Origin of the sequence: Streptomyces fuscichromogenes, assembly GCF_014645815.1 — a bacterium.
GTDB lineage: Bacteria > Actinomycetota > Actinomycetes > Streptomycetales > Streptomycetaceae > Streptomyces > Streptomyces fuscichromogenes.
Genome location: NZ_BMML01000002.1, coordinates 139,924 through 195,456, shown reverse-complemented (window position 1 = coordinate 195,456; position 55,533 = coordinate 139,924). Strand labels below are relative to the sequence as shown.

Genomic DNA, 55,533 nt, shown 5'->3' with positions numbered 1-55,533 from the left:
GCCGACGACGGTGGGGACGACCACGACAGGGATGACGGGAACGACGGGGACGAACCCGAAGTTGCTGAAGCGGCAGCCGTTGCTGAACCCGCCGAACCGGGAATTGTTGCAGCCGAAGCCGCCACCGGTGACGACGCTCTGATGAGTGGAGGCGGGGGCCGCCGAGGCGGTGCCCGCGGCGCCGATCGCGGCTCCACCGGCCAGCACCAGGCCGGCGGCAGACATCGCGGCGATGCGCCTCGCGCGCTGTACTCGCATGGGAAATACCTTTCTGCCGGACTCACGTCCGCTACGCGGCACGTCCGCTATGCGGCACATGCACTGTGCGGCATTTCACTCATAGAGCTTAATTCTGGATAAGAAGGATGGCACGTCGGACGGTCACCGACCGTGATCCGACGAGGTCACCGGCCCGGGAGTCGGGTCCAGGTACACCCGGCCGATCGCGGGGAACGCGGCCCGCAGCCGCTGTTCGGCCCGCTCGCAGGCCCACTCGATCTCGGCCGCCGTCGACACGTCCCGGAAGTCCACCTTGGCCGCGACCAGCGCCTCGTGCGGGCCCTGCACCAGGGTGGTCAGCTCCAGTACGGCCACGATGTGCTCGGACTCCAGCAGCTCGGCGCGGATCCGCTCCCGCACCGGCCTCGGCAGCGGCCGCCCGATCAGGAGCTCGGCGTTCGACCGGCCGAGCACCCAGGCGACGTACAGCAGGAGCAGGCCGATGAGGAGGGAGGCGAGGCCGTCCCAGACGCCGGAGCCGGTGAGCTGGCCGCCGAGCAGGCCGCCGGCCGCGAGCACCAGCCCGACGAGCGCGGCCGAGTCCTCCAGCAACGGCCTTCACGCCGGTGTCGGGGGTGTACCGGAGTTGACGCCCTCTCCTGCCCGAGGGCATGAGATTCCGGTCCGTACCTCTCCGAGGTACCACCTTGGGTTCCTGTTTCACTGGCCACTGCCGACCGGTGAAGGTCGGTCTTACGCGGCCTCCGCAGGCCTGACTTCCCGCCCGTCCGGCGGTAGGTCCGACAACTACGTTGCCGGACAAGGCGATCCTGCCATGGATCTGCGCCCCCTCTGGGCCGCCAGGGCGAGGATGCCCTACAGCTCTACCCTGAAGGGTGGGGCGCTGGGCAAGTGTTCGACAGCCCAGCGGGTGCGCCTCGTCGGCATCGCGCTGGAGCCGCTGATCACCCCGGCGACCGCCTTGGCGAGCGCGATCCCGAGGTTGGCGAGGGCGGCGACGATCACCGTGCCCGTGCTCTCGCCGCCGCTCGGCCGGGTCTGTTCCGCCTGCTGGACTTGCTGGGCTTGGGCCATGCCCCAGTTCTACCGGGGGACGCGGACCACACCCTCCTGGATCACGGAAATGGCGAGCGACCCGTCCTGGGTGTAGATCCGGGCCTGGCCGAGCCCGCGGCCGCCGTGCGCGGACGGCGACTCCTGGTCGTAGAGCAGCCACTCGTCGGCGCGGAACGGCCGGTGGAACCACATGGCGTGGTCGAGCGAGGCGCCCACCACGTCCCCGACCGCCCAGCCGCCGCGGCCGTGCGCGAGCAGGACGGAGTCGAGCAGGGTCATGTCGGAGACGTAGGTCGCGAGGACGACGTGCAGCAAGGGGTCGTCGTCGAGCTTGCCGTTCGTCCGGAACCAGACCTGGCTGTGCGGTTCGCGCGGCTCGCCGTACTTGCCGAACGGGGGCTCCTCGGCGTAGCGCAGGTCGATGGCCTCGCGGGCCTCCAGGAACTTCTCCACCACGGCCGGGTCGAGGTGGCCGTAGTCGCGGAAGCGCTCCGCCGAGGTGGGCAGGGTCGCCGGGTCGGGTGCGGCGGGCATCGGGGCCTGGTGCTCCAGCCCCTCCTCGGCCAGCTGGAAGGAGGCCGACAGCGCGAAGATCGGCCGGCCGTGCTGGACGGCGACCGCGCGCCGGGTGGTGAAGGAACGGCCGTCGCGGATGCGCTCGACGGTGTAGACGATGGGCGCGCCCGGGTCGCCGGGGCGCAGGAAGTACGCGTGCAGCGAGTGGGCGTGCCGGTCCGCCGGGACGGTGCGCCCGGCGGCGACCAGCGCCTGGGCCGCGACCTGCCCGCCGAAGACGCGCGGGACGACGGCGGACCGGGACTGGCCGCGGAAGATGTTCTCCTCGATCTGCTCCAGGTCGAGGAGATCGAGGAGATCACTTAGTGCCTGGTTCATGGCACCTTTTCTACTGGCGGGTTGTTGCGGTGGCCCTACAGGCCCATGTCCTTCGCGATGATCGTCTTCATGATCTCGCTGGTGCCGCCGTAGATGCGGTTGACACGGTTGTCCGCGTAGAGGCGGGCGATCGGGTACTCGTTCATGAAGCCGTAGCCGCCGTGCAGCTGGAGGCAGCGGTCGATCACGCGGTGCGCGACCTCGGTGGTGAACAGCTTGGCGCTGGCGGCCTCGGCCGGGGTCAGCTCACCGGCGTCCAGGGCCTCCGTGGCCCGGTCGACGACGGCCTCGGCCGCGTCCACCTCGGCCTGGCAGGCGGCCAGCTCGAACTTGGTGTTCTGGAAGGCGGCGACGGGCTGGCCGAAGACGACGCGCTCCTGCACGTACTGCTTGGCGAACCGGACGGCGGCCTTGGCCTGCGCGTAGGCGCCGAAGGCGATGCCCCAGCGCTCGGAGGCGAGGTTGTGGCCGAGGTAGTAGAAGCCCTTGTTCTCCTCGCCGAGGAGGTCCTCGACCGGGACCTTGACGTCGACGAACGCCAGCTCCGCGGTGTCGGAGGTCTTCAGTCCCAGCTTGTCGAGCTTCCGCCCGACCGAGTAGCCCTCGGCCTTCGTGTCCACCACGAAGAGCGAGATGCCGTGCCGGCGGTCTTCCTTCGTCGGCGCGGAGGTCCGGGCACACACGATCATGCGGTCGGCGTGCACGCCGCCCGTGATGAAGGTCTTGGCGCCGTTGAGGACGTAGTGCGTGCCGTCCTCGCTGAGCTTGGCGGTGGTCTTCATGCCCGCGAGGTCGGAGCCGGTGCCCGGCTCGGTCATCGCGATCGCCCACATCTCCTCGCCGGAGACGAACTTCGGCAGGTACCGCTTCTTCTGCTCGTCGCTGGCCAGCAGCTTTATGTACGGCAGGCCGAGCAGCACGTGCACGCCGGAGCCGCCGAAGGCGACGCCCGCACGGGCGGTCTCCTCGTACAGGACGGCCTCGAACTTGTAGGAGTCGATGCCGGCGCCGCCGTACTCCTCGTCGACGCGGATGCCGAAGACGCCCAGCTCGGCGAGCTTGTAGTAGAACTCGCGCGGGGCCTGGCCAGCGGCGAACCACTCGTCGTACACGGGTACGACCTCGGCCTCGATGAAGGCGCGGATGGTCTCCCGGAACGCCTCGTGATCCTCGTCGAACAACGTACGGCGCACGGCCGCCACCTCCAGGCACGTCAGCTGTCTAAGCGCTTGCTCAGACTCCAAGGTACCGGTGGGTAGCCGACGGGTCCAGGGCAGGAGGGGCGACAACGGGGGTAACGCTCGTCACGCCCACGCCGGATCCCCCGCCCTCACTCCCCCGCCGCCGCCTCGAAGGCGCCCCTCGCCATCCGGTGGAGCAGGACCGCTGTCGCGCCGCGGCCCGGGAGGGAACCCGGTCGGCCCAAGTGCGGGGTCGAGTTCAGGAGGCCGAAGACCGAGTGGACCGCCGAACGGGCCGCGGGCTCGGGGAGCGCCGGGTAGACGCCGCGCAGGACCTCCACCCAGAGCTCGACGTACTGCCGCTGCAGCTGCCGCACCAGCTTGCGGTCGCTGTCGCGCAAGCGGTCCAGCTCCCGGTCGTGCAGGGTGATCAGTGGACGGTCGTCGAGGGCGAAGTCGATGTGGCCCTCGATGAGGGAGTCCAGGACCGCCGGGGACGCGGTGTCCCCGTCGGCCTCCGCCAGGCGGCGCCTGGCCCCCGTCAGCAACTGCCCGCTGATCCCCACCAGCAGCTCCGCGAGCATCGCGTCCTTGCCCGCGAAGTGCCGGTAGAGACCGGGACCGCTGATGCCGACCGCGGCCCCTATCTCGTCCACACCGACGCCGTGGAAACCGCGCTCGGCGAACAGCCGCGCGGCCTCCTTGAGGATCTGTTCGCGGCGCGTCGGGGCGTCGGTTCTCGTGACCATGAAGGCAATTCTAGACAGAGAGGTTAGCGGTCGTTAACCTGAGGGAAATGCGTTAACGCTCATTAACAAGGTGAGGGGATCGCGGCATGGACCAGGCACCGGAGCTGACGAGCGCGGCGGACCCCGCGTCGGAGGCCTTTCGGGCCAACGAGGAGGCGCACCGCGTCCTCGTGGAGGAGCTGCGCGCCAAGCTCGCCGCGGCCGCGCTGGGCGGCGGCGAGAAGGCACGGGCCCGGCACACCGCGCGCGGCAAGCTGCTGCCGCGGGACCGGGTCGACACGCTGCTGGACCCCGGCTCGCCGTTCCTGGAGCTGGCCCCGCTGGCCGCCGAGGGGATGTACGACGGGGCGGCGCCCGCGGCCGGCGTGATCGCCGGGATCGGGCGGGTGAGCGGCCGCGAGTGCGTGATCGTCGCCAACGACGCCACCGTCAAGGGCGGCACGTACTACCCGATGACCGTGAAGAAGCACCTGCGGGCCCAGGAGGTGGCCCTCGACAACCGGCTGCCGTGCGTCTACCTGGTGGACTCCGGCGGCGCCTTCCTGCCCATGCAGGACGAGGTCTTCCCGGACCGCGACCACTTCGGGCGGATCTTCTACAACCAGGCCCGGATGTCGGGGGCGGGGATCCCGCAGATCGCGGCGGTCCTCGGCTCGTGCACGGCCGGCGGCGCGTACGTCCCGGCGATGAGCGACGAGGCCGTCATCGTCCGCAACCAGGGGACGATCTTCCTCGGCGGGCCCCCGCTGGTGAAGGCCGCCACCGGTGAGGTGGTGACGGCCGAGGAGCTGGGCGGCGGCGAGGTCCACTCCCGGGTCTCCGGTGTCACCGACCACCTCGCCGAGGACGACGCGCACGCGCTCAGGATCGTCCGGAACATCGTCGCCACCCTGCCGGCCCGGCGCGCCCTCCCCTGGGAGGTCACCCCCGTCACCGAGCCCAAGACCGACCCCTACGGCCTGTACGGCGCCGTCCCGGTCGACTCCCGCACCCCCTACGACGTCCGCGAGATCATCGCCCGGGTCGTCGACGGCTCCCGGTTCGCCGAGTTCAAGGCCGAGTTCGGGCAGACCCTCGTCACCGGCTTCGCCCGCGTCCACGGCCACCCGGTCGGCGTCGTCGCCAACAACGGCATCCTCTTCTCCGAGTCCGCCCAGAAGGGCGCCCACTTCATCGAGCTGTGCGACCAGCGCGGGATCCCCCTGGTCTTCCTCCAGAACATCTCCGGCTTCATGGTCGGCAAGGACTACGAGGCCGGCGGCATCGCCAAGCACGGCGCGAAGATGGTCACGGCGGTGGCCTGCACACGGGTCCCGAAGCTGACCGTCGTCGTCGGCGGTTCGTACGGCGCGGGCAACTACTCCATGTGCGGCAGGGCCTACTCGCCCCGCTTCCTGTGGATGTGGCCCAACGCCAAGATCTCGGTGATGGGAGGCGAGCAGGCCGCGTCGGTGCTGGCGACCGTCAAGCGGGACCAGCTGGAGGCGCGCGGCGAGAGCTGGCCGGCCGACGAGGAGGAGGCCTTCAAGGCACCCGTCCGCGCCCAGTACGAGCGCCAGGGCAGCGCCTACTACGCGACCGCCCGCCTGTGGGACGACGGGGTCATCGACCCGCTCGACACCCGGCAGGTCCTGGGACTGGCCCTGACGGCCTGTGGCAACGCGCCGCTGGGTGAACCCCAATTCGGCGTCTTCCGGATGTGAGGAGGGGACTCGTGTTCGACACCGTACTCGTGGCCAACCGGGGCGAGATCGCCGTCCGGGTCATCCGGACGCTGCGCTCGCTGGGCGTCCGCTCGGTGGCCGTGTACTCCGACGCCGACGCGGACGCGCGGCACGTCCGGGAGGCCGACACCGCGGTCCGGATCGGTCCGGCGCCGGCGGGCGAGAGCTATCTGTCGGTGCAGCGGCTGCTGGCGGCGGCCGTGCGGACCGGCGCTCGGGCCGTCCACCCGGGCTACGGCTTCCTCGCCGAGAACGCGGGCTTCGCGCGGGCCTGCGCGGAGGCGGGGCTGGTCTTCATCGGACCGCCGGCCGACGCGATCGCCCTGATGGGCGACAAGATCCGCGCCAAGGAGACCGTCCAGCAGGCCGGGGTGCCGGTGGTGCCCGGCGGTCGTGACCCGGAACTGGCCGACGCGGCACGCGAACTGGGCGCCCCCGTACTCCTCAAGCCGTCCGCCGGTGGTGGCGGCAAGGGCATGCGGCTGGTGCGCGACCTGACGCTGCTGGACGAGGAGATCGCCGCCGCCCGCCGCGAGGCCCGCGCCTCCTTCGGCGACGACACGCTCCTCGTCGAGCGGTGGATCGACCGGCCCCGGCACATCGAGATCCAGGTCCTGGCCGACGGCCACGGCCACGTCGTCCATCTCGGCGAGCGGGAGTGCTCGCTCCAGCGCCGGCACCAGAAGGTGATCGAGGAGGCGCCCTCGGTCCTGCTGGACGAGGAGACGCGGGCGGCGATGGGCGCGGCCGCCGTGCAGGCGGCCCGCTCGTGCGGGTACGTCGGCGCGGGCACGGTGGAGTTCATCGTGCCGGGCGCCGACCCTTCGTCGTACCACTTCATGGAGATGAACACCCGCCTCCAGGTGGAGCATCCGGTCACCGAGCTGGTCACCGGCCTGGACCTGGTGGAGTGGCAGCTGCGGGTGGCGGCCGGGGAGCGGCTGCCCTTCTCCCAGGACGACATCACGCTCACCGGACACGCCGTCGAGGCGCGGATCTGCGCCGAGGACCCCGCGCGCGGCTTCCTGCCCACCGGCGGCACCGTGCTGCTGCTGGACGAGCCGTCCGGGGACGGCGTCCGCACCGACTCCGGGCTCGGCGAGGGCACCGAGGTCGGCAGCCGGTACGACCCGATGCTGTCCAAGGTGATCGCGTACGGCCCGGACCGGGCGACCGCGCTCCGGAAGCTGCGCGCGGCCCTCGCCGACACGGTCACCCTGGGCGTGCAGACCAACGCCGGGTTCCTGCGCCGGCTGCTGGCCCATCCGGCGGTGGTGGCCGGGGAGCTGGACACCGGGCTGGTGGAGCGGGTGGTGGACGACCTGGTCGCCACCGACGTACCGGACGAGGTGTACGAGGCGGCCGCGGCCGTACGGCTGGCCGCGCTGGAGCCGGTCGTGGACGGGGGCTGGACCGACCCGTTCTCGGTACCGAGCGGCTGGCGGCTCGGCGGCACCCCCAGGCCCGTCGCCTTCCACCTGCGGGTGCAGGACCCGGTGGAGTACGTGCCGCGCGGCACGCACACGGTCAGCGCCGACCGGGTGTCCGTCACCCTGGACGGCGTCCGCCACACCTTCCATCGCGCCGCCGACTGGATCGGCCGTGACGGCGACGCCTGGCACGTCCGCGACCACGACCCGGTCGCCGCCGCGCTGAGCCGTACCGTCCACGCCGGCGCCGACTCGCTCACCGCGCCCATGCCCGGCACGGTGACCGTCGTGAAGGTCGCCGTCGGCGACGAGGTCACCGCCGGACAGAGCCTGCTGGTGGTGGAGGCGATGAAGATGGAGCACGTCATCTCCGCCCCGCACGCCGGCACGGTCGCCGAACTCGACGTGCAGCCCGGCACCACGGTCGCCATGGACCAGGTGCTGGCCGTGATCGCCCCGCGCGAGGAGGAGACGGCATGACCACCCCGGAGACCGGCCTGCCCATGGTCGTACCGGCCACCGACCTGCCCGCCCGGGTCCGGATCCACGAGGTCGGCGCGCGGGACGGCCTGCAGAACGAGAAGACGGCCGTACCGACGTCGGTGAAGGCCGAGTTCGTGCACCGGCTGGCCGACGCGGGCCTGACGACGATCGAGGCGACCAGCTTCGTACACCCGAAGTGGGTGCCCCAACTGGCCGACGCGGAGGACCTGTTCCCGCGACTCGCGGATCTCCGCGGGGTCGAGCTCCCGGTGCTCGTCCCCAACCGGCGCGGCCTGGACCGCGCTCTCGCCCTCGGGGCCCGCCGGATCGCCGTCTTCGCCAGCGCCACCGAGTCCTTCGCCAAGGCCAACCTCAACCGCACGGTCGACGAGTCGCTGGCGGTGTTCGACCCGGTGGTCCGGCAGGCGAAGGACGCGGGCGCGCACGTCCGCGGCTATGTCTCGATGTGCTTCGGCGACCCCTGGGAGGGCGCGGTACCGCTCCACCAGGTGGCCCGGGTCTGCGGGGCGCTGCGCGACATGGGCTGCGACGAGCTGAGCCTCGGCGACACGATCGGCGTGGCCACCCCGGGCCATGTACTCGAACTGCTCTCCCTGCTCAACGAGGAGGGCGTGCCGACGAACGTCATCGGCGTGCACTTCCACGACACCTACGGCCAGGCGCTCGCCAACACCTACGCGGCCCTGGAACACGGCGTGACGACGGTCGACGCGTCCGCCGGCGGGCTCGGCGGCTGTCCGTACGCCAGGTCCGCCACCGGCAACCTCGCCACCGAGGACCTGGTCTGGATGCTCCAGGGCCTCGGCATCGAGACCGGAGTCGACCTCGGCCGCCTCACCGCCACCAGCGTGTGGATGGCCGGACAACTGGGCCGACCCAGCCCGTCCCGTACCGTCCGCGCCCTCTCCCACCAGGAGTGACGACCATGGACCACCGCCTCTCCCCCGAACTGGAAGAACTCCGCCGTACGGTGGAGGAGTTCGCGCACGACGTCGTGGCGCCGAAGATCGGCGACTTCTACGAGCGGCACGAGTTCCCGTACGAGATCGTCCGCGAGATGGGCCGCATGGGCCTGTTCGGACTGCCGTTCCCCGAGGAGTACGGCGGCATGGGCGGCGACTACATGGCCCTCGGCATCGCCCTGGAGGAACTGGCCCGCGTCGACTCGTCGGTGGCGATCACCCTGGAGGCCGGGGTCTCGCTGGGCGCGATGCCGATCCACCTCTTCGGCACGGAGGACCAGAAGCGGGAGTGGCTGCCCCGCCTCTGCGCCGGCGAGATCCTGGGCGCCTTCGGCCTCACCGAACCCGACGGCGGCAGCGACGCGGGCGCCACCCGCACCACGGCCCGCCTGGACCCGGCCACCGGCGAATGGGTGATCAACGGCAGCAAGTGCTTCATCACCAACTCGGGGACGGACATCACGGCTCTGGTCACCGTCACCGCGGTCACCGGCCGCAAGCCCGACGGCAAGCCGCTGATCTCGTCCATCATCGTCCCCTCCGGCACCCCCGGCTTCACGGTCGCCGCCCCCTACTCCAAGGTCGGCTGGAACGCCTCCGACACCCGCGAGCTGTCCTTCGCCGACGTCCGGGTGCCCGCCGCCAACCTGCTCGGCGCGCAGGGCCGCGGCTACGCCCAGTTCCTCCGCATCCTGGACGAGGGCCGCATCGCCATCGCGGCCCTGGCCACCGGCCTGGCCCAGGGCTGCGTGGACGAGTCGGTGCGGTACGCGAAGGAACGGCATGCCTTCGGCCGCCCGATCGGCGCCAACCAGGCCATCCAGTTCAAGATCGCCGACATGGAGATGAAGGCCCACACGGCCCGCCTGGCCTGGCGCGACGCGGCCTCCCGTCTGGTGGCCGGGGAACCCTTCAAGAAGGAGGCGGCCGTCGCCAAGCTGTACTCCTCCACCGTCGCCGTGGACAACGCCCGCGACGCCACCCAGGTGCACGGCGGCTACGGCTTCATGAACGAGTACCCGGTGGCCCGGATGTGGCGCGACTCCAAGATCCTGGAGATCGGCGAGGGCACCAGCGAGGTCCAGCGGATGCTGATCGCGCGGGAGCTGGGGCTGGTGAGCTGAGGCCGCCCCGGCAGGCCCGCCGCGGACGAGCCCACCGACCGGCCCCGGCACCGGCGGTGTCGTGCGGCCGGCCACGCGCCGGCCTGTCGGGCTGTCGGGCTGTCGGCTGTCGGCTGTCGGGTCATTCGGTGAAGCGCAGGACTTCGCCGCCGAAGTCCTGCGGGTGCTGGAAGAGGAACGCGTGACCGGCGTCCCCGTAGATGACGGTCTTGGAGTCGGGGACGGCCCGCGCCATCGCGTACGTCTGGTGGACGTGCTCCATCACGTCGTGGGCGCCGTTGGCGAACAGGACCGGCACCGCGAGGTCGCCGAGTCGGCTCCAGGCCGAGTCGATGCCGCTGTTCCACCGGACGACGGCGTTCATCTGGGCCTCGCGCACAGGCGCGGGCGCGTCCTGTCCGGAGCGGGCCAGGCGCCGGTCGATCCGGCGCAGGGAGGCCAGCCCCGCGCTCCTGCCGAGTTCGGTCTCGGGGTTGTGAACAGCTGGTGATCGGCGTCGTTTGAACGCGTTCTGGCGCGGATGAGTGAGTGTGCCGGGCGCTGGCGGGCGTGCTCCGGGCGGGGAACGGGAGTTCTTGCGTCGAATGGGTGACCTTCACGGGTGGTGGTCGTTGGGTGGGGTGACGGATTTCGGTGACACCGGGTCGGGGGTGCGGGCGGTGGGCGGGCTGCGGGAGGTGGCGGCCCGTCCGGACGATCCCGCTGGAGGCCGCCCGCGCGAACGGCATGGTCGGTGTGGACACCAACGCCGACCACCTCGCCGCCTGGCGCCTGGACGAACACGGCAACCCGGTCGGCGCACCGCTCCGCTTCGGCTACGACCTCACCGGCACCGCCGACCACCGTGATGCCCAGGTCAGGCACGCGCTGATCCGACTGCTGCACTGGGCCCGGCGTCACCGTCTTGCCATCGCCGTCGAGGACCTCGACTTCACCGCCGAGACCACCCGGGAGAAACACGGCCGCAGGAAGCGGTTCCGCAAGCTGATCTCCGGCCTGCCCGTGGCCAGACTGCGGGCCCGGCTGGTGTCGATGGCGGCCGAACTCGGTATCCCGCTCATCGCCGTCGACCCCGCCTACACCTCCCGGTGGGGCGCCCAGCACTGGCACAAACCCCTGACCGGCAAGACTCGTAAGACCACTCGCCACGACGCGGCAGCGGTGGCGATCGGAAGGCGCGTCCTGGGACACCCGATCCGACGACGGACGGCACCGCCCCCTGCTCACCGGAGCGATGAGCAGGGGCATCGGACCGTCCAGGCCGGAGCAGGCTCCCCGGGGCGTGAGGCTGTGCCCGACAGCGGCCTCCGGCCGCGGGCCGCCCCCGCATCCCCGGACCACGGACACGATCCGTGCCGCCCGGACGCGGAGCGAACGCGGTCGACCAGAACGCCCAACACCGTCCGGGGCGTCCGGCTGAGCACGAATCCTGGCAACAGGACTCACTCCCGCTCAGTCTCTAGGAACGGTAGAGCAGGCCGAGCGAGGTCGGCACGATCATCGCCGCGCCGACGGCCTGGAGGGCTCGGGCGCCGACCAGCACGCCGAGACTCGGCGCGGCGGCCGCGACGGCGGAGGTGAGGGTGAACAGAGCCACCCCGGGCAGCAGCGTCTCCCTGCGCCCCCAGTGGTCCGCGAGCCGGCCCGCGGGCACCAGCACGGCGGCGAAGACGATCGCGTAGGCCGACAGCACCCACGACACGCTCGCGACACCCGCGCCCGGGAACGACCGGCCGATTCCGTCGAGGGCGACGTTGACGACGAAGAAGTCGAGCTGTGCCATGAAGGCGACGGCGCCCAGCACCGGCCATGATGCTCCAACGGCGCGGGTGACCCGCCTCGGTGACGGCCGGGGCCGAGGCCGGAGCGGGGCCGGTGTGCGGTGACGCCACCACCGGCGGTGCAGCATGTGTGGACATCCCGTCCGCCTCCCTAAAAAATGGGCCCGCGAGCCCTTTTTTGACCTGCCCCCAGGGAACACCCCAAAGAATGGGTTGTCAAGCCCCTTTTTTGCGGTACCATGGCCGGCATGACCACCACCAGCGGCGCGCCGGGCCGGAAGCTGACCGCGAAGGGCCTGGCCACCCGCGAGCGCATCGTCCGGGCGGCCGCCGAGCTGATCTACGAGAACGGCGCGCAGAACACCAACAACGAGCAGATCCGGGAGGCCGCCGGGGTCAGCGGCTCGCAGCTGACCCGCCACTTCCCCACCAAGGAGTCCCTGGTGCGCGCGGTGCTCGGCTGGCAGGCCGACGGCATCGTCGCCCGCCACCAGGCGCCCGAGCTGGGCGAGTTGGACAGCCTCGCGGCCCTGTACCGGTGGGCCGACTCCTACATCGCCTCGCAGGACATGCTGCGCGGCGGGTGCACGTTCGGCTCGCTGGCCGCCGAGGTCGTCAAGGCCGAGCCCGCGTACCGGGACGCGGTGGCCGACGGCTTCGAGCGGTGGCGGGAGCTGTTCAGGCGCGGCCTGGGCAAGATGCGCGAGCGCGGCGAACTACGGCCGGAGGCCGACCCGGCCGCGCTCGCCCACCTGCTCACCGCCGCGTTCCAGGGCGGGGCGCTGCTGGACCAGGCGGCCGGCGACTCCGCACCGCTGCGCGACGCGCTGTACGGAGCGCTGGCCTACATCGAGTCGTTCGCCGTACGGCCCGGACCGGACGGCGCCCCGGCCGGCGGCCGGTAGCTCCTGGCAGGTCCGGGCCGGTCCGCGACGGCGCCGTCGCGGGGTGGTGCTCATCCACGACGGCCGCCCGCCCCCGGGACCCCGAGCGACCGGACCCGCCGTCGGGAGCGTGGGGGCGGCCCGGCCCGGCCGGATACCGCGGTCGGCCGCAACAGCCGGTGACAAGGCGGGAGTTCGGTGCCGCGCCCGGTCAGCACACATACGTTTCCGACGTGCGGGTCGAGGGGTCTACGCCATGCCTTTCATTCTGAACACCGATGAGGTCGAAGAGCGTGATCGTGCCGAGTTCGTCCACGAGGCGCTCGGCGCGACGATGGTGCCGATCGAACTGCACTGGCCCGGCCATCGCCGGTCGGTGGCCGCGCACGGCGTCGTCACGGACTGGGCGACCTGACCGTCTGCTCGGGTCGAACCACCGCCCTGCGGGTGGAGCGCACCGCCGACCTGATCGGTCACCCGAGCATCGAACTCATCCGCGCCGTGGTCGCGACCCATCTGCGGGCCGACGAGTCAGCGGCCGAGCCCCTGGCCGCCACCCTGCCGATGCGCATCCTCGAATACGCCCGCCGGCACCTGAACGACCCCGCCCTGTCCGCCGAGCGGATCGCGGCCGCGCACCACATCTCGGTGCGCCATCTCTGCACGGTGCTCGCCGGCAGCGGCATCGGCCTCGCAAACTGGATCCGCACCCGCCGCCTCGAAGCGTGCAGGCAGGCCCTCGCCGCCGACGCCACCGTGGCCATCGGCGCCGTCGCACGACGCCACGGTTTCTCCGACCCCTCCAGCTTCAGCCGCGCGTTCCGGGCCGAGTACGGCATGTCTCCCACCGAATGGCGAAGGCGCTGACCGAACCTCCGGCGGTCCCGCGACCCGTCGTACGCGGCACCGCCGAGCCGGAGCCGAGGCGTCGGACCAGGTTCAGCTCGTCGAGGAAGGCGGCGGCGACAGAAACGTCATCGGTCACCTCGGTCACCTCGCGCCAGGGGGTACGGGTGGTCGACCAGGCGAGGAAGTCGAACGTGGACGACGTCACCTGAGCCGCCGGTTCCGGTGCGGTGGCGGGGTCCTCGACCAGGATCGTGCCCCCGACGCGGTGGAGGACGACACGGGTCGACGCCGGGCCCGTCAGAACGAGTGCTCCGCGCGGCATGCCGACCACGGAGGCAGCGACGATCAACGTGGATCTGCTGGAGTTCATCCGCTCCTGACTGCCCGGCGAGTCGGTCTCGGACGGCACGTGCGGGGACCCGACCTGGACAAGAGATGAGGTTAGGCTAACCTAATCTCCATCCCGTCCGGCGGTGTTCCCGCACGTCCGAAAGCAGCCACACCTATGTCCAACGTCAGAGCAGCCCACCTCACCCGCCGCGGCATCCTCGCCGCCGGTGGCGCCCTCGGTCTCGGTGCCGCGCTCGCGGCCTGCGGTGCCGAAGACGCGAAAAGCGGCTCCTCCGGCAAGGAGACGACAGCCGCCAAGTCCGGCCCCTGGACCTTCAAGGACGACCGCGGGACCACGGTGAAGCTGGACAAGGCCCCGGCGGACATCGTCGCGTTCGTCGGGGTCGCCGCCGCGCTGTACGACTACGGCGTCGACGTCAAGGGCGTCTTCGGCCCGACGAAGACGAAGGACGGCAAGGCCGACGTCCAGGCCGGCGACATGGACGTCAGCAAGCTGACCGTGCTCGGCAACGAGTGGGGCCAGTTCAACGTCGAGAAGTACGCGGCCCTGGCGCCGGACGTGCTCATCACCACGATGTTCGACGCCGCCGGCACCCTCTGGTACGTCCCGGACGAGTCCAAGGACAAGATCGCCAAGCTGGCCCCGAGCGTGGGCATCTCGGCCTACGACCGTCAGCTGACCGTCCCGCTGCAGCGCGTCTGGGCGCTCGCCGAGTCGCTCGGCGCGGACATGACGGCGAGCAGGGTGACCGACGCGAAGAAGCGGTTCGAGACGGCGTCGTCCCGGCTGCGGGCCGCCGCCAAGGCGCACCCGGACATCAAGGTGATGGCCGGTTCCGCCGCCCAGGACCTGTTCTACGTCTCCGGTTCCGACCTCTCCGTGGACCTGGAGTACTTCAAGGCCCTCGGCGTGAACTTCGTGGAGCCGTCGGCGTCCGTACTGAAGGCGAGCGGCGGCTGGTACGAGTCGCTGAGCTGGGAGAACGTCGACAAGTACCAGGCCGACATCATCATGATGGACGACCGTACGGCGACCATCCAGCCGGCCGACATCACCCAGGCCACCTGGAAGAAGCTCCCCGCGGTCAAGGCCGGCCAGGTCATCGCCCGCTCCCCCGAGCCGATCTTCTCCTACGACAAGTGCGTCGCGATGGTGGAGAACCTCGCCAAGGCGCTGGAGACGGCGAAGAAGGTCAGCTGACCCGCGACAAGCAGCACGTCCACACGACTTCCTGAGTCTCAGGAGCACATATGACGACGGCCGTGGCCGCCCCGTTCCGTTTCTTCTCCCTCCAGGTCGTACGGACGAGGCGGCTCGGTCCGTCTCTGGTCCGGGTCACCTTCGCCGGCGCCGACCTGGCGCACTTCCACTCGCACGGACGCGACCAGTCCCTGTCCCTGTTCATCCCGGCCGAGGGGCGCACCGAGCCCGTCGTGCCGATCGAACTGGGCGAGGGCTGGTGGCAGGGCTGGCGTGAACTCCCCGACGACGTACGGGCCGTGATGCGCTCGTACACGCTGCGGGCGCTGCGCCGGGACCCCGACGAGATCGACATCGACTTCGTGCTGCACGGCGTCGGGCCGGACGCCGCCGCCCCGGCCGGGCCCGCCTCGCGGTGGGCCTCCCGGGCCGCCGCCGGTGACCGGGTGATCCTGCTCGGACCGGCGGCCGCCGACAACCGGGCGATCCGTTTCCGGCCGCCCGAGGACACCGACCTGGTGCTGATCTGGGGCGACGAGACCGCCGTACCCGCGGCGACCGCCGTCCTCGAATCCCTGCCCGCCGCCACCCGCGTCCGCGCCTGGCTGGAGGTGCCGTGCGCCGGCGACGTCCAGGACGTGGCCACCGGGGCGGACACGGAGATCACCTGGCTGGTGGCCGGCCGCGACGCCACGGAGGAGATCCGGGCCGCACGGCTTCCCGCCCACGCGAGCCCGTACGCCTGGATCGCCGGCGAGTCCGGACGCGTGAAGGAGCTGCGCCGGCACCTCGTCGGCGAGCGCGGTTTCGACCGGCGCCAGGTCACCTTCGTCGGGTACTGGCGGCAGGGCCTGACGGAGGAACAGCTCCGGGCGGCCGGCGGGTAGTCAGGGCCTCCGGCGCGACGTGACCGCTGTCACGGGAGGGCCAGCGCTCCGCCCGCGCTACTTAGGTTAGGCTAACCTAAGTGGAGCCGATCGCTCCCCTCCCCCGCACGGATCGTCCCGGAGGACCCCCTCATGCGCTCGCACCTGCTCAATGACCTCACCGCGGAGCACTACCGCCGCTCCGTGACCGAAGGAGTAGAGCGGGTGGCGGCCAAACTCGCCACCACCGACCGTCCGTTCACGGGTGTCACCGTCGACGCCCTCTCCCCCCGCATCGACGGCATCGACCTCGACCGGCCGCTGTACGACACCACCGCGGTCCTGGACGAGCTGGAGGACGTCTACCTCCGGGACGCCGTCTACTTCCACCACCCCCGCTACCTCGCCCACCTCAACTGCCCGGTGGTCATCCCGGCGGTGCTCGGCGAGGCGGTGCTCTCCGCCGTCAACTCCTCCCTGGACACCTGGGACCAGTCGGCGGGCGGCACCCTCATCGAGCGGAAACTGATCGACTGGACGACCGCCCGCATCGGCTTCGGCGAGGCCGCCGACGGCGTGTTCACCTCCGGCGGCACCCAGTCCAACCTCCAGGCGCTGCTGCTGGCTCGGGAGGAGGCCAAGGCCGACGAACTCGCGGACCTGCGGATCCTCGCCTCCGACATCAGCCACTTCAGCGTGCAGAAGTCGGCGAAACTGCTCGGCCTCGGCCCGGACGCGGTGATCTCCGTGCCCGTCGGCGCCGACAAGCGGATGCAGACCGTGGCCCTCGCCCGCGAACTGGAGCGCTGCAAGCGCGACGGACTCGTCCCGATGGCCGTCGTCGCCACCGCCGGCACCACCGACTTCGGCTCCATCGACCCGCTGCCGGAGATCGCCGGACTGTGCGAGCAGTACGGCGTCTGGATGCACGTCGACGCGGCCTACGGCTGCGGGCTGCTCGCCTCCCTGAGGCACCGGGACCGGATCGCCGGCATCGAGCGCGCCGACTCGGTCACCGTCGACTACCACAAGTCCTTCTTCCAGCCGGTGAGTTCGTCCGCCGTGCTGGTCCGGGACGCGGCCACCCTGCGGCACGCCACCTACCACGCGGAGTATCTGAACCCGCGCCGGATGGTGCAGGAGCGCATCCCCAACCAGGTCGACAAGTCCCTCCAGACCACCCGCCGCTTCGACGCCCTCAAGCTGTGGATGACCCTGCGCACCATGGGCGCCGACGGCATCGGCGAACTCTTCGACGAGGTCTGCGAGTTGGCGGCGGACGGCTGGCGGCTGCTGGCCGCCGACCCGCGCTACGACGTGGTCGTCGAACCGTCCCTGTCCACCCTCGTCTTCCGCTACGTCCCCGCCGCCGTCACCGACCCGGCCGAGATCGACCGCGCCAACCTGTACGCCCGCAAGGCCCTGTTCGCCTCCGGCGACGCCGTGGTCGCGGGCACCAAGGTCGGCGGCCGCCACTACCTCAAGTTCACCCTGCTCAACCCCGAGACCACGACGGCCGACATCACCGCCGTCCTCGATCTGATCGCCGGCCACGCCGAGCAGTACCTGGGAGAGTCCCTTGACCGCGCGTCCTGACAACCCGACCGCCATCCATGACTTCGTGGGGATCGGGCTGGGGCCCTTCAACCTCGGACTCGCCTGCCTGACCGAGCCGATCACCGGACTCGACGGCGTCTTCCTCGACTCGAAGCCCGCCTTCGAGTGGCACGCCGGCATGTTCCTGGACGGCGCCCACCTGCAGACCCCGTTCATGTCGGACCTGGTCACCCTGGCGGACCCCACCTCGCCGTACTCCTTCCTCAACTACCTGAAGGAGAAGGGCCGGCTGTACTCGTTCTACATCCGCGAGAACTTCTATCCGCTGCGGGTGGAGTACAACGACTACTGCCGCTGGGCCGCCGACAGACTGACCAACGTCCGCTTCGACACCACCGTGACGGAGGTCCGGTACGAGGACGAGGACGGGGTGTACGCCGTCGCCACGGCCGCCGGTGAGACCTACCGCGCCCGCCGGCTGGTCCTCGGCACCGGCACCCCGCCGCACATCCCGGCGGCCTGCGCGGGACTGGGCGGCGACTTCGTCCACAACTCGCAGTACCTCAGGCACCGTGAGGCGCTCCAGGCCAAGGAGTCGATCACCCTGGTCGGCAGCGGCCAGTCCGCCGCCGAGATCTACTACGACCTGCTCAGCGAGATCGACGTCCACGGCTACCGGCTGAACTGGGTGACCCGCTCCCCCCGCTTCTTCCCGCTGGAATACACCAAGCTCACGCTGGAGATGACCAGCCCCGAGTACATCGACTACTACCACGCCCTCCCCGAGGACACCCGCTACCGGCTCACCGCCGAGCAGAAGGGCCTCTTCAAGGGCATCGACGGCGACCTGATCAACGAGATCTTCGACCTGCTCTACCGGAAGAACCTCGGCGGCCCGGTCCCGACCAGGCTGCTGACCAACTCCGCCCTGAACGCGGCCACTTACGACAACGGCAGCTACACGCTCAAGCTCCGCCAGGAGGAGCAGGGCAAGGAGTACGAGATCGAGACCCAGGGCCTGGTCCTGGCCACCGGCTACAGGTACGCGGAGCCGGAGTTCCTCAGGCCGGTCCGCGACCGGCTGCGCTACGACACGCACGGCAGCTTCGACGTGGCCCGCAACTACGCGATCGACGTCACCGGCCGGGGCGTGTTCCTCCAGAACGCCGGTGTCCACACCCACAGCATCACCAGCCCCGACCTGGGCATGGGCCCCTACCGGAACGCGTACATCATCCGCGAGCTGCTCGGCTCGGAGTACTACCCGGTGGAGAAGACGATCGCCTTCCAGGAGTTCGCCGTATGAGCACCACCGCCACCCTGACCTTCGCCTTCCGGCCCCTGGACCCCCTCAGGGACGCCGAGCTCCTGCACTCCTGGGTCACCCACCCCAAGGCGGCCTACTGGATGATGCAGGACGCCCGGCTGGAGGACGTCGAGCGGGCGTACATGGAGATCGCGGCCGACGAGCACCATCACGCGCTGCTGGGGATCGGGGAGGACGGTGCGCCCGCCTTCCTGATGGAGCACTACGACCCGGTCCACCGGGAACTGGTCGGGCTGTACGAGCCCGAGCCGGGGGACGTCGGGATGCACTTCCTGACCCCCGCCACCGACATCCCCGTGCACGGCTTCACGAAGGCCGTCATCACCGCCGTGGTCGGCCGCCTCTTCGAGGACCCGGCGACCCGCCGGATCGTCGTCGAACCGGACGTCGCCAACAAGGCCGTGCACGCACTGAACGAGGCCGTCGGGTTCGTGCCCGTACGGGAGATCCAGAAGCCGGAGAAGAAGGCGTTGCTGAGCTACTGCACCCGGGAGCGGTTCGAGCGGGCGGTGGCCGCCGTATGACCCTCGCCGACGCCGTGGCCCACCTCTCCCCCGAGCGCTGGGAGAAGGCCAACCGGCTGCTCATCCGCAAGGCGCTCGCCGAGTTCGCCCACGAGCGCCTGATCACCCCGGAGGCGGACGGGCCGTCGTACGTCGTCCGCAGCGACGACGGACTGACCCGCTACCGGTTCACCGCCGTCCGGCGCGCCCTGGACCACTGGCAGGTGGACGCCGACTCCATCCGCCGTACCCGCGACGGCGCCGAACTCCCGCTCGCCGCCCTGGACTTCTTCATCGAGCTGAAGGACTCCCTGGGGCTCGGCGACGAGATCCTGCCGGTCTACCTGGAGGAGATCTCCTCCACCCTCTCCGGCACCTGCTACAAGCTCACCAAGGACCGGATCCCGGTCGCCGAGCTGGCGCGCGCCGGCTTCCAGGCCATCGAGACCGGGATGACCGAGGGCCACCCCTGCTTCGTCGCGAACAACGGGCGGCTCGGCTTCGGCGTCCACGAGTACCTGTCGTACGCCCCGGAGACCGCGAACCCGGTCCGGCTGGTGTGGCTGGCGGCGCACCGGTCGCGGGCCGCGTTCACGGCGGGGGTCGGGATCGAGTACGAGTCCTTCGTCCGGGAGGAGCTGGGCGCGGCCACCGTCGACCGCTTCGACGGCGTCCTGCGCGAGCGGGGCCTGGACCCCGCCGACTACCTCCTCATCCCGGTGCACCCCTGGCAGTGGTGGAACAAGCTCACCGTCACCTTCGCCGCCGAGATCGCCCGCGGCCATCTGGTCTGCCTGGGCGAGGGTGACGACGAGTACCTGGCCCAGCAGTCCATCCGGACCTTCTTCAACAACTCCAGCCCCGGCAGGCACTACGTCAAAACGGCGCTCTCGGTCCTCAACATGGGCTTCATGCGCGGGCTTTCCGCCGCGTACATGGAGGCCACCCCGGCCATCAACGACTGGCTGGCCCAGCTCATCGACAACGACCCGGTGCTCAGGTCCACCGGCCTGTCGATCATCCGGGAGCGGGCGGCCGTCGGCTACCGGCACCTGGAGTACGAGAAGGCGACCGACCGCTACTCGCCGTACCGGAAGATGCTGGCCGCGCTGTGGCGGGAGAGCCCGGTGCCGTCCCTGCGGGAGGGCGAGTCGCTCGCGACCATGGCGGCCCTGCTGCACGTGGACCACGAGGGCGCCTCCTTCGCGGCCGCGCTGATCGAGCAGAGCGGGCTGCCGGCGCGGGAGTGGCTGCGCGCCTACCTCCGCGCCTACTTCACTCCCCTCCTGCACAGCTTCTACGCCTACGACCTGGTGTTCATGCCGCACGGCGAGAACGTCATCCTGGTCCTGGCGGACGGTGTGGTGCGGCGGGCGGTCTACAAGGACATCGCCGAGGAGATCGCGGTCATGGACCCGGACGCGGTGCTGCCGCCGGCGGTCGAGCGGCTGCGCGTCGAGGTCCCCGAGGACAAGAAGCTTCTCTCCGTCTTCACGGACGTCTTCGACTGCTTCTTCCGCTTCCTCGCCGCGAACCTCGCGACCGAGGGGGTCCTGGCGGAGGACGACTTCTGGCGGACGGTCGCCGAGGTCACCCGTGAGTACCAGGAGTCGGCGCCGGAACTCGCCGACAAGTTCGCGCGGTACGACATGTTCGCGCCCGAGTTCGCGCTGTCCTGCCTCAACCGGCTCCAGCTGCGCGACAACCGGCAGATGGTGGACCTGGCGGACCCGTCGGGCGCCCTCCAGCTGGTCGGAACCCTGAAGAATCCCGTCGCGGGGTTCTGATCCAGGCCGCGGGCTCCCCCGAGTACGGTCCTCGGGGGAGCCCGTGGCGGCCACGGCCGGCTCCGCGTTCCCGGTGGAACAATCCCCATGTGGCGGAAATCATCCAGAAAGACGGCACTTGGTCCTTCGGCACAGATGCCCTGCGGCTGACTCCCGGGCGGGACAGGAACGTGAGTGTGCTGCGCCGGGCGCTGGGTGAACTGGAGCTTCCGCTGGCGGCGTTGGCGGGCATCTCGTTCGAGCAGGGCCGTCGGCAGGGGCGGCTGAGGCTGCGGCTGCGGGACGGCGCCGATCCGCTGCTGCACGCCACCGGGGGCCGCCTGACCGAACCCCACGACCCCTATCGGCTGACCGTCGAGTCGGACCGGTACGGGGTCGCCGAGTACTTCACGGACGAGGTGCGCGACGCGCTGCTCCTCGCCCGGGTGCCGGGCACGCCGGTGCGCGAGTACCTGCTGCCGGGGCCGCCGCTGCCGCTGTCGGTGTCCGCCGGGGACGGCACGGCGTCGTTCGACGGGGAGCGGGTGCGTCTGGAGTGGAACTGGAAGACGGAGGACGTCAAGGCCGCCGCGGGTCCGCGCACGCTCGCTCTGGCGGACATCCTCGGCGTGGAGTGGCAGCCGTCCGCGGGCCTGGAGAACGGCCATCTGCGGTTCCGGGTGGCCGGCGCGCCGGTCCGGGAGCGGGCCAAGTACGACCCGCACGCGGTGGAGTTGTGGGGGTTCAAGCGGGATCCGCTGATGGCGCTGGTCGCGGCGGCGGTGCAGGCGCGGCTGCCGCATCCGTCGGCGGCCGACGCACCGGAGGCTCCCGGGAGGCCTGGGGTGAACCGGGTGCCGGAGGTGAACCGGGTGCCGGAGACGGCCGAGGCCGATCACGACGCGCTGCTGCGGCGGCTGCGGGAGCTCGGCGAGCTGTACCGCGAAGGGGTGCTCACGGACGAGGAGTTCTCGATGGCCAAACAGGCGGTCCTCAGACGCATGTGAGGACCGCCTGCGGGTGCCCTGCGCCCCGGATCTGCCTTACCCGGGGCCGTGGGGCCCTACTTGGCCTTGCGCGCCACCGTGAAGTGGTCGATGCGGTCGCCGGTCTCGGCGATGCCCGACACCTTCAGCTTGGCGTACTGGCCGCGCGGCGCGGGCTCGACGTCCACGCGCAGGAACGAGTAGTTGAGGTAGCGCACCCGGGACCAGGCGACGGTCTCGTTGACCTTGCCGTCCTTGGTGTTGATGAAGGAGGCGACGGAGTCGACCTCGTTCAGGTGGCCCTCGTAGGAGTCCGGGGCGGTGAACGCGTAGAGGCTGCGGCCGGCCGCGCCCGCGGTGACGTAGACGACGCCCTCGGTCTCGGAGTAGGCCGTCTCGCCGATCGGGAGCTTCTTGACGACGGTGTTGCCCTTGATGACGTCGGTGCGCTCGTACTGGTGGTTGTGGCCGTTGATGACCAGGTCCACCGTGTACTTCTCGAACAGCGGCACCCACTCCTGTCGCACGCCCCCCTCCGAGGCGTGCGCCGTGGAGGTGCAGTAGGCGCAGTGGTGGAAGAACACGACGATGAAGTCGATGTCCTTCGAGGCGCGGAACTTCTTCAGCTGCGCCTCGAACCACGTGGTCTGGGTGCCGCCCGAGATGCCCAGGTTCGCCGGGATCTCGAAGGAGACGTCGTTCGGGTCCAGCGAGATGATCGCCGTGTTGCCGTGGACGAAGGAGTAGACGCCCGGGAGGTTCTTCTTGTCCGGCCCGTTGTCGGGCAGGGAGAAGCGGGCCTCCTCGCCGCCGTAGCCGTTGGGCGAGTACCAGGCCTCCATGTCGTGGTTGCCGTACGACACCATCCACGGCACGGACTTGGCGACCGACTCGGTCTGGGCCAGGAACTGGTCCCACACGCGGGAGTCGAAGCCGGTGTCGGCGGTCTTGCCCTGGCCGGCCGGGTCGGCGTAGGCGATGTCGCCGGCGTGCAGGTGGAAGCTGGGGTTCTGGCCGAGGATCAGGCTGTCGTTGGCCAGGCCGTGGTAGCTGACGCCCTGGTCGCCGAAGGCCGTGAAGGTGAACGGCTCCTTGTTGCGGGGGGCGGTGGTGAAGGTGCCGATGGTGCTGGCGAACCGCGGCGAGGCCGGGTCGAAGCCGTCGTGGCCGACGCCGTAGAAGTAGGTGCGGCCCGGCTTGAGGTTGGCCAGCCTGGCGTGCACGTAGTACTGGGTGTGGTCGCCGCTGGCGCCGATGCCGGCCGGGGTGTAGAGGGTGCGGATCTCGGCGTCGATCTTGACCGAGAGATGCGAGGCGTGGGTGCCGATGCGGACGAAGGGCTTCTTCACCGCGACCGGGACCTGCCAGGAGACCGTCATCTCCGTGCCGGCGTCGTTGCCGAAGGCCAGGTGGCGGCCGAACGGGGCGACGAAGGCGCCGTCGACGTACTGGGTGGCGGGAGCGGAGGACTGGGTGGGGACGGCGGCCTGGGCGGTGCCGCCCAGGACGAAGGAGCCGCCCGTGACGGCGCCGAGGGTCACGGCACCGCCTCTGATCATCGAGCGCCGGGAGAATCTGGCGCGGAGGTACTCGTGCTGCTCGGCCATGCTCATGCGCTCGGCGAGCTCATCGGGTACGCCCATACGAGGAATGTCCATGGCGTCTGAAAATCGTCTCCACAAGCGACGTGGCGCAAGACACAGGATGGACAGGCTGCGAACAGCACCCCATAAGAGATTCAACAGTCCGTTGCCCGGAATCGGGCAGGATTCTTGCGAAAGCGGCGCCGGTACCCCAGGATCTACCGGGTGCACGACGAACTCGTTGATCATCTGACGCGCTCCACGCCCCTGAGCCGGGGCGAGGCGCTGCGGGTGATCCAGGACGTGCTCGCCTACTTCGACGAGACGACCGGGGACTACGTCCGGCGCCGCCATCGCGAGCTCCAGACGGAAGGCCTGGTGAACGCGGAGATCTTCGAACGGATCGCGGCGGACCTGAAGTACAGGGCGGTCGCCCCGCCGGAGCTCACCCTCCGGCAACTGCGCCGCCTGGTCTACGGATGACTACGACCTAGGAATACGGAACACCTATATATGTGCGGAATTGTCGGATACATCGGCAGGCGTGACGTCGCCCCCCTTCTCCTCGAAGGTCTGCAGCGGCTGGAATACCGCGGTTACGACTCGGCGGGCATCGTCGTCTCGGCCCCGAAGACGGCCGGTCTGAAGATGGTGAAGGCCAAGGGCCGGGTCCGGGACCTGGAGGCCAGGGTGCCGGCGCGCTTCAAGGGCACCACCGGCATCGCCCACACCCGCTGGGCCACCCACGGCGCCCCCTCCGACGTGAACGCCCACCCGCACATGTCGGCCGACCAGAAGGTCGCCGTCGTCCACAACGGCATCATCGACAACGCCGCCGAGCTGCGCCGCAAGCTGGAGGCGGACGGCGTGGTGTTCCTCTCCGAGACCGACACCGAGGTCCTCACCCACCTGATCGCCCGCTCCCAGGCGGAGACCCTGGAGGAGAAGGTCCGCCAGGCGCTGCGCGTGATCGAGGGCACCTACGGCATCGCGGTCATGCACGCCGACTTCCCCGAGCGCATCGTGGTGGCCCGCAACGGCTCCCCGGTGGTCCTCGGCATCGGCGACAAGGAGATGTTCGTCGCCTCGGACATCGCGGCCCTGGTCACCCACACCCGGCAGATAGTCACCCTCGACGACGGCGAGATGGCCACCCTCAAGGCCGACGACTTCCGCACCTACACGACCGAGGGCACCCGTACGACGGCGGAGCCGACCACCGTGGAGTGGGAGGCCGAGTCGTACGACATGGGCGGCCACGACACCTACATGCACAAGGAGATCTTCGAGCAGCCCGACGCGGTCGACCGCGTGCTGCGCGGCCGGATCGACGACCGCTTCTCCACCGTGCACCTCGGCGGCCTCAACCTGGACGCCCGGGACGCGCGGGCCGTGCGCCGGGTGAAGATCCTCGGCTGCGGCACGTCGTACCACGCGGGCATGATCGGCGCCCAGCTGATCGAGGAGCTGGCCCGCATCCCCGCGGACGCCGAGCCGGCCTCCGAGTTCCGCTACCGCAACCCGGTGGTCGACCCCGACACCCTGTACATCGCCGTCTCCCAGTCCGGTGAGACCTACGACGTCCTCGCCGCCGTCCAGGAGCTGAAGCGCAAGGGCGCGCGGGTGCTGGGCGTGGTCAACGTGGTGGGCTCGGCGATCGCCCGCGAGGCGGACGGCGGCACGTACGTGCACGCGGGCCCGGAGGTCTGCGTGGTCTCCACGAAGTGCTTCACCAACACCACGGTCGCCTTCGCCCTGCTGGCGCTGCACCTGGGCCGGATCCGGGACCTCTCGGTCCGCGACGGCAAGCGGATCATCGAGGGCCTGCGCAAGCTGCCGGCCCAGATCTCGGAGATCCTCGCGCAGGAGGCGGAGATCGAGAAGATGGCCGCGGAGTACGCCGAGGCCCGCTCGATGCTCTTCATCGGCCGCGTACGGGGCTACCCGGTGGCCCGTGAGGCCTCCCTGAAGCTCAAGGAGGTCTCCTACATCCACGCGGAGGCCTACCCGGCCTCCGAGCTGAAGCACGGCCCGCTGGCGCTGATCGAGCCGGCCCTTCCCACGGTGGCGATCGTCCCCGACGACGACCTGCTGGAGAAGAACCGCGCGGCCCTGGAGGAGATCAAGGCCCGCAGCGGCAGGATCCTGGCGGTGGCCCACCGCCACCAGGAGAAGGCGGACCGCACGATCGTCGTCCCCAAGAACGAGGACGAACTCGACCCCATCCTGATGGGCATCCCCCTCCAACTCCTCGCCTACCACACGGCGAAGGCCCTGGGCCGCGACATCGACAAGCCGCGGAACCTCGCGAAGTCGGTGACGGTGGAGTAAGAGTGCCGGCCGGTGGGGGTTGCTCGCGCAGTTCCCCGCGCCCCTTTCTTTCAGGGGCGCGGGGAACTGCGCGAGCAACCCCCACGCACCCGCACGGGCCACACAATCGAGCGGACCCCCCACGTGTGCCACCGGCAACGGAGGGGCCCGCTCATTGGATCGCCGGGGACGCCCAACTCCCCGGCGTCGGCTGCCATATCAGCCGGCGGCCGTCACCCCCCGGCCGGCAGCCCGCCTCGGAAGCACCGTCGGCCAGTGCGCGAGCGCGGCGGTCGCGGCGTACCAGGCCACCGCCCCCGCCGCCGCGGCAACCCACCCACCGACCTTGGTCAGTGACGAACTGTCGGCGAAGCTCGCGACCGCGAGGAGCAGCATCGCCAGGAACAGCAGGCCGTGCATGGCCTGGCCGAGCTGCTCCCCGCCCGCAAGGGTCAACGACAGGGCCACGAGGGCGAAGAGGAGCAGGAAGAGCCCGGCCCCGTTGGCCGAGGTGTGGCCACCGGAGGAGACGGCCCAGGTGAACCACAGGGCACCGAGGACCACATAGCCCGTGCCGTTCGCGGTGTCACGGTCGCGGAAGGCCAGCAGGCCGACGAGGAAGAGGGCGACTCCGCCCAGGTAGTGGGCGACTGACACGGCGTCGGACGTGGTGACGTTGTCGATGACGCCGGTGGTGCCGAGGCCGAACGCCAACAGGGTGATTCCCAGGGCGAGTCGGCCGGCCACGGTAGTGGTTCCGTTTCCCGCAGAGACGTCGTTGTCCACGGCGGGCTCCCTTCATGCTCTGTGCAGTTGTGCGCGGTGACCGGTATATGCCCTTCACAAGGGCACAAACACCTCTACGCGCCAGTAGATTTACGCACCGCACAAAGGGCACCGGACCGTTCCCACTCCGCATCTCACCTGGGAGAACGGGGAGTTACGGAATGACAACGACGGGCCGCCTGGCCCGCTTGGCGAGTCTGCCCGCGACGGAGCCGAAGATCCGCCCGACGATCCCCTGGGTGGACCCCACGACGATCGCGTCGGCCTCGTACTCCCGCCCCACCTCTTCGAGTTCGTGGCAGATGTCGCCGCCGCGCTCGACGAGGATCCAGGGCACTTCGGCCAGGTACTCGGCACAGGCGAGTTCGAGTCCGAGCACCTCGGTGCGGTGGTCCGGCACGTCGACGAAGACGGGTGGCTCGCAGCCGGCCCACACGGTGGTCGGCAGTCGGTTGGCGACATGGACGATGATCAGTCCCGCGCGGGAGCGGTGCGCCATCCCGATCGCGTAGGCGAGGGCGCGCTCACTGGAGGTGGAGCCGTCGAAGCCGACGACCACCCCGTGTTTGAAGGCGGGATCGCAGGAAGGGCGTGCCTCTTCCGCCGCCTGCGCATCGGCCGCCGTGGGGTCGGCGACCGGCCGCTTGCGGTCCGCTGGATCGAAGAATTCGTGACCGGCCATGGCTGTCTCGGCGTTGTGATCCTTGTGTGGGAGGGACGGCAGTGTTGCGGCGGAGCTGTGTCCGGGAAACATCTTCCCAACCCCATACCCCCAAGGGTACGGCGGCACGCCTCCTCAGCCCAGATCCCGCGCACTCTCCGTAGGGGACCTTCCCCGGAGTCGGTTAGGGGTTCCAGGGAGCATGCACGAGCCGCGCCCGTAACGCAATGGTTGCTGCCCCGTACAGGCGGTTTGCACAGGATTCGGACAGCACCGGAGCCCCACGCACGGTGACCGACCGCCCGAACACGCGTTGATCCCGGTACGAGTGCGTCACCAGGGAGCACAAGGGAGTACGACCATGTCCGGACCGCGCCCCACCGCCACCGACCCACGCCCCGCCCCGCACCCCGGCCGGCACCCCTCCCCGCACGCCACCCGGAGCCACGCCCCGGACACCGCCGGCGACGTGGTCCGCTGGGCCGCGTTCTCCTGCGTCCTCGTCCCCGTGGTGCTCCTCTGCTTCGGCGGCTCGCCGGCCGGCGCGGTCGGCACCGCCCTCGGCCTCGCCGCCGTCACCGCCGCCTGCCGCTTCCTGCTGCGCCGTTCGGAGCGCGGGGCGACGACCCGGGGAGGCGGACGTCACACCCGAGGCAGTACACCGGTCGACTGACCGGTTTCCGTGCACACGAACGCTTCTTTTCAGCCAACTTCCGGGACCCGTACGGGAGAGGTGCCAACCACCCCCCAACCCCCGTTCCACCTGCACGGAAAGGGTCCGCAGGACCCTCCGCACCCTACGCGGTTTGGCCACTGCGACAAGGCGCACTTCCCTGCACGGCCTGTGAGTGCAACCCTTCGTGATCGAATGCTTCACGCCAAGTTGTCATGTCGACAATCGGCGGCGTGTCGAACTGGTCAACGCGACACCGCGGAAACCAGTAGATTCGATCTTGACGTCTTACGGCGGGGGACTCGTGCAGGACCAAGGGGAAACGTGCAGGAGCGACACAACCGAGGAGCCGCGACCACCGAGGGGGGCTTAGCAGGATGAGCCACGACTCCACTGCCGCGCCGGAAGCCGCGGCCCGGAAACTCTCCGGGCGACGCCGCAAGGAGATCGTTGCGGTGCTGCTGTTCAGCGGCGGCCCCATCTTCGAGAGTTCCATACCACTGTCGGTGTTCGGAATAGACCGCCAGGACGCCGGCGTGCCGCGCTACCGACTGCTGGTGTGCGGCGGCGAGGAAGGCCCGCTGCGGACCACAGGGGGCCTGGAACTCACCGCGCCGCATGGCCTGGAGGCGATCTCCCGCGCGGGCACGGTCGTCGTACCGGCCTGGCGTTCGATCACCGCGCCGCCACCCGAAGAAGCGCTGGACGCGCTGCGCCGCGCCCACGAGGAGGGGGCCCGCATCGTCGGGCTGTGCACCGGGGCGTTCGTACTGGCCGCCGCAGGTCTGCTGGACGGCCGCCCGGCCACCACCCACTGGATGTACGCACCGACGCTGGCCAAGCGCTACCCGTCGGTGCACGTCGACCCGCGAGAACTCTTCGTGGACGACGGCGACGTCCTCACCTCGGCCGGTACGGCGGCCGGAATCGACCTCTGTCTCCACATCGTGCGGACGGACCACGGCAACGAGGCGGCCGGTGCGCTCGCCCGGCGCCTGGTGGTTCCGCCGCGCCGCTCGGGCGGTCAGGAGCGCTACCTCGATCGATCTTTACCAGAGGAGATCGGCGCCGACCCGCTCGCCGAGGTCGTCGCCTGGGCGCTGGAACATCTCCACGAGCAGTTCGACGTGGAGACGCTGGCGGCTCGCGCCTACATGAGCCGCCGCACCTTCGACCGCCGCTTCCGGTCACTGACGGGCAGTGCGCCCCTGCAGTGGCTGATCACGCAGCGGGTCCTCCAGGCCCAGCGCCTCCTGGAGACGTCGGACTACTCGGTGGACGAGGTGGCGGGCCGCTGCGGCTTCCGCTCCCCCGTCGCGCTGCGCGGCCACTTCCGGCGCCAGCTCGGCTCGTCCCCGGCCGCGTACCGGGCGGCGTACCGTGCCCGCCGCCCCCAGTCCGACCGTGCCGAAGCCCCGGAACCGTCCCCGCTGCAGTCCACGGGCCCGCTGTCGGTCCAGTACCCCGAGGGCGTACTGCCGATGCAGACCCGCAGGACAGCCACGGTAGGCCTGTCACCCAGCCTCCCGGGCCCCCGCACCGGCAGCTGACCCACCCCTGCCCACCCGACACCCTCGGGTGGGCAGGCCCCACCCCTTCGCACCCCCGGGGCAGCCGCCCCAGGGACGCGGCACCGTGCAAACTCGGACCAGGGCAGCCGACCCAAACGCGCGGCACCGTACAGACGCATGCCAGGACAGCCGCCCCAGGGACGCGGCACCGTGCAAACTCGGGCCAGGACAGCCGACCCAAACGCGCGGCACCGTTCAGACCCAGGCCAGGACAGCCGACCCAGGGGCGCGGGGAACTGCGCGACCAGCCCCCAACGGCCCGCAGGTGACCACCGGCCGGCCGGCTCCGCCGAATTTCCCGACCCGGCAGGACAAGCGGCGAGGTCAAGGACGACGGCACGCAGCCGCACCCTTCGCCCACGACCCCCGGTCCGGTGCCGCGGCCCCCGACCGCCCCTTCCGGCCGTCCGGCACCCGCCATGAGACCGCGGCGCCCGGCCACCCCCCTCAGCCCGTCCGGCGTTTGAGGACGAGGCCGTAGGCCGGCGGTGAGGGAGTACGAGGGCGGCAGCCCGAGATGTCGGCGCCGCACCCGGGGCCCCCAAACCGCGACGCCAGCTTTAGGGTGGTCGCATGAACGATCGCATGGTGTGGATCGACTGCGAGATGACCGGCCTCTCGCTGTCCGACGACGCGCTCATCGAGGTGGCCGCACTGGTCACCGACTCCGAGCTGAACGTGCTCGGCGAGGGCGTGGACATCGTCATCCGTCCGCCGGCCAAGGCACTGGAGACGATGCCGGAGGTGGTGCGGCAGATGCACACCACCTCCGGCCTGCTCGACGAACTCGCCGGCGGCACGACGCTCGCCGAGGCCGAGGAGCAGGTCCTGGCCTACGTACGGGAACACGTGAAGGAACCCGGCAAGGCCCCGCTGTGCGGCAACTCCGTCGGCACCGACCGCGGCTTCCTGGCCCGGGACATGGTCGACCTGGAGGCGTACCTCCACTACCGGATCGTCGACGTCTCCAGCGTCAAGGAGCTGGCCCGGCGCTGGTACCCGCGGGCGTACTTCAACAGCCCGGAGAAGAACGGCAACCACCGCGCCCTCGCCGACATCCGCGAGTCGATCGCCGAACTGCGCTACTACCGCGAGGCCATCTTCGTACCGCAGCCCGGCCCGGACTCGGACACCGCGCGGACCATCGCTGCCAAGCACGTCCTGCCTGCGGAATAGGCGTCCGGGAGGTCTCCGAAGGGGCTCCGGGAAAGCCGTGCGCGAGCACCCCTTCGGACCCTGTACACTTTTTCTCGGCCGGTCGGAGAAACCACAAAGTCGCCTCCGGTCATGGTGGGTGTAGCTCAGCTGGTAGAGCACCTGGTTGTGGTCCAGGATGTCGCGGGTTCGAGTCCCGTCACTCACCCTTGCATGACAGGCCCCTGACCTGCGGAAACGCGGGTCAGGGGCCTGTCTGTCGTTTGGCCACGGCCGAACTGCGGCCCTCACGCCAGTCGCAGACCGTGCGGATTCCGTGCATCGATCCGCCGGTGAGTGACGGGATCCTGATCAGGGACGAAGGACGCGACGCCGATGCCGGCCTGCAAGTGTTCCCGCGTCCGCGCACCGAGGCGCGTGGAGGCCCGTCGGCTCGTCGCAGGCCGTTTGTCGGCAACGGCTGAATGGGGGTTCCGGCTCACTTTTGGTGCTGGAGTGACGGAGGGTCACGTTGGTGTCGGCGGCGGTCCGAGGTCACGCGGCAGCCCAGCCGTCACCGCCACCTGGTCACCAACAACCCCCTTCACGAACGAAAGCAGTTCAGGCAGGCCCTCGGCCTGCTCAGAGGTGGGTGGTGGTTCGTTGCCCCCTGGCGCGAAGTCCGAAGCCAGGGCCGTGTCGTGGACGAGGTCGGCTGCCTGCCGTTGCGTGTGCCGTGCACCGTGACCGGCCCGATGTGTGGGAACTCGGTGCCGGTGACTTCGAGTCGACCTTGCGTGCCGTCGATGACCAGCGAGAATCCCGCACCCGACGCCGCGCCCCCACGGTGGTGGACGGACAGGACTGCCCCGCCCTTCACCGTGCCGGAGACCGCGATCTGGTCTTCGGCGGTCATCGGAACCACTTGCCCGGTGGTGCCCAGAGGTACCTGGGGGCGCCGGGTCGCGCGGCCGGCGGAGGTCAGGCACGCAGCTGCTGCTTGAGCGTCTCGGCGTCGTGCAGGTTGGTCATGTGCACGAACCGTCCGTCGCGGACCCGGTAGATGGCGTACTCCACGATTTCGAACGAGGCACCGGTGGGAGCCACGCCGAGATACTCCTTCACGGGCGTGCCCGTGTTGGTCAGCCGGGCGGCGACAGTGTCTCCGTCGACCTTGAGGTCCTCAAGCTCCCAGTGGAAGTCCGGCACCGCCTCGATCTCGGCGGTCAGTGCGGCGTGGGCCTGGGCACGAGTCGCCGGATCGCCGTAGTAGGTGATTTCGTCGCTGATGAACTCGTCCACGCGGTGCAGTTCATGGGCGTTGAGCATGTCGATGTATCGCTGGTAGAACGTGCGCAGGTCGTTGGCAGACATCATGACCCTTCTATCGGCCTCCGGGAACGGAAGCCCGTTTCTTTTCATTCGTTCTACGCGGGTACGCTCGAACGAATTCCTTTGGTAACGGGCCGGACGACGTGAAATCCGCTTGCCCGTTGGATCAAGAATGCGGGAGCGGATTGATACAATCCATAATGTGGAGTCCAGACTTCCTTACGCATCGTCCACGACCGGTACTCCGCTCGGGTCCACCGACCCGATCGCCAGTGCCATCGGCCTGCTGCGGCCCCGCACCGTGGTCGACCCGGCCCTGCGCGCCGCACAACCGTGGGCGTTGCGGTTCGATGCCTTCCCGCACGTCAAAATCGGCGGCGTCGTCCGCGGGGAATGCTGGCTGGCCCTGGACGAGCGCGAGCCCGTGCACCTGCGCGAGGGCGACTTCTACCTCCTGGGCAACCCGCCGTCCTACCGGATGGCCAGCACCCTCACCGCGCAACCGCAGCCGGCGGAAACGTTGTGGAAGACCGCCACGAACGGGGTGGCGCGCATCGGCTCCGAGGCCGAGGAAGACACCTACCTGTGCGGCGGTTACTTCTATTTCGACGAGCCCAACGCCTCGATACTGATCGACATCCTGCCGCCGCTCGTCCACGTCCGGGCCACCGACCCGCGCAGCGTGCTGCTCGCGCATGTGACCGAGTTGCTCAACAGCGAGGTGGAGAGCAACGCCGTCGGCCGCTCTCTGGTCATGGACCATCTCGCGCAGATCCTGTTCGTTCAGGTACTGCGCGCCCACGCCGAGCAGACCGACCGGCCCGCCGGCTGGCTGGGAGCACTCAACGACAACGGCATCGGCGTCGCACTGCGCGCCATGCACGCCGATCTGGGACACAAATGGACCCTGCAGGAGCTCGCCGACATCAGCCGCATGTCCCGTTCGGCATTCGCCGCCGCCTTCAAGAAGCAGACCGGAACCGCACCACTGGAATACCTGATCCAGTGGCGAATGAGCCTGGCCCGCGACGCCCTGCGCCGCAATACCCGGTCAATCTCCGAACTCGCCTTCGCCACCGGCTACGAATCCGAGAGCGCGTTCAGCACCGCGTTCCGCCGCGTGACCGGCACCTCCCCCAGACAATTCCGTGACACCGTGCACCGCGCGGTGCTGACAGACCTGCCGACAACCGACGATGGAACGCGGGCGAGGGGCCGCTCGCGGGGCCGACGGTGACAGTCCTTGCAGGGTGTGACAGGTCAGTTTCTCGCCCTCGATGTCCACGTTGCGCAAGATGCGGTCCATCCACTGGGGCAGGGACCAGGCGCGCTTGCCCAGGAGGGCCGGTGCGGCGGCAAGATCGAATGAAGCGGGACACCGGCTGCTCCGTGCGCCTGCTCTCCCTGACCGAGCGTCCCATTGCCGGCCGCCGTCCGTCGTGGCGTCTTCAGTCCCAGGGCTCGACCAGGTTGTTGCGATAGGCGTAGCCGACGGCCTGGGCACGGTCGGCTGCGTCGATCTTGGTGAAGATGCGGTTGATGTGCGTCTTCACCGTGGCCGGGCTGACGACGAGCCGGGCACAGATCTCCGCGTTGGACAGGCCCCGGGCGATGAGGGTGAGTACCTGGGTCTCGCGCGGGGTCAGAACCTGCGAAGGTGCGGGAGTCTGCGGCGTGTGGGCCTGTTTTCGCTGTGCGGCGGGCGGTGCGACCTCGCTGGTCTGCACGGCCGCGACCAGGCGGGCCTGTACCTCGGGATCGAGCCAGATACGGCCGTCGTGGACGCTGCGGATGGCGTCCTCGATCGCGTCGTCGTCGGCGTCCTTGGTGAGATAGCCCCGCGCTCCCGCCTGCAGTGCCGGGAAGACGGAGTCGTCGTCGGCGTAGGTGGTCAGCACGAGGACCTTGCAGCCGGGTACCTGTTCACGCAGTGTCGCAGTGGCCGCGACACCGTTGAGGACCGGCATGTTCAGGTCCATCAGTACTACGTCCGGGGCCAGTTGACCGGCGAGCAGCACCGCTTCCGCACCGTCACGGGCTGCGCCGACCACCTCGATGCCGTCCAGCATGTCGATCAGCAGGACCAGGCCCTTGCGTACGATCTGCTGATCGTCCGCGACCAGTACTTTGATCTTCTCGCCGTCAGATGCCGTCTCGCCGGACTCCGTCACGCGGGTATCTCCATCCGTACTTCCCATCCATCCGCTGTCGGCCCCGCGTGCAGGGTGCCGCCGGCCCCGGTCACGCGTTCACGCATCCCGGTCAGCCCCAGGCCGGAGCCTTCGACCAGTGCCGACCGGGCCGGTCCCGGCCCGGTGCGGCGGTCTTCGACGGTCAGGACTGTGGCCCTGGGCTCATAGACGAGCGTCACCGTGGCCTGCGCGTCGCGTGCGTAGCGGACCGTATTGGTCAACGCCTCCTGCACACCGCGGTACAGGGCTTCACCGACGTCGGGCCGCAGCTCCCGGTGCGGCCCGATCACGGACAGCGTCACGTCGAGCTCCAGGTCCACCCGATAGCGTTCGACCAGTTCGGGCAGCCGCTCGAGAGAGGGCACGCGCTCGCCGCGCAGCGCCCGCACAGCCCGGCGCGCATCGGCCACACCTTCCTTGACCAGCTCACCGGCCCGGTCCAGCAGCCCCCGCAGATCCCCGCTCGCCTGGTCGCGCCGGGCCATCCGCCGGGCGGCCTGTAGCTGCACGGCCAGTCCGGACAGGGTATGGGCGAGCACGTCGTGCAGATCCTGGGCGATACGGGTGCGTTCGGCCAGCGCCGCCGCCTCGGTCTCCGCCTCCCGGGCGTCCTCGAGCTGGGCCAGCAGCACGGTGACGGCCACCTCGTTGATGATCGACTGCCGCACCACGATGCCCACGACGGCCAGGATGACGCCGAACAGGACCTGATGCAGGAAGTTGTCGGTACCGCCGTCCAACCCGGCGGCCGCCGCGCCGGTCAGACAGCCCATGACGACGACCGCGAGCACGGTGGCCGCCCGTCGCTCCAGGATGAGGAAGGCCGTCAGGACCACGACGGACGGTGGCAGGGTGGACATCGAGCCGGGCTGCAGGATGCCCAGAGCAAACCCGAAGCCGTCCACCAGCACGCAGAACACCAGGCAACGGGCAGGGCGACCGGTGAGGGGCCACCGGTTCGACGCGACCGCGGCCATGGGCAGCAGACAGCCGACGAGCACCAGGGTGACTGCCAGGTGCCTGCCTCTGACGCCGGGGGCGGGGGAAGCGTGCAGGGACTGGACGGCGATGGCGGCCATGACCCCCCACAACACGGGCTGCATACGCCGGCCCCTGCCTTCGCGTCGCTCCCGGGCACGGGCAAGAGCCACGGCCAGCCGAGGACTGACCGGGCCCGTCGGCTGAAGTGTGTCCGTCACTTCTGAAGAGTAGATGCACGCTGCGCCGCCGATCGCGAAGCCCGGCCCGGACCCGCGAACACGGAACCGGGCCAGGGCGGAGTGTGGTGCGAGCGGCGGTCCGCTGGGCGCCACGCTTCAGGCCACGACGGGGGTGACAAGGGGGGAGGTGAGCCGGTGGGCCCGGACGCGCACCACCACCAGGCGGCACACCACCTGAGTGACGGCCATCAGCAGCAGCGCGGCGGTCCAGGCGGCGGTGCCGGTGATCAGGTTGTCGCGGCTGAACTGCGCAATGGTGTGAGCGCCGCTGTGCTCGGCCCAGTACACGAAGGCCGAGCGCGCGCCCATGCCCAGCACCCACAGAAGGGCGGCCGGCCAACCGGCTTTGGAGTACGCGGCACCGTCCTCGGTCAGGCTGACGCGGGTGGCCAGTCCACTGGCCAGTCCGAGCACTATGCCCATCGTGACGCCGAAGAGGTCCAGCTGGACGTCGTGGCCCTCGGTCGGGAAGGAATGAAGGTAGTGCGCGGCCGCGGCGCTGACGGACACCAGCGGCAGCAGGAGCGTGCGGGGTGTCAGACGGCCGCCGCGCATCTGCGGAATCACCAGAAGGATCAGGGCGGCGGAGATGAGGTAGTCAGTCGTCGTCATGGGGAAGAGCCTGCCGCCCGCGGCACCGCACGGCCTCGGCCCGCGGGTTGACTCCTGGTTTGATACCTGGCGTCAACCCACGGGTTGACGCACAAGACCGTCCGGGTCACGTCAGCCCGTGGCCGGGCGGGTAGAGCTCGCGGGCCGGGCCGCCCGCCCGTGGCACCGGCGCCGGGAACCGTCTCCGCGGCCGTACCGTCCCGCGATCACCCGTGCGGAGTCGCGCAGTTCGGCCCTCTGGACCGTGAATGAGTGGTGTGCACTGCGAAGTTGCAGATCACGGGGCTGGTGTGCGCGAGCTTCGGGACACTCGGGCTGGTCGGCGGCCGGTGTCCACGGTGGAGATCGTCTGGCTGAGAGACTCTGTCGGGAATCTTGAGATCCAGGGTCAGCTGCCTTGCAGCCGTTCACCGAGCAGGTACGACCGGTGGACGCCCAGCCGACCGAGCTCCTCACCGACGAACAGCAGTAGTCGGCGGTCAGCAGCCGGCCGGCGCCAGTCGGGCAGAGCCCAGATGCGTCGGCCTCGATCCCGGGCTCAGGCTGGCCGGCCCGTGGCCCGGAGGCCGTCCATCAGGAGGTTCAGCAGGCGGCCGGCCTGAGCTTCGCGCTCGGGTCGGGGGGCCACGGTGAAGATGCCGATGAGGGCGGCGGCGATGTCTTCGGCGGTGACGTCGGAGCGGAGGTCGCCCGCCGCGCGGCCGGCGTCGAGCATCCTGGTGATGGCCGTCAGGAGCTCGGTCCGAGTCTGCGCATGGGCGATCTCACCCGACTCGATCATCGCGAGCAGCGTGTCGAGCATGCCGTTCTTGGTCGCGATCCAGTCCCCGAACAAGTCCATCCAGCGCCGCATTGCCGCAGCCGGGGCCAGCCGACCGAGCAGCTCGTGGGCGCCGGTTGTCAGCCGCACGACCTGGTCCCGGTAGACCGCGTCGACCAGTGATTCGCGGGTCGGGAAGTGCCGGTAGAGCGTGGCGATGCCGACCCCGGCCTCGCGGGCGATCGCGCGCATCGACGGGTCGGCGTCCGCCGAGGCGAACACCCGAGTCGCCACCGCGAGCAGCTGGTCACGGTTGCGGGCCGCGTCCGCCCGTGGCGCGCGCATCTCCGCGCCGGTCAAAACGGAACGTGCTCCGTTTGTGTTACGGTCATCCATGTAAACGGAGCATAGTCCGTTTCGGTGCGTCCGTGCGTCCACTGCGTACGCGGGTCCAAGGAGACAGAGGAACATGCAGGAGCAGAGCAGTCAGACGCCGACGGATCGCAGCAGGGCGGTCCAGCTCAATGCATTCGGCGGCCCCGACGTCCTGGACGTCCGCGAGGTTCCCGCACCGCAGGCCGGCCCGGGACAGGTCCGGGTGCGGGTCACCGCGGCCGGTCTGAATCCGATGGACTGGTTGATGACCGCCGACGCGGACACCGCCGCCCGGTTCGGCCTGACCCTGCCGGTCGGCTTCGGGACCGACTACGCGGGAGTGGTCGACCAGATCGGCGACGGGGTGAGCGGCTTCTCGTCCGGCGACCGGGCGTTCGGGGGCGCCCTGTCCCGCGCGGTCGCCGACTTCGTGGTGGTCGACTCGTCCGGCGACACCGCGGCGAACGAGGCCCACCACACGCCCGACGGCGTCGACGACCGCATCGCCGCCACCCTCACGATCGCGGGCCGCACGGCATCCGCCGCCCTCGCCGCGATCAACCCCGGTCCGGACGACACCGTGCTGATCGGCGGTGCCGGAGGCGGGGTCGGGGTGTTCGCCGTCCAGCTCGCCCGGATCGCCGGAGCGCGTGTGATCGGGACGGGATCGCCGTCCTCGGCCGACCACCTGCGCGAACTCGGAGCCGAACCGGTCGTCTACGGCGACGGCCTGGCCGACCGGGTCCGTGCCCTCGCTCCCGACGGCGTCACCGCCGCCATGGACCTGCACGGAGAGGAGACCGTGCACGTCGCACGGGAACTGGGCGTCCCGGACAAGCGGATCTGCACCATCGCAGCACAGATCGACGGCGTGACGGCGGCCAACGGCGCGAACGCGGCTCCCGGCACCCTGGAAGAGATCGCGCGCCTGGTTGCGGCGGGTCGACTCCGCGTGCCCGTCGAGGCGAGTTTCGCGATCGAGGAGATCCGCCGCGCGGTCGAGCTCCAGGCCGGCCGGCGCGTCAAGGGCAAGGTCGTCATCGATCTCCAGGAGGTCGTTTTCGGATAGTTCGCCTACTGCTTCGCCGCCGAGCGGGACGACGGGACCGACCAGGTCGCCCATGGACTCCCGCGCTGCCAGGTCCATGAATGCGCCCGCCGGTCAGAGGACCCGACCCTGGTGATCCTGGACACCCAGAGTGTCCATGTGGGCGCCGGGGTCCCGCCGCCACGAGTGGCCACGATCCGGCCAAGCGGGTGCCCTGCCGCACATGCGGACCGGCCGTGGACGTTCTCGGCCTGGTCAGCGCAGTCGTCGTCCTCGCCGCGAACACCCACGACAACACCGCGGGCATCATCCTGCTGGACCAGGTCGCCGGGCACGCCGGCGGAGTTGTCCGCAAAGCCCTGGTCGATCAGGGCGTCAAGACGCAGGTCGTCATGCACGGCGTCGGCCTGGGAACTGACGTCGAGATCGTCGCACGCAATCAGGAAGTCCAGGTCGGGGTCGTAGACGGCTGCGGCCATCAACGGCGCGAAGAACTCCCCGGACGGGGTGACGTGTTCGAGTAGTGGCTCGCGCACCGCATGGACCAGGTGACGCCGGTCTTCCGGCATGCTCGCCGGGTTGTCGAGGGCCGGCAGCCAGGAGCCGAGCCACCTCAGCCGCGGTCGACAGGGATGTCGGCGGCGCCTCCGCGCCACCCGAGGCGCTCGGAGGCTCCTTGTCTCGTTGCAGGCCGTTAGCCTGTCGGTATGTCAGAGCGCGTCAAGCCCGGTCGCACGGACGGCCTGATCACCCTGGCTGCCGCGGACGCCCTATGGGTCGATCTGACGGCCGGCAGTGCCGTGCCGACGGCTTCCGGGGCATTCACCCGCTCTCCTGCCCGTGCCCGGGTGGGATACGTCCTGCTCGGCGACCACGTGGTGGCGACGGTGAGGGCGAGCGGCGGTCAGTTCGGTGTTCCAGAGGACGAGGTACGCCGGGCGGCCGCGGAACTGAACGCGGTGCGGATGAACCGGCAGGACCTGGTCCGCATCGGACCGTTCCGCGAGGTGCCGGGGCAGGAGTACGACGAGGAAACGCCACTGCGTTGGCGCCCGCGCATCACGAGGGAACAGCAGGAGCCGGGCGGCCCCGAGCGGGCGGCACGACGTGAAGACGGCCGCCCGTACCATCTGGCGGGGATCGACTGGCGACAACTACTCGTGGAGCAGACCCGCGACGGGACACGACGCACCTGGTGGCTGCCGCGCGCGGTGGTCAGGCTGCTGGACGCGGCCGAACACACCGAAACGCAGTGGGTGCGAGCCGCGCGGACCCGCCAGGCAAGCGCAACCGGCGCCGAGCCGCAGCCGCTCCCCCGCCCCCGGCAGGCCCGAGACGCCGGCGGCCGGCGGGAGACGAGCCCCGAGGGCCCCACCGCCTCACTGCGCCCGTACGACAAGGAGCTGGAAGGCCAGCTGTACTCGGTGCTCAGCAGGAAGCCCGGTACCTCCCGCAGAGTGGCCGGGTGGGCGTGCGCCGTCTGCCGCACCGCGCCCGCCACCGTGCTCGACCACTGCCACGAACACGGCTACGTCCGCGCCCCCGTCTGCCAGTCCTGCAACACACAGGAACGCCCCGACCACCTGTACAGCAACGACATCCGCGTGGCGAACCGCTACACACGCCTCTTCCGCACCGACACCGACGACTGGCTCCGCCACTGGCACCGCTGCCCCGGCTGCCGCGCACGCAACACCCTGCCCCTGCCGCACCTTGCCGCGTGGACCGCCCACATAGCCTGCCGATCACTGCGCCCGACCCACCCAGCCCCCCGCGGACGCAAACCCTGCGGCGTCCTGCGCGTGTCCTGGACAGGCAGCCAGAACACACCCCGTTCCTGCCTGCTCACCGTCACCGTCGACTTCTGCCCCTCCGGCGAACACCGCGTCCTGACGCAGGTCCCCTACCACGAAGCCGCCGACCGGTTTCGTGCATGGCTGGCCGAGACGGCCCCCGCGGTCGCCGCCGCGGCCGGTCCCGACCGCCTGGACGGCCTCCCCGCCCAGCCCCGGCCCGTCATCGCGGACACCAACGGCGAGGACCTGGAACTGTTCTGAGCGAGCACCGGAACTCGCCGCCGTCGAAAGCCCGCGATCCCAGGACCGCCCAGGCCCGCTTCGACCACGCCGTCTCCCGCATCAACATCATCGCGCCCACCGAAGCCATCGCTCGCCACGCGAGCAAACTCCTCGCCGCAGCAGGTCTCCACGGGCACAAGTACGCCCTCGACGCCATCGTCGCCGCCACGGCGCTCGCATCACCCGCCCCCGTGACCATCCTGACCTCGGACCCCGAAGACCTTCTGATGCTTTGTGCCCCCGGCATCCGTGTGATCAAAATCTGAGCCACGCACTCCCGCCGGCAACGTCGATCCCACCTGTCCTGAAGTCCGAAGCCCGACCCGAAGGCCGGGACGGGCCGGACCGCTCAGGACGAGGCCCGCACCACCAGTTCCGCCGGCAGTACCGCGTGCCTGCGCTCCAGTCCCCGGGACACGGCCGGACGGCGGTCCGCGATCTCCGCGAGGAGGAGGTCGATCATCGCGCGGCCCATCTCCACTATGGGCTGGCGGACGCTGGTGAGCGGCGGGTCCATGTGGCGGGCGATGGCCGAGTCGTCGTACCCGACCAGCGCCACGTCGTCGGGGATCCGGCGGCCCGCCTCGCGCAGCACCTGGCGGGCGCCCGCCGCCGTCACGTCCGAGCCCGCGAAGACGGCGTCGAGGGCCGGGTACCGGTCCAGCAGCACGGACATCGCCCGCCGGCCGCCCTCCTCGGTGAAGTCGCCCGGTTCGATGAGGAGTTCGTCCACCCCGTGGCCGGCGTCGCGCAGGGCGTCCCGGTAGCCGTCGACGCGGCGCTGGGCGCCGTACACGTCCAGGCGGCCGGTGATGTGCGCGATCGTCCGGCGGCCGCCGGCCAGCAGGTGCTCGACGGCCGCGCGGCCGCCGCCGTAGTTGTCGGAGTCGACGGACGTCAGGGTCTCGGCGGCGGAGCGCGGACCGCTGATCACTGCGGGGATCTCCAGCTGGGCGAGGAGGTCCGGCAGCGGGTCGTCGGCGTGCACGGAGACCAGCAGGACGCCGTCGACGCGGTGCGCGGCCAGGTACTGGGCGAGCCGCTGCCGCTCCCGGTCGCTGCCCGCGAAGATCAACAGCAACTGCATCTCGGTGTCGGAGAGTTCGGCCCCGACACCGCGGAGCATGTCCGAGAAGTACGGCTCCGCGAAGAACCGGGTCTCCGGCTCGGGGACGACCAGCGCGATGGCGTCGGTGCGGTTGGCGGCGAGGGCGCGGGCCGCCGTGTTCGGGACGTAACCGAGCTCCGCGACGGCGGCCTCGACCGCGGCCCGGGTGGCGTCGCTGACCCGCGGCGACCCGTTGATCACCCGGGACACCGTGCCGCGCCCCACCCCGGCCCGGGCGGCCACCTCTTCGAGGGTGGGCCGACCACCGCTACGCCCCCGCGCTCCGTGGCTTGCCATGGGCTCCGCCCTCCTCGCCGACGTACAACTCGCTGGCCTGGAATCTAACAGTGCCGCCCGCCGGCACAGCGGCAGCCGTTTTGTCATGACATATAGGGTTTTTCTCGACGGGAGCCGGAGTTAGCTAACAGCCGGATAACTGAACGCGGTTCGCCGTGCCGACTCCCTTGACACCCCGCTCCGAACCGACGACTCTTCAACACATCACCGGTGGGAGCGCTCCCACGGTACCTGACACATACACATCCCGCACGTTCCCCGCCCGAGCCGCAGCGAGAACTAACGGGCCCAACAATGCAGTTGGCCGGGGGGTCGGCACGTCAGGGCAACAGGAGGACGTAATGCGAGCACGTACCCGAACCGCCTCGCGCAAGGCGGTGGTCCTGGCGGCCGTCGTGTCGTTGGGAGGAGCGCTGCTGGCCGGCTGCGCGAACGACAGCGGTGGCAGCAGTGACGGCACCAGCGGTGGCGGCAAGGGCAAGACGACGATCACGCTCGGTCTGTTCGGCACCTTCGGCTTCAAGGAGGCCGGGCTCTACAAGGAGTACGAGAAGCTCCACCCGAACATCACCATCAAGGACACCTCGGTCGAGCAGAACGCGAACTACTACCCGGCGCTGGTCAACCACCTGACCACCAACAGCGGCCTGATGGACATCCAGGCCGTCGAGGTCGGCAACATCGCCGAGGTCACCAGCACCTTCGCCGACAAGCTGGAGGACCTGTCCAAGGTCAACGGCGTCTCGGAGAGCAACTGGCTGGACTGGAAGTGGAAGCAGGCCACCACCAGCGGCGGCCAGACCATCGGGCTCGGCACCGACGTCGGTCCGCTCGGTATCTGCTACCGCAAGGACCTCTTCCAGCAGGCCGGCCTGCCCACCGACCCCGCAGCGGTGGGCAAGCTGTGGGCGGGCAGCTGGGACAAGTTCATCAGCGTCGGCGAGCAGTACAAGAAGAAGGCGCCGTCCGGGACCACCTTCATGGACTCCCCCGGCGGTCTCCTGAACGCGATCCTGTCCAGCGAGAGCACCAAGTTCTACGACGCCTCCGGCAAGATCATCTACAAGACGAACCCGGCCGTGAAGACCGCGTTCGACACGACCGCGAAGGCCGCGCAGGAGGGACTGGTCCAGGCGCAGACCCAGTTCCAGCCGTCCTGGAACAGCACGATGGCCAACAACAAGTTCGCGGCGATCTCCTGCCCGCCGTGGATGCTCGGCTACATCAAGGGCCAGTCGAAGGCGGACGCGGCCGGCAAGTGGGCCGTGGCCCAGTCGCCGAAGGCCGGCAACTGGGGCGGTTCCTTCCTGACCGTGCCCAAGAGCGGCAAGAACGTCGCCGAGGCCGAGAAGCTGGTCGCCTGGCTGACCGCGCCCGCGCAGCAGACCAAGCTCTTCAGCGTGCAGGGCAACTTCCCGAGCGCGCCGGCGACGTACACCACGGCGGCGGTGACCGGCGCAAAGAACGACATGACCGGTGACGCCCCGATCGGCACGATCTTCGCCGAGGCCGCCAAGAGCATCCCGGTGCAGATCATCGGCCCGAAGGACCAGATCATCCAGGACGGTCTGGCCAACAACGGCGTCATCCTCGTGACCAAGGGCAAGTCGCCCGCGGAGGCCTGGAACACCGCCGTCAAGACCATCGACAACAGCCTGGACAAGTGACCGCCATGGCCACCCGGCACGACACCGCCGCCCCCCTCGCGCAGGAGGGGGGCGCGGCCCCGGTCCGCCCGCCCGCCGCTCCCACGGAGGCGGAGCGGCGGCGCCGCGCCCGTCTCTCGCGCCGCTGGCAGCGGGACATCAAGTGGAGCCCGTACGGGTTCATCTCGCCGTTCTTCGTGCTCTTCCTCGCCTTCGGGCTCTTCCCGCTCGTCTACACGGGCTGGGCCTCGCTGCACACGGTGGAGCTGACCGCGCCCACCGACATGCAGTGGGCGGGACTGCACAACTACACCCGGATCTTCGGCGACGACTTCTTCTGGAACGCGGCGAAGAACACCCTGACCATCGGGATCATCTCGACGGTTCCGCAGCTGCTGATGGCGATGGGGCTCGCCCACATCCTCAACTACAAGCTGCGCGCCTCGACCTTCTACCGGGTCGTGATGCTGGCGCCGTACGCGACCTCGATCGCGGCCGCCTCCCTCGTCTTCGTCCTGCTCTTCGGCCGCGACTACGGCATGATCAACTGGGCGCTGCACTTCGTCGGGGTCGGTCACATCGACTGGCAGAACGACAAGTGGCCGTCCCAGATTGCCGTGTCGTCGATCGTGATCTGGCGCTGGACCGGCTACAACGCGCTGATCTACCTGGCGGCGATGCAGGCCATCCCGACGGACCTGTACGAGTCGGCGGCGCTGGACGGCGCCTCCCGCTGGCGGCAGTTCCTGCATGTCACGCTGCCGCAGCTGCGGCCGACGATCCTGTTCACCTGCGTGGTGTCGACCATCGGCGCGAGCCAGCTGTTCGGCGAGCCGCTGATCTTCGACGCCAACAAGGGGGCGTCCGGCGGTGCGGAGCACCAGTTCCAGACGCTCGGCCTGTACCTGTACGAGCAGGGCTGGGTGAACCAGCACCTGGGCCGGGCCTCCGCCATCGCCTGGACGATGTTCCTGATCCTGATCCTGATCGGGATCGTCAACTACGTCATCTCGCGCCGGCTGCGCGCCAGTAGTTAGGAGACCGGCCGTGACGACGACCCTGACCAAGCCCGCTCCGGCGGTCGAACCCAAGCGGACCCGGCGCTCGAAGTCGGCGCGGGCCGGCGGCACCATGCACGCGGGCCCGATCGCGTACACGATCCTCGCCCTCTTCTCCATCGGGTCGCTGTTCCCGCTGGTGTGGACGGCGATCGCCGCGTCCCGGAACAACAACCGGCTGGCCGAGACCCCGCCGCCGTTCTGGTTCGGCGGGAACCTCTTCCACAACCTGGACGTGGCGTGGAACGAGGCCAACCTCGGGCAGGCCTTCCTCAACACCACGATCGTGGCGGGCATCTCGGCGATCACCATCGTCGTCCTGTCGACGATCGCCGGGTTCGCCTTCGCCAAACTGCGCTTCCGGGGCCGCAACATCCTGATGCTGACGGTGATCGGCACCATGATGGTGCCGCCGCAGCTGAGCATCATCCCGCTGTACATGATGGTCGCCAAGCTGAACTGGGCGGACCAGCTCCAGGCGGTCATCTTCCCGTCCCTGGTGAGCGCGTTCGGCGTGTTCTTCATGCGGCAGTACCTGCTCCAGGCGCTGCCGGACGAGCTGATCGAGGCGGCCCGGGTGGACGGCGCGAGCAGCTGGCGGGTGGTGTGGCACATCGTGTTCCCCGCGGCCCGCCCGGCCATGGCGGTGCTCGGCATGCTGATGTTCGTCCAGGCCTGGAACGACTTCCTGTGGCCGTTCCTGGTCCTCACCCAGACCGGCAACCCGACCGTGCAGGTCGCCCTGGCCGGCCTGGGCCGCGGCTACACCCCCGACCAGTCCCTGATCATGGCCGGCGCGCTGCTCGGCACCCTCCCGCTGCTGCTCGTCTTCGCGATCTTCGGCAAGCAGATCGTGGGCGGCATCATGCAGGGCGCCGTGAAGGGCTGACCGCCGTCAAGACGGGGGGCCGGGTCACCGCCGTCCCGGCCCCCTCTCCTCCCCCTTCTCACTCACCCGTCGGTCTCCACGACCTCCTATGGGAGCGCTTCCATGCCTGAACCCATGACCCCCGTGACCTTTCCTCCCGCCTTCCTCTGGGGCGCCGCCACCTCCGCGTACCAGATCGAGGGGGCGGTGCGGGAGGACGGCCGCACCCCCTCCATCTGGGACACCTTCAGTCATACGCCGGGCAAGACGGCCGGTGGCGAGACCGGTGACATCGCTGTCGACCACTACCACCGCTACCGCGACGACGTCGCTCTGATGGCCGACCTCGGTCTGAACGCCTACCGGTTCTCGATCTCCTGGTCGCGCGTCCAGCCGACCGGCCGCGGCCCGGCGGTCCAGGTCGGCCTCGACTTCTACCGCCGGCTGGTGGACGAACTGCTGGCGAAGGGCATCAAGCCGGCCGTCACCCTCTACCACTGGGACCTGCCGCAGGAACTGGAGGACGCGGGCGGCTGGCCGGAGCGGGACACGGCCTACCGGTTCGCCGAGTACGCGCAGATCGTCGGCGAGGCGCTCGGCGACCGCGTGGAGCAGTGGATCACCCTCAACGAGCCGTGGTGCAGCGCCTTCCTGGGCTACGGCTCCGGGGTGCACGCCCCCGGCCGTACCGACCCGGCGGCCACCCTGCGCGCCGCGCACCACCTCAACCTCGCGCACGGCCTGGGCACTTCGGCGCTGCGCTCGGCGATGCCGGCCCGCAACCAGGTCGCGATCAGCCTCAACTCCTCGGTGGTACGGCCGCTGTCGCAGGGCCCGGCGGACCTGGTGGCGGTCCAGAAGATCGACGACCTGGCCAACGGGGTGTTCCACGGCCCGATCCTGCACGGCGCCTACCCGCGGTCGCTGTTCGCGGCGACGGCGTCGGTGACGGACTGGTCGTACGTCCGGGACGGCGATCTCGCCGCCATCCACCAGCCGCTGGACGCCCTCGGGCTGAACTACTACACGCCCACTCTGGTGTCGGCCGCGTCCGCCACCGCCGACGCCACCCGGGCGGACGGCCACGGCGCCAGCGCCCACTCGCCCTGGCCGGGCGCCGACGACGTCGCCTTCCACCAGACGCCGGGCGAGCGCACGGAGATGGGCTGGACGATCGACCCGACCGGCCTGCACGACCTGATCATGCGGTACACCGTCGAGGCCCCGGGCCTGCCCCTCTACATCACCGAGAACGGCGCGGCCTACGACGACAAGCCGGACCCGGACGGCAACGTCCACGACCCGGAGCGCATCGCCTACCTGCACGGCCATCTCGCGGCGGTGCGCCGCGCCATCACCGACGGCGCGGACGTGCGCGGCTACTACCTGTGGTCCCTGATGGACAACTTCGAGTGGGCCTACGGCTACGAGAAGCGGTTCGGGGCGGTGTACGTCGACTACGCGACCCTTGCGCGGACGCCGAAGTCGAGCGCCCGGTGGTATGCGGAGGCGGCGCGTACGGGGACGTTGCCGCCGGCGAGGTCGGCCGCGGCCTGAGCGCTCCGCTGGAGTTGCCGCGGTGCGCCGGTCGGTCGGCCGCGGCACCGTCGTGGCTGGTCGCGCCCACGCGGCGGCAGCCGCACATTCGATACAGCCCCGCGCCCCTTTGGGGCGCTCCCACGCGGGGCGCTGCTGAGCGGGGCGCGGTGCTTGGAGGGGAGTGCCGCGCCCCGCTCACAGGGAGCGCTCAGGCTTCGGCAAGTGGTCTCTCAACTCCGGGGCGTCTCATGGGTGGTACGAGGTGATCGGGTGATCCTCGTGGACACCGGAGGACGTCATGGGATTCATCGCGCTGGTGCTGCTGGCGCTGGTCATCGGCTCGGTGGCGGCCGCCGTCGGACGGAACCGGCAGCGGGCCGCGACCGGCGCCGGGCAGACGGCACAGCAGGACCTCACCGCGGACGCGGGGGCGGAGGCCACCCGCTGGGTGGACCGGCTCGGCGGCGGCATCGCGACCCTGGCCGCGGGCGACGACCGGGCGGCCCGCCAGGCCCTGGCCGACGCGACGGAACGCCACCGCGCGGCCCAGGCCCAGCTGGCCACGGCATACACCCCGGCGCAGTACGCCCTGGTCACCCAGACCGCCGTCGAGGGCCTGCACTACGTCCGGTCGGCCCGCACCGCCCTGGGCCTGGACCCCGGCCCGGCCCTGCCGCCGGCCGGCGCCGCCGCGGCCGACCAGCAGGTGACGGTGAACGGCCGGACCTACACGTCGTCGGACCAGCCGGCTGCGGGGAACCCCTACTACTACCCGGGCGGGGTGGTCGCCGGCCGTACCGTGCCCGGCGGCTGGTACAGCACCCCCTGGTGGAAGACGGCCCTGGTCGCGGGCGCGGCGGGGGTCGGCGGCATGCTCCTCGCCGACGCCCTCTTCGACGGCTTCCACCACCACGGCCCCCCGATGGGCGGGCCGGGCGGCTTCGGAGGCTTCGGCGGGCCGGGCGGACCCGGCGGTTTCTGAGCCTGGCCGGGTTCCGCGGGGCCGTCAGCCGATCGCCGCGAAGGCCTTGGCGAAGGCGTACTTGTCCTGGGTGATCGAGCTGCAGGTGGCGTCGGCGGTGGGCTTGGTGCCGCCGGCGCACTGCTGGTCGCGGGTGGCCGACCACATCGAGAGCCAGCCGATGCCCTTGGACCTGGCGAAGGCGACGAGCTGGGTGGCGTCGTCCACCTTGAAGACCTCGGAGGAGACGTCGTTGACGCCGATCATCGGGGTGACGGCGACCGTCTTCCAGGCGGCCGAGTCGGAGAGCCCGAGGACGCTCTTGATCTGGGCCTGGGTGGCGGTGGCGGCCTGGATGGCGTAGGTGCCCATGTCGCCGCTGTACGAGGGACCGTAGTCCATCGCCATGATGTTGACGGCACTGATCCGCACGCCGTTGGACTTGGCGTCGGCGAGAAGGTTCACGCCGTCCTGGGTGAGGCCCTCCGGCATCACCGGGAGGGTGAAGGACACGTCCAGGTCCGGGTGGCTCGCCTGGAGCCTGGCGATGGCCTTGGCGCGGTTGGTGTTCGCCGTGGCGTTGGGCAGCGCGCCGCCCTCCACGTCGAAGTCGACCTTGGTCAGCTTGTAGGCGTCCACGACCTTGGCGTACGCCGTCGCCAGCGCGTCCGCCGAGGAGCAGGTGGTGGCCAGTTCGGACCCGGACGCGCCGCCGAAGGAGACCCGGACGTCACCGCCCCTGGCGCGGAGCGAGCCGATCTGGGCCGCCACCCCGTCACTGGACAGGTCCGACACCCCGCCCCACTTCGGCGTGCAGCCGCCGCCGTCGGTGACGAAGGCGAGGTTGTAGTTCTTCACGCCGGTCGCGTTCGCGGCCGCGAGGAGGTCGAACGCCGGGTAGAGGGAGGTGTCGACGTACGGGGCGAAACCGGCCGCGGCGGTGGTGCCGCTGCCACTGCTCTGGGTCGGGGAGGCGGTGGGGGTGGCGGTGGCCGTCGCGGTGGGGGTGGTGGTGGCCGTGGGCTTGGGGGTCGTGGTGGCCGTCGGGGTCGAGGGCGGAGTGGCGGTCCGCGTCGGGCGGCCGCTCGGTTCCGGGGTGGCCGTGCCGTCCGCCGAACAGCTCGCGTCGTCGATACGACAGCCGGTCGGGTCCCCGCTGCCGTTGACCACGAAGCCGACGGTGTCCGACGCACCGGCCGCGAGGCCGTCCGTGTCCCACTTCGGCGGCTTCACGGTGACGTGCTGCCCGCTCACGGTGTACTCGGCGTTCCAGAGCGAGCTGAGCTTCGCACCGGCCGGCAGGTCGAACTCCAGCGTCCAGCTCCGCTCCCTGGCACCGCTGTTGTTGGTGACGACGTACTGCGCGGTGTACCCGGTCGACCAGTCGCTGGTCCTCGTGTACGCGGCGCCGACCCCGGCCGCCTGCGCGATCCCGCTGAACAGGATCGCCCCGCCACCGACCACGGACGCGGCGACCAGACCGCCCATCACCTTGTTCCTGCCACTGATTCTGCGCCGGTGCGTACTCATGCCGTGCCTGCCTTCGCCTGCCGGAGGGGGTGGGGTGCGGCAGCACGCTAGCGACCAGGATTCGGACAAACGGCTTGATAGGGGCGGCTGTTGAGGATCTTAGGGTGCGCTTAAGGACGGCATCGGAAGCGATTAAAGGTCGAGACCATTTCTCTCCGCTGGTTCCCCGCCTCCCCTCCGGCCCGGGACCCCCGGCCGCCTGCGCCAACGGCGCCGGCGCACCGCTCCCCGGTGCCCCCTGCGCTCCGGCTGCCCGCCGTCCAGCTGGATCCAGATCCGCACCTCGGTCCCGCCGAGCACCGACGACCCGATCCGCACGTCGCCGCCGGTCGACTCGGCCAGCCGGCGGACGATGTCCAGGCCGAGCCCGGTCGAGCCGGCCGCCCCGGAGCCCCGCCCCCGCGCCATCGCCGCCGCCGGGTCCCGGATGCCCTGTCCCGCGTCCGAGACCAGCACGATCACCGCGTCCTCCGCGTTGTGCACGTCGACCGCGAAGGCGGTGCCCTCCGCGGTGTGCCGGAAGACGTTGCCGAGCAGCGCGTCGAGGGCGGCGGCCAGGTCGGCGCGGGCCACGGGTATGCGCACCGGCCGGTCCGCACCGGCCACCCGCCACTTGCGGCCCTCGTCCTCCGCGAGCGCCGACCAGAACCCCATCCGCTCCCGCACCACCTCGGCCGCGTCGCAGCCGGCCCCCGGCCCGGCGGCCGCGGTCTGCGGCTTGGCCTCCCGGGCGGTCCGGATGATGGTGTCGACCTCGCGCTCCAACTGCGCGACCGCGGCCCGGGTCTGTTCGGCCGCGGCCCCTTCTCCGAGCGAGGCCGCGTTCAGCCGCAGCACGGTGAGCGGGGTACGCAGCCGGTGCGACAGATCGGCGGCCAACTCCCGCTCGTTGGCAAGCAGCTGTACGACCTGATCGGCCATCGAGTTGAACGCGACCGCCGCCAGCCGCAGTTCGTTCGGCCCCTCCTCGGGCACCCGCGCCCCCAGCTTGCCCTCCCCCAGTTCGTGCGCGCCCTCGACCAGCCGCTGGGCGGGCTGCACCATCCGTACGCCCAGCCGGTCGGCGACCGCGACCGAGCCGACGATCAGGGCCAGGCCGACGGCGGCGAGCACCGCCCAGGCCGCGCCGACCCCGTTGGTCACCTCGGACTCGGGCACGTACACCTCGACGACCGCGATGGCGCCGGAGCTCAGCGCGACGGGCTGCAGCAGGGTCGACCCGCCGGTCACCCCGGTCGTGGAGGCCCGCCCCAGCTTGCGCACGGCCGCGATGTCCCGGCCGGCGGCGCGCTGCCGACCGATGTCGACGGCGGCCTGGCCACCGGCCGCCGGTATGTGCACGGCCATGCCCCGGTCGGCGCCGGCCGCGGCCACCACCCGCTCCAGCTTGTCCCGGTCGGTGGTGATGGACAGGGCCGGGGCGACAGCGGCGGCCTCCCGCTCCGCGTTGGAGAACGCCCGGTCCCGGGCCAGCTCCTTGACGACCAGGCCGAGCGGGACGGCGAAGGCGACCACGACCATCGCGGTGACCGCCAGACAGACCTTGACCAGAGCCCACCTCATCCGACCGGCCTCGCTTCCCCGCCGGGCGGCTCCAGCTTCACGCCGACCCCCCGCAGGGTGTGCAGATACCGCGGCCGGGCCGCGGTCTCCCCCAACTTCCGCCGCAGCCAGGACAGATGTACGTCGATGGTCTGGTCGTCCCCGTACGACTGCTGCCAGACCTCCGCCAGCAGCTCCTTGCGCGGCACGACGACCCCCGGCCGCCCGGCGAGGAAGGCCAGCAGGTCGAACTCCCGGCGGGTGAGGTCGAGCCGCACCCCGTCCAACTCGGCCTGCCGGCGCAGCGGGTCGACGGCCAGCCCGCCGACCCGCAGCACGCTCGACGGTGCCGGCTCGCCCCCGCCGGACCGCGCCCGGCGCAGTACGGCGGCCATCCGCGCGGACAGGTGCTCCACGGAGAACGGCTTGGTCAGATAGTCGTCCGCGCCCGCGTTGAGCAGCCGGACGATCTCCGTCTCGTCGTCCCGGGCGGTGGCGATGATGACGGGCACGTCGGTGATGCCGCGCAGCATCTTCAGTGCCTCGGAGCCGTCCAGGTCCGGCAGTCCGAGGTCCAGCACGACCACGTCGAACCGGAAATGGGCGACCTCGCGCAGCGCCTCCAGTGCCGTGCCGACGCTGCGCACGGTGTGCGAGGCGTCGGTGAGATGCCGGATGAGCGCCGAGCGTACGAACTGGTCGTCCTCGACCACGAGCACACTTGCCATGCGCCGCACCGTACGCCATGCGGCAGAAGCCGGTCGGGGCCTGTGGATAACTCGGGGCGAGTGCGCACGGCGGTACCCCTGAGGCAGTATGGCCCGCGATGCGCAGAGGACTCGTACACGTACTGGCCTGGCTGCTCGCCACGGGCGCGGCGGTCACGCTGTCGTGGTGGGGCGTCCACACGGTGATGGCGGCCACCGCCTACGCCCCGCCCCGCGCCCTGCCCGTCACGGCGACGGACGACGACCCGACGACGCAGGGCGCCGAGCCGCTGGCGTCACCGGCGTCCCGCGCGCCGAGCCCGTCGCCCACGTCCGCCGCACCGCGCCCGTCGGCGACTCCCCCGCCGACCCCGTCCCGCACGCCGACGGCGTCCCCGACCCCCTCGGCCACGGCGACCGCGTCCGGCCAGGTCAAGGCGTACGACACGGACGGCGGCCGGGCGGTCTTCGACCTGGGCGACACCAGCGCGACCCTGGTGTCGGCGACGCCGGGCACGGGCTGGTCGATGCAGGTGTGGAAGACGGAGACGTGGATCCGCATCGAGTTCAGCAGGAGCACGGACCGGGTGACGGTGTTCTGCACCTGGCACGACACCGCGCCGCAGGTGCAGGTGGAGACGTACTGAGAGTGCCGGGTCGGCTGGGGGCGGGGGGGGGACGCTTACCGGCGCTGGCAGGGTGCCGCTGCGCCCACCCGTGCCGCCCTGCGGCACGCCTGCCCGCAGCTATGTGGGACACGGTTGGGCAGCGCGCCCCAAAGGGGCGCGGGGAACTGCGCGAGCAACCCCCACCCGCCCGCAGGTTCAGCGGAACACCGAAGGCGGCGGGGACGGCGAAGCCACGGCCGCCGAATCCGTCACGGCCACTGCCCCGCCCGTGAAATCCCTCAAAGAGCGCCCGTGTTCGACCCGCCCGGGGTGCGGGTCGGATGCGCAGCGCCGGGTCAGCTCGGCCACGGGCAGCTGTACGTCGGCCGCCACCAGCACCGCGTTGCCGAACCGCTTCCCCCGCCACACCCCCGCGTCCGCCACCACCGCGACCTCAGCGAACCGCGCCCCCGCCGTCGCGATCTGCCCCCTCAGGTGGGCGAGCGGCGGCCCGTCCGCGAGGTTGGCGGCGTACACACCCCCCGGCCGCAGCGCCCTGCGCACCTCGTCCAGGAACTCCGCGGACGTCAGATGCGCCGGAGTGCGCGCCCCGCTGAACACATCCGCTATGACCAGGTCCGCCCACGCCTCCGGGACCTTGCCGAGCCCCTCCCGGGCGTCCACGGACCGCACCCGTATCCGCGCGTTCGGGTCCAACGGCAGCTCCCGCCGGACCAGTTGGACCAGGGCCGCGTCCCGCTCGACGATCTGCTGAGTGGACCGGGGCCGGGTGGCCGCCACGTACCGCGCCAGCGTGAACGCCCCGCCCCCGAGGTGCACGACCTGCACGGGCCGGCCCGGCGGTGCGAGCAGGTCGATCACATGGCCGAGCCGGCGCTGGTACTCGAAGGAGAGGTAGGCCGGGTCGTCGAGGTCGACGTGCGACTGCGGGGCGCCGTCGATGAGCAGCGTCCAGGCCCGGCCGCGGTCCGGGTCGGGGATGAGCTGGGCGAGGCCGCCGTCGACGGCCTCGACAACGGCGTCGGTGGCGGCGGCCGACCGGCGCCGTGAGTTCCTGGACTTGCCCATTCCGCTATTTTCCCAGGCGCCGGCCGTCCGGGAAATTCAGCGGCAGCTGTCCGCGGCCTCGATCAGCCGGGCCGCCTCCCCGAGCGCCCGGCGCAGCACCGCCGGATCGGTCGCGAGGTCGGCCTCGCCGGGCGGCAGCAGCCAGTCGGAGCCCTCGACCGGCGGCTCGGGGCTGAGCCGCAGCCCGCGACCGTCGGTCTCCGTACAGGTGCTGCCGGGCACGTCCCAGCCCGCCGCCGTACCGGCCGGCACCACGAAGCCGAGGGTGTCGCCCCCGTCGTCGTGGAGCACGGGCCCCACCGCGTCCCCGGGTCCCCGGCGCAGGATGTCGACCGCCTCCAGCCCCTGCCGGGCCGGCACCGTCACGAGGTCGCACCCCGCGTCGCCCGCCGGCGTACAAGGATCGTTGCTCTGGCTGGTCTCCATCCCGGCCTCCACCGCGCAGCCCTCTTGCAGTCCGTGAGGTCCAACGCGCCACCGCGTCAACGGCTACGGCAGAAGTCAGCCGCAAAGGATGGCAGTTCATGGCAGATCGTGGATGAGATATCCGGTTTGTAGCCAAACCCTGCGTCACGGGTCCAACACAGAAGGTACGTTCTTGCCCGCCGGAACCAAGGGTCCACTCGGACAACTCAGCACGAGTCCGGCATGGTTCGACGGTTCGCACGAGAGGACCCGGCCATGGCGTCGTCAACCACGAGTTCGCCGCAGCCAGATCGGCCGGTACGGCCGAACCTCGCCTTCCGGCAGGTACGCGGACGGCACTCGCCGGCCGAGTTCGCCGCGCTGGTACGGCGTGCCGCGCGCGAGATCGGCGAGCGGGTGAGCTGTGACGCGCGCTACATCGGCCGGGTCGAGGCGGGTGAGATCCGCTGCCCGAACTACGCGTACGAACGGGTGTTCCTCCACATGTTCCCCGGTCACACGCTCGCGGACCTCGGCTTCGCGCCCCGCTCGTCCGTCCGCGGACGCGCGGCGCGGCCGCCGGAGGAGGTACCCCCGGCCTTCGCCGGGGGTGAGACGCAGGGGGCCGTCGAGCCGTATGACCCAGAGGACCCGCACGACCCGCATGACCCGCACGAGATGCGGAACCCGCAGGACCCGTACGAGAAGCACGACAACTACGAGGAGAGCGACGTGCTGCGTCGCCTATTCATGACCGGCGGGGGCGCCACGGTGGCCGCCGCCACGCTGGGCCCGCTGGGGTTCACCATCGACGCCGTCGCGGCGGACCGGCCGGTGCGCCGTGCCGGGTCCTCGCACGCGGCCGCCCTGGAGGAGGCCGTACGCCGGATCCGGCTGCTGGACGACCGGCACGGCGCGGACGGGCTGTACCGGCGCGCGGCGGCTCCGCTGCGCGCTGCGTACGCACTGCTCGACGCGGGCGCGACCCGGCAGACCACCGCCGAGCGGTTGCACTCCGGCGCCGGTGAACTGGCCATCTCGGTGGGCTGGCTGGCCCATGACTCCGGCCGCTTCGACGATGCCCGCTCGCACTACGCGGAGGCGCTGGCGACGGCACGGATGACCGGGGACCCGGGGCTGGAGGCGCACGCCTTCTGCAACACGGCGTTCCTGGCGCGGGACGCCGGGCGGCCGCGGGAGGCGGTGCGGGCGGCACAGGCCGCGCAGCGCGTCGGCCGGCCCCTGGGCTCGGCCCGCCTGATGTCCCTCCTCGCGCTGCGCGAGGCGGGCGGCTGGGCCGGGCTCGCCGACCGGACCGGCACCGAACAGGCGCTGGCCCGCGCGCAGGCCCTCTTCGAGCGGGGCCACTCGGACGCCGACCCCGAGTGGATGAGCTTCTACGGAGAGGCCGAGCTGGAGGGCCTGGAGGCGCAGTGCTGGTCCACGCTGGGCGACTGGCGACGGGCCGCACGGCACGCGCGGCGGGCCGCCGACCTCCAGGATCCGCACTTCACCAGGAACATCGCGCTCTACACGGCGGAGCTCGCCGACGACCTCGCGCGCGGGGGGCGCCCCGACGAGGCGGCGACGGCCGGCATGCGGGTCCTGGAGCTGCTGGACCAGGTCCAGTCGTCCCGGATCCAGGGGATGCTGGCGGGCACGGCACGGGTGCTGCTGCCGCACCGCCGGACGAGCGGGGTCCAGGAGTTCCTGGACCGGCACGCGTCCACGCCGAGGGTCGTGCAGGGCCGGCAGGGGTGAGCCTGTAGTCGTACGGCTGCGGCCGCGTGGGGGGCCGGCCGCGCGGTTCCCGCGCCCCTTACGGGACACGCCACTCAGCTGCGGGCAGGCGAGCCGCAGGGCGATGGGGGTCCCGGTCGAGCGAAGCCGAGAGTGGGGGGGGGG

The 55,533-nt window shown here is 70.9% G+C and carries 50 protein-coding genes, 1 tRNA gene and 5 pseudogenes (1 of these 56 only partly in view); 33 read left to right on the top strand and 23 right to left on the bottom strand.

Annotated elements, in window-relative coordinates; translation table 11 throughout:
* From IEZ11_RS04680 to IEZ11_RS04655, 6 genes and pseudogenes are all read right to left on the bottom strand, one after another.
* Positions 1-258, bottom strand: the 5' portion of a protein-coding gene (locus IEZ11_RS04680) for a hypothetical protein (protein WP_189261281.1). It extends 69 nt beyond the left edge of the window; 258 of the gene's 327 nt are visible here — the first part of the coding sequence; it begins with the start codon at positions 256-258; its stop codon lies off the left edge, out of view.
* Positions 259-381: 123 nt separating this feature from the next.
* Positions 382-871: pseudogene (locus IEZ11_RS04675) on the bottom strand (cation diffusion facilitator family transporter); the annotation flags it as partial.
* A 281-nt stretch (positions 872-1,152) separates the two neighbouring features.
* A pseudogene (locus IEZ11_RS04670) lies at positions 1,153-1,314 on the bottom strand (cation transporter); the annotation flags it as partial.
* Positions 1,315-1,323: 9 nt separating this feature from the next.
* Positions 1,324-2,190: an acyl-CoA thioesterase gene (locus tag IEZ11_RS04665; RefSeq protein WP_189261280.1), complete on the bottom strand. Its 867-nt coding sequence runs from the start codon at positions 2,188-2,190 to the stop codon at positions 1,324-1,326.
* A 35-nt stretch (positions 2,191-2,225) separates the two neighbouring features.
* Positions 2,226-3,383 (bottom strand): acyl-CoA dehydrogenase family protein, encoded by a 1,158-nt coding sequence (locus tag IEZ11_RS04660; RefSeq protein ID WP_189261279.1) that lies wholly within the window; start codon positions 3,381-3,383, stop codon positions 2,226-2,228.
* Positions 3,384-3,520: 137 nt separating this feature from the next.
* A complete protein-coding gene (locus IEZ11_RS04655; RefSeq protein WP_189261278.1) occupies positions 3,521-4,120 on the bottom strand; it encodes an SACE_7040 family transcriptional regulator in 600 nt (199 codons plus the stop codon).
* An 86-nt stretch (positions 4,121-4,206) separates the two neighbouring features.
* Between IEZ11_RS04655 and IEZ11_RS04650 the strand changes: the two genes are divergently transcribed.
* The 4 genes from IEZ11_RS04650 to IEZ11_RS04635 are packed head-to-tail and all read left to right on the top strand — an operon-like array spanning position 4,207 to position 9,864.
* Entirely contained in the window at positions 4,207-5,823 is a 1,617-nt protein-coding gene (locus tag IEZ11_RS04650) for a carboxyl transferase domain-containing protein (RefSeq protein WP_189261277.1), read from the top strand.
* An 11-nt stretch (positions 5,824-5,834) separates the two neighbouring features.
* Positions 5,835-7,754, top strand: coding sequence for an acetyl/propionyl/methylcrotonyl-CoA carboxylase subunit alpha (locus tag IEZ11_RS04645; RefSeq protein ID WP_189261276.1), 1,920 nt, complete (start codon positions 5,835-5,837; stop codon positions 7,752-7,754).
* A complete protein-coding gene (locus tag IEZ11_RS04640; protein ID WP_189261275.1) occupies positions 7,751-8,698 on the top strand; it encodes a hydroxymethylglutaryl-CoA lyase in 948 nt (315 codons plus the stop codon). The genes IEZ11_RS04645 and IEZ11_RS04640 overlap by 4 nt, the downstream gene beginning before the upstream one ends.
* A 5-nt stretch (positions 8,699-8,703) precedes the next feature.
* The gene (locus IEZ11_RS04635) at positions 8,704-9,864 is read left to right on the top strand and encodes an acyl-CoA dehydrogenase family protein (RefSeq protein WP_189261274.1); all 1,161 of its coding nucleotides are present in this window, start codon (positions 8,704-8,706) and stop codon (positions 9,862-9,864) included.
* A gap of 121 nt (positions 9,865-9,985) precedes the next feature.
* On the opposite strand, the gene IEZ11_RS04630 is transcribed toward IEZ11_RS04635, so the two are convergent.
* Positions 9,986-10,243: an alpha/beta fold hydrolase gene (locus IEZ11_RS04630; RefSeq protein WP_189261273.1), complete on the bottom strand. Its 258-nt coding sequence runs from the start codon at positions 10,241-10,243 to the stop codon at positions 9,986-9,988.
* 275 nt (positions 10,244-10,518) lie between these two features.
* Between IEZ11_RS04630 and IEZ11_RS50570 the strand changes: the two are divergent.
* Positions 10,519-11,327 (top strand): annotated as a pseudogene (locus IEZ11_RS50570) (IS200/IS605 family accessory protein TnpB-related protein); the annotation flags it as partial.
* Here IEZ11_RS50570 and IEZ11_RS04625 read toward each other — a convergent pair.
* The gene (locus IEZ11_RS04625) at positions 11,324-11,668 is read right to left on the bottom strand and encodes an MFS transporter (RefSeq protein WP_229712805.1); all 345 of its coding nucleotides are present in this window, start codon (positions 11,666-11,668) and stop codon (positions 11,324-11,326) included. The pseudogene IEZ11_RS50570 and the gene IEZ11_RS04625 sit on opposite strands and share 4 nt — an antisense overlap.
* A gap of 225 nt (positions 11,669-11,893) precedes the next feature.
* Between IEZ11_RS04625 and IEZ11_RS04620 the strand changes: the two genes are divergently transcribed.
* The 3 genes from IEZ11_RS04620 to IEZ11_RS04610 all read left to right on the top strand — a co-directional run bounded on the left by IEZ11_RS04620 (position 11,894) and on the right by IEZ11_RS04610 (position 13,396).
* The gene (locus tag IEZ11_RS04620) at positions 11,894-12,550 is read left to right on the top strand and encodes a TetR/AcrR family transcriptional regulator (RefSeq protein ID WP_189261271.1); all 657 of its coding nucleotides are present in this window, start codon (positions 11,894-11,896) and stop codon (positions 12,548-12,550) included.
* Positions 12,551-12,785: 235 nt separating this feature from the next.
* On the top strand, positions 12,786-12,944 hold the full coding sequence (locus IEZ11_RS04615) for a hypothetical protein (RefSeq protein ID WP_189261270.1): 159 nt from the start codon (positions 12,786-12,788) through the stop codon (positions 12,942-12,944).
* A 32-nt stretch (positions 12,945-12,976) separates the two neighbouring features.
* Complete coding sequence (locus IEZ11_RS04610; protein ID WP_189261269.1) at positions 12,977-13,396, top strand: helix-turn-helix transcriptional regulator; 420 nt, start codon at positions 12,977-12,979, stop codon at positions 13,394-13,396.
* On the opposite strand, the gene IEZ11_RS04605 is transcribed toward IEZ11_RS04610, so the two are convergent.
* Complete coding sequence (locus IEZ11_RS04605) at positions 13,338-13,748, bottom strand: hypothetical protein (protein WP_189261268.1); 411 nt, start codon at positions 13,746-13,748, stop codon at positions 13,338-13,340. The two genes, IEZ11_RS04610 and IEZ11_RS04605, sit on opposite strands and share 59 nt — an antisense overlap.
* 135 nt (positions 13,749-13,883) lie before the next feature.
* Between IEZ11_RS04605 and IEZ11_RS04600 the strand changes: the two genes are divergently transcribed.
* From IEZ11_RS04600 to IEZ11_RS04570, 7 genes are all read left to right on the top strand, one after another.
* Complete coding sequence (locus IEZ11_RS04600) at positions 13,884-14,930, top strand: ABC transporter substrate-binding protein (RefSeq protein ID WP_189261267.1); 1,047 nt, start codon at positions 13,884-13,886, stop codon at positions 14,928-14,930.
* Between the two features lie 50 nt (positions 14,931-14,980).
* Positions 14,981-15,817 (top strand): siderophore-interacting protein, encoded by an 837-nt coding sequence (locus IEZ11_RS04595; protein WP_189261266.1) that lies wholly within the window; start codon positions 14,981-14,983, stop codon positions 15,815-15,817.
* 132 nt (positions 15,818-15,949) lie between these two features.
* A complete protein-coding gene (gene desA / locus IEZ11_RS04590) occupies positions 15,950-17,392 on the top strand; it encodes a lysine decarboxylase DesA (RefSeq protein ID WP_189261265.1) in 1,443 nt (480 codons plus the stop codon).
* Positions 17,376-18,659 carry a lysine N(6)-hydroxylase/L-ornithine N(5)-oxygenase family protein gene (locus tag IEZ11_RS04585; RefSeq protein ID WP_189261264.1) on the top strand — a complete coding sequence of 428 codons (1,284 nt, stop codon included), beginning with the start codon at positions 17,376-17,378 and terminating at the stop codon, positions 18,657-18,659. The genes desA and IEZ11_RS04585 overlap by 17 nt, the downstream gene beginning before the upstream one ends.
* Positions 18,656-19,204, top strand: coding sequence for a GNAT family N-acetyltransferase (locus IEZ11_RS04580; RefSeq protein ID WP_189261263.1), 549 nt, complete (start codon positions 18,656-18,658; stop codon positions 19,202-19,204). Before IEZ11_RS04585 ends, IEZ11_RS04580 begins: the two co-directional genes overlap by 4 nt.
* Positions 19,201-20,970, top strand: coding sequence for an IucA/IucC family protein (locus IEZ11_RS04575; RefSeq protein ID WP_189261262.1), 1,770 nt, complete (start codon positions 19,201-19,203; stop codon positions 20,968-20,970). Before IEZ11_RS04580 ends, IEZ11_RS04575 begins: the two co-directional genes overlap by 4 nt.
* Before the next feature lie 89 nt (positions 20,971-21,059).
* Positions 21,060-21,956, top strand: coding sequence for a DUF4429 domain-containing protein (locus tag IEZ11_RS04570; RefSeq protein WP_189261261.1), 897 nt, complete (start codon positions 21,060-21,062; stop codon positions 21,954-21,956).
* A 56-nt stretch (positions 21,957-22,012) separates the two neighbouring features.
* Here IEZ11_RS04570 and IEZ11_RS04565 read toward each other — a convergent pair whose 3' ends face one another.
* Entirely contained in the window at positions 22,013-23,578 is a 1,566-nt protein-coding gene (locus tag IEZ11_RS04565) for a purple acid phosphatase family protein (protein WP_189261260.1), read from the bottom strand.
* A gap of 165 nt (positions 23,579-23,743) precedes the next feature.
* On the opposite strand from IEZ11_RS04565, the gene IEZ11_RS04560 reads away from it, so the two are divergent.
* Positions 23,744-24,001 (top strand): hypothetical protein, encoded by a 258-nt coding sequence (locus tag IEZ11_RS04560; RefSeq protein ID WP_189261259.1) that lies wholly within the window; start codon positions 23,744-23,746, stop codon positions 23,999-24,001.
* Between the two features lie 30 nt (positions 24,002-24,031).
* Positions 24,032-25,849, top strand: a complete 1,818-nt coding sequence (gene glmS / locus IEZ11_RS04555) for a glutamine--fructose-6-phosphate transaminase (isomerizing) (RefSeq protein ID WP_189261258.1) — start codon at positions 24,032-24,034, stop codon at positions 25,847-25,849.
* A 198-nt stretch (positions 25,850-26,047) separates the two neighbouring features.
* Here the strand turns inward: glmS and IEZ11_RS04550 are convergent, their stop codons facing one another.
* Positions 26,048-26,614, bottom strand: a complete 567-nt coding sequence (locus IEZ11_RS04550; protein WP_189261257.1) for a GPR1/FUN34/YaaH family transporter — start codon at positions 26,612-26,614, stop codon at positions 26,048-26,050.
* Positions 26,615-26,768: 154 nt separating this feature from the next.
* Positions 26,769-27,296 (bottom strand): universal stress protein, encoded by a 528-nt coding sequence (locus IEZ11_RS04545; protein ID WP_189261256.1) that lies wholly within the window; start codon positions 27,294-27,296, stop codon positions 26,769-26,771.
* A gap of 340 nt (positions 27,297-27,636) precedes the next feature.
* Between IEZ11_RS04545 and IEZ11_RS04540 the strand changes: the two genes are divergently transcribed.
* From IEZ11_RS04540 to IEZ11_RS04525, 4 genes are all read left to right on the top strand, one after another.
* Positions 27,637-27,948 carry a hypothetical protein gene (locus IEZ11_RS04540; protein ID WP_229712804.1) on the top strand — a complete coding sequence of 104 codons (312 nt, stop codon included), beginning with the start codon at positions 27,637-27,639 and terminating at the stop codon, positions 27,946-27,948.
* 377 nt (positions 27,949-28,325) lie between these two features.
* Positions 28,326-29,498, top strand: coding sequence for a helix-turn-helix domain-containing protein (locus IEZ11_RS04535; protein WP_189261255.1), 1,173 nt, complete (start codon positions 28,326-28,328; stop codon positions 29,496-29,498).
* Between the two features lie 594 nt (positions 29,499-30,092).
* A complete protein-coding gene (gene orn, locus IEZ11_RS04530) occupies positions 30,093-30,695 on the top strand; it encodes an oligoribonuclease (protein ID WP_189261254.1) in 603 nt (200 codons plus the stop codon).
* A gap of 114 nt (positions 30,696-30,809) precedes the next feature.
* Positions 30,810-30,882, top strand: a tRNA-His gene (locus IEZ11_RS04525).
* Between the two features lie 752 nt (positions 30,883-31,634).
* On the opposite strand, the gene IEZ11_RS04520 is transcribed toward IEZ11_RS04525, so the two are convergent.
* Entirely contained in the window at positions 31,635-32,027 is a 393-nt protein-coding gene (locus tag IEZ11_RS04520; protein WP_189261253.1) for an ester cyclase, read from the bottom strand.
* Between the two features lie 160 nt (positions 32,028-32,187).
* Between IEZ11_RS04520 and IEZ11_RS04515 the strand changes: the two genes are divergently transcribed.
* Positions 32,188-33,222, top strand: a complete 1,035-nt coding sequence (locus IEZ11_RS04515; protein WP_229712803.1) for an AraC family transcriptional regulator — start codon at positions 32,188-32,190, stop codon at positions 33,220-33,222.
* A 211-nt stretch (positions 33,223-33,433) separates the two neighbouring features.
* Here the strand turns inward: IEZ11_RS04515 and IEZ11_RS04510 are convergent, their stop codons facing one another.
* From IEZ11_RS04510 to IEZ11_RS04495, 4 genes are all read right to left on the bottom strand, one after another.
* Positions 33,434-34,156, bottom strand: coding sequence for a response regulator transcription factor (locus IEZ11_RS04510; protein ID WP_189261251.1), 723 nt, complete (start codon positions 34,154-34,156; stop codon positions 33,434-33,436).
* Positions 34,153-35,154: a sensor histidine kinase gene (locus tag IEZ11_RS04505; RefSeq protein WP_229712802.1), complete on the bottom strand. Its 1,002-nt coding sequence runs from the start codon at positions 35,152-35,154 to the stop codon at positions 34,153-34,155. The genes IEZ11_RS04510 and IEZ11_RS04505 overlap by 4 nt, the downstream gene beginning before the upstream one ends.
* Positions 35,155-35,493: 339 nt before the next feature.
* The gene (locus tag IEZ11_RS04500) at positions 35,494-36,009 is read right to left on the bottom strand and encodes a hypothetical protein (RefSeq protein WP_189261250.1); all 516 of its coding nucleotides are present in this window, start codon (positions 36,007-36,009) and stop codon (positions 35,494-35,496) included.
* Between the two features lie 538 nt (positions 36,010-36,547).
* On the bottom strand, positions 36,548-37,114 hold the full coding sequence (locus IEZ11_RS04495) for a TetR/AcrR family transcriptional regulator (protein ID WP_229712837.1): 567 nt from the start codon (positions 37,112-37,114) through the stop codon (positions 36,548-36,550).
* A 124-nt stretch (positions 37,115-37,238) separates the two neighbouring features.
* Between IEZ11_RS04495 and IEZ11_RS04490 the strand changes: the two genes are divergently transcribed.
* The 4 genes and pseudogenes from IEZ11_RS04490 to IEZ11_RS50565 form a co-directional block, all read left to right on the top strand.
* On the top strand, positions 37,239-38,213 hold the full coding sequence (locus tag IEZ11_RS04490) for an NADP-dependent oxidoreductase (RefSeq protein ID WP_189261248.1): 975 nt from the start codon (positions 37,239-37,241) through the stop codon (positions 38,211-38,213).
* Positions 38,214-38,219: 6 nt separating this feature from the next.
* Positions 38,220-38,638, top strand: a pseudogene (locus IEZ11_RS52365) (transposase); the annotation flags it as partial.
* Positions 38,639-38,899: 261 nt separating this feature from the next.
* Positions 38,900-40,249, top strand: a complete 1,350-nt coding sequence (locus IEZ11_RS04480) for an endonuclease domain-containing protein (RefSeq protein ID WP_189261246.1) — start codon at positions 38,900-38,902, stop codon at positions 40,247-40,249.
* A gap of 26 nt (positions 40,250-40,275) precedes the next feature.
* Positions 40,276-40,536 (top strand): annotated as a pseudogene (locus IEZ11_RS50565) (type II toxin-antitoxin system VapC family toxin); the annotation flags it as partial.
* An 83-nt stretch (positions 40,537-40,619) separates the two neighbouring features.
* On the opposite strand, the gene IEZ11_RS04475 reads toward IEZ11_RS50565, so the two are convergent.
* Positions 40,620-41,675 carry a LacI family DNA-binding transcriptional regulator gene (locus IEZ11_RS04475; RefSeq protein WP_189261245.1) on the bottom strand — a complete coding sequence of 352 codons (1,056 nt, stop codon included), beginning with the start codon at positions 41,673-41,675 and terminating at the stop codon, positions 40,620-40,622.
* Between the two features lie 341 nt (positions 41,676-42,016).
* Here IEZ11_RS04475 and IEZ11_RS04470 point away from each other — a divergent pair, with 341 nt between their 5' ends.
* From IEZ11_RS04470 to IEZ11_RS04450, 5 genes are all read left to right on the top strand, one after another.
* Positions 42,017-43,342: an ABC transporter substrate-binding protein gene (locus IEZ11_RS04470; RefSeq protein ID WP_189261244.1), complete on the top strand. Its 1,326-nt coding sequence runs from the start codon at positions 42,017-42,019 to the stop codon at positions 43,340-43,342.
* 5 nt (positions 43,343-43,347) lie between these two features.
* The gene (locus tag IEZ11_RS04465; RefSeq protein ID WP_189261724.1) at positions 43,348-44,358 is read left to right on the top strand and encodes a carbohydrate ABC transporter permease; all 1,011 of its coding nucleotides are present in this window, start codon (positions 43,348-43,350) and stop codon (positions 44,356-44,358) included.
* Positions 44,359-44,368: 10 nt separating this feature from the next.
* Positions 44,369-45,268: a carbohydrate ABC transporter permease gene (locus IEZ11_RS04460; protein ID WP_189261243.1), complete on the top strand. Its 900-nt coding sequence runs from the start codon at positions 44,369-44,371 to the stop codon at positions 45,266-45,268.
* 102 nt (positions 45,269-45,370) lie between these two features.
* Positions 45,371-46,804, top strand: a complete 1,434-nt coding sequence (locus IEZ11_RS04455) for a GH1 family beta-glucosidase (RefSeq protein WP_189261242.1) — start codon at positions 45,371-45,373, stop codon at positions 46,802-46,804.
* Positions 46,805-47,084: 280 nt separating this feature from the next.
* Positions 47,085-47,768: a hypothetical protein gene (locus IEZ11_RS04450; protein ID WP_189261241.1), complete on the top strand. Its 684-nt coding sequence runs from the start codon at positions 47,085-47,087 to the stop codon at positions 47,766-47,768.
* A 24-nt stretch (positions 47,769-47,792) separates the two neighbouring features.
* On the opposite strand, the gene IEZ11_RS04445 is transcribed toward IEZ11_RS04450, so the two are convergent.
* The 3 genes from IEZ11_RS04445 to IEZ11_RS04435 all read right to left on the bottom strand — a co-directional run bounded on the left by IEZ11_RS04445 (position 47,793) and on the right by IEZ11_RS04435 (position 51,547).
* On the bottom strand, positions 47,793-49,277 hold the full coding sequence (locus IEZ11_RS04445; protein ID WP_189261240.1) for a glycoside hydrolase family 18 protein: 1,485 nt from the start codon (positions 49,275-49,277) through the stop codon (positions 47,793-47,795).
* A gap of 132 nt (positions 49,278-49,409) precedes the next feature.
* On the bottom strand, positions 49,410-50,840 hold the full coding sequence (locus tag IEZ11_RS04440; RefSeq protein ID WP_189261239.1) for a sensor histidine kinase: 1,431 nt from the start codon (positions 50,838-50,840) through the stop codon (positions 49,410-49,412).
* Positions 50,837-51,547: a response regulator transcription factor gene (locus tag IEZ11_RS04435; RefSeq protein WP_093502626.1), complete on the bottom strand. Its 711-nt coding sequence runs from the start codon at positions 51,545-51,547 to the stop codon at positions 50,837-50,839. Before IEZ11_RS04435 ends, IEZ11_RS04440 begins: the two co-directional genes overlap by 4 nt.
* A 98-nt stretch (positions 51,548-51,645) precedes the next feature.
* On the opposite strand from IEZ11_RS04435, the gene IEZ11_RS04430 reads away from it, so the two are divergent.
* Positions 51,646-52,173, top strand: a complete 528-nt coding sequence (locus IEZ11_RS04430) for a hypothetical protein (RefSeq protein ID WP_189261238.1) — start codon at positions 51,646-51,648, stop codon at positions 52,171-52,173.
* 177 nt (positions 52,174-52,350) lie between these two features.
* Here IEZ11_RS04430 and IEZ11_RS04425 read toward each other — a convergent pair whose 3' ends face one another.
* Positions 52,351-53,223 carry a spermidine synthase gene (locus IEZ11_RS04425; RefSeq protein ID WP_189261237.1) on the bottom strand — a complete coding sequence of 291 codons (873 nt, stop codon included), beginning with the start codon at positions 53,221-53,223 and terminating at the stop codon, positions 52,351-52,353.
* Positions 53,224-53,259: 36 nt separating this feature from the next.
* Entirely contained in the window at positions 53,260-53,649 is a 390-nt protein-coding gene (locus IEZ11_RS04420; RefSeq protein WP_189261236.1) for a hypothetical protein, read from the bottom strand.
* 255 nt (positions 53,650-53,904) lie between these two features.
* On the opposite strand from IEZ11_RS04420, the gene IEZ11_RS04415 reads away from it, so the two are divergent.
* The gene (locus tag IEZ11_RS04415) at positions 53,905-55,389 is read left to right on the top strand and encodes an NsdA family TPR-like regulatory protein (RefSeq protein WP_189261235.1); all 1,485 of its coding nucleotides are present in this window, start codon (positions 53,905-53,907) and stop codon (positions 55,387-55,389) included.
* The last annotated feature ends 144 nt before the right edge of the window (positions 55,390-55,533 follow it).

What these genes read in the sequence shown, in the direction of transcription:
- IEZ11_RS04665 (WP_189261280.1), bottom strand. Translation starts at nt 2,190, where the DNA reads ATGAACCAGGCACTAAGTGATCTCCTCGATCTCCTCGACCTGGAGCAG.
- IEZ11_RS04655 (WP_189261278.1), bottom strand. Translation starts at nt 4,120, where the DNA reads ATGGTCACGAGAACCGACGCCCCGACGCGCCGCGAACAGATCCTCAAG.
- IEZ11_RS04650 (WP_189261277.1), top strand. Translation starts at nt 4,207, where the DNA reads ATGGACCAGGCACCGGAGCTGACGAGCGCGGCGGACCCCGCGTCGGAG.
- IEZ11_RS04640 (WP_189261275.1), top strand. Translation starts at nt 7,751, where the DNA reads ATGACCACCCCGGAGACCGGCCTGCCCATGGTCGTACCGGCCACCGAC.
- IEZ11_RS04635 (WP_189261274.1), top strand. Translation starts at nt 8,704, where the DNA reads ATGGACCACCGCCTCTCCCCCGAACTGGAAGAACTCCGCCGTACGGTG.
- IEZ11_RS04620 (WP_189261271.1), top strand. Translation starts at nt 11,894, where the DNA reads ATGACCACCACCAGCGGCGCGCCGGGCCGGAAGCTGACCGCGAAGGGC.
- IEZ11_RS04615 (WP_189261270.1), top strand. Translation starts at nt 12,786, where the DNA reads ATGCCTTTCATTCTGAACACCGATGAGGTCGAAGAGCGTGATCGTGCC.
- IEZ11_RS04605 (WP_189261268.1), bottom strand. Translation starts at nt 13,748, where the DNA reads ATGAACTCCAGCAGATCCACGTTGATCGTCGCTGCCTCCGTGGTCGGC.
- IEZ11_RS04600 (WP_189261267.1), top strand. Translation starts at nt 13,884, where the DNA reads ATGTCCAACGTCAGAGCAGCCCACCTCACCCGCCGCGGCATCCTCGCC.
- IEZ11_RS04595 (WP_189261266.1), top strand. Translation starts at nt 14,981, where the DNA reads ATGACGACGGCCGTGGCCGCCCCGTTCCGTTTCTTCTCCCTCCAGGTC.
- desA (WP_189261265.1), top strand. Translation starts at nt 15,950, where the DNA reads ATGCGCTCGCACCTGCTCAATGACCTCACCGCGGAGCACTACCGCCGC.
- IEZ11_RS04580 (WP_189261263.1), top strand. Translation starts at nt 18,656, where the DNA reads ATGAGCACCACCGCCACCCTGACCTTCGCCTTCCGGCCCCTGGACCCC.
- IEZ11_RS04575 (WP_189261262.1), top strand. Translation starts at nt 19,201, where the DNA reads ATGACCCTCGCCGACGCCGTGGCCCACCTCTCCCCCGAGCGCTGGGAG.
- IEZ11_RS04565 (WP_189261260.1), bottom strand. Translation starts at nt 23,578, where the DNA reads ATGGGCGTACCCGATGAGCTCGCCGAGCGCATGAGCATGGCCGAGCAG.
- glmS (WP_189261258.1), top strand. Translation starts at nt 24,032, where the DNA reads ATGTGCGGAATTGTCGGATACATCGGCAGGCGTGACGTCGCCCCCCTT.
- IEZ11_RS04545 (WP_189261256.1), bottom strand. Translation starts at nt 27,296, where the DNA reads ATGGCCGGTCACGAATTCTTCGATCCAGCGGACCGCAAGCGGCCGGTC.
- IEZ11_RS04540 (WP_229712804.1), top strand. Translation starts at nt 27,637, where the DNA reads ATGTCCGGACCGCGCCCCACCGCCACCGACCCACGCCCCGCCCCGCAC.
- IEZ11_RS04535 (WP_189261255.1), top strand. Translation starts at nt 28,326, where the DNA reads ATGAGCCACGACTCCACTGCCGCGCCGGAAGCCGCGGCCCGGAAACTC.
- orn (WP_189261254.1), top strand. Translation starts at nt 30,093, where the DNA reads ATGAACGATCGCATGGTGTGGATCGACTGCGAGATGACCGGCCTCTCG.
- IEZ11_RS04520 (WP_189261253.1), bottom strand. Translation starts at nt 32,027, where the DNA reads ATGTCTGCCAACGACCTGCGCACGTTCTACCAGCGATACATCGACATG.
- IEZ11_RS04505 (WP_229712802.1), bottom strand. Translation starts at nt 35,154, where the DNA reads ATGGCCGCGGTCGCGTCGAACCGGTGGCCCCTCACCGGTCGCCCTGCC.
- IEZ11_RS04500 (WP_189261250.1), bottom strand. Translation starts at nt 36,009, where the DNA reads ATGACGACGACTGACTACCTCATCTCCGCCGCCCTGATCCTTCTGGTG.
- IEZ11_RS04495 (WP_229712837.1), bottom strand. Translation starts at nt 37,114, where the DNA reads ATGCGCGCGCCACGGGCGGACGCGGCCCGCAACCGTGACCAGCTGCTC.
- IEZ11_RS04490 (WP_189261248.1), top strand. Translation starts at nt 37,239, where the DNA reads ATGCAGGAGCAGAGCAGTCAGACGCCGACGGATCGCAGCAGGGCGGTC.
- IEZ11_RS04480 (WP_189261246.1), top strand. Translation starts at nt 38,900, where the DNA reads ATGTCAGAGCGCGTCAAGCCCGGTCGCACGGACGGCCTGATCACCCTG.
- IEZ11_RS04475 (WP_189261245.1), bottom strand. Translation starts at nt 41,675, where the DNA reads ATGGCAAGCCACGGAGCGCGGGGGCGTAGCGGTGGTCGGCCCACCCTC.
- IEZ11_RS04470 (WP_189261244.1), top strand. Translation starts at nt 42,017, where the DNA reads ATGCGAGCACGTACCCGAACCGCCTCGCGCAAGGCGGTGGTCCTGGCG.
- IEZ11_RS04465 (WP_189261724.1), top strand. Translation starts at nt 43,348, where the DNA reads ATGGCCACCCGGCACGACACCGCCGCCCCCCTCGCGCAGGAGGGGGGC.
- IEZ11_RS04455 (WP_189261242.1), top strand. Translation starts at nt 45,371, where the DNA reads ATGCCTGAACCCATGACCCCCGTGACCTTTCCTCCCGCCTTCCTCTGG.
- IEZ11_RS04450 (WP_189261241.1), top strand. Translation starts at nt 47,085, where the DNA reads ATGGGATTCATCGCGCTGGTGCTGCTGGCGCTGGTCATCGGCTCGGTG.
- IEZ11_RS04445 (WP_189261240.1), bottom strand. Translation starts at nt 49,277, where the DNA reads ATGAGTACGCACCGGCGCAGAATCAGTGGCAGGAACAAGGTGATGGGC.
- IEZ11_RS04440 (WP_189261239.1), bottom strand. Translation starts at nt 50,840, where the DNA reads ATGAGGTGGGCTCTGGTCAAGGTCTGTCTGGCGGTCACCGCGATGGTC.
- IEZ11_RS04435 (WP_093502626.1), bottom strand. Translation starts at nt 51,547, where the DNA reads ATGGCAAGTGTGCTCGTGGTCGAGGACGACCAGTTCGTACGCTCGGCG.
- IEZ11_RS04430 (WP_189261238.1), top strand. Translation starts at nt 51,646, where the DNA reads ATGCGCAGAGGACTCGTACACGTACTGGCCTGGCTGCTCGCCACGGGC.
- IEZ11_RS04425 (WP_189261237.1), bottom strand. Translation starts at nt 53,223, where the DNA reads ATGGGCAAGTCCAGGAACTCACGGCGCCGGTCGGCCGCCGCCACCGAC.
- IEZ11_RS04420 (WP_189261236.1), bottom strand. Translation starts at nt 53,649, where the DNA reads ATGGAGACCAGCCAGAGCAACGATCCTTGTACGCCGGCGGGCGACGCG.
- IEZ11_RS04415 (WP_189261235.1), top strand. Translation starts at nt 53,905, where the DNA reads ATGGCGTCGTCAACCACGAGTTCGCCGCAGCCAGATCGGCCGGTACGG.